The 57294-nt window shown below is 53.9% G+C and carries 54 protein-coding genes and 8 tRNA genes (1 of these 62 cut by a window edge); 20 read left to right on the top strand and 42 right to left on the bottom strand.

Going from position 1 to position 57294, the window contains the following annotated elements:
• Positions 1 to 25 precede the first annotated feature (25 nt).
• Positions 26 to 1165, bottom strand: a complete 1140-nt coding sequence (locus N5923_RS05600) for an iron-containing alcohol dehydrogenase (RefSeq protein ID WP_267143398.1) — start codon at positions 1163 to 1165, stop codon at positions 26 to 28.
• A gap of 317 nt (positions 1166 to 1482) precedes the next feature.
• Between N5923_RS05600 and gntT the strand changes: the two genes are divergently transcribed.
• A complete protein-coding gene (gene gntT, locus N5923_RS05595; protein ID WP_267143399.1) occupies positions 1483 to 2799 on the top strand; it encodes a gluconate transporter in 1317 nt (438 codons plus the stop codon).
• Positions 2800 to 2851: 52 nt separating this feature from the next.
• Here gntT and N5923_RS05590 read toward each other — a convergent pair whose 3' ends face one another.
• The 3 genes from N5923_RS05590 to ygbI form a co-directional block, all read right to left on the bottom strand.
• A complete protein-coding gene (locus N5923_RS05590) occupies positions 2852 to 3934 on the bottom strand; it encodes a malate/lactate/ureidoglycolate dehydrogenase (protein WP_267143400.1) in 1083 nt (360 codons plus the stop codon).
• A gap of 172 nt (positions 3935 to 4106) precedes the next feature.
• The gene (locus N5923_RS05585; protein ID WP_267143401.1) at positions 4107 to 4352 is read right to left on the bottom strand and encodes a hypothetical protein; all 246 of its coding nucleotides are present in this window, start codon (positions 4350 to 4352) and stop codon (positions 4107 to 4109) included.
• Between the two features lie 143 nt (positions 4353 to 4495).
• Positions 4496 to 5257 carry a DNA-binding transcriptional repressor YgbI gene (gene ygbI, locus N5923_RS05580; protein WP_267143402.1) on the bottom strand — a complete coding sequence of 254 codons (762 nt, stop codon included), beginning with the start codon at positions 5255 to 5257 and terminating at the stop codon, positions 4496 to 4498.
• Between the two features lie 332 nt (positions 5258 to 5589).
• Between ygbI and ltnD the strand changes: the two genes are divergently transcribed.
• The 6 genes from ltnD to N5923_RS24860 all read left to right on the top strand — a co-directional run bounded on the left by ltnD (position 5590) and on the right by N5923_RS24860 (position 10910).
• Positions 5590 to 6504: an L-threonate dehydrogenase gene (ltnD, locus tag N5923_RS05575; RefSeq protein WP_267143403.1), complete on the top strand. Its 915-nt coding sequence runs from the start codon at positions 5590 to 5592 to the stop codon at positions 6502 to 6504.
• Positions 6504 to 7766: a 3-oxo-tetronate kinase gene (gene otnK / locus N5923_RS05570; RefSeq protein ID WP_323372735.1), complete on the top strand. Its 1263-nt coding sequence runs from the start codon at positions 6504 to 6506 to the stop codon at positions 7764 to 7766. Before ltnD ends, otnK begins: the two co-directional genes overlap by 1 nt.
• Complete coding sequence (otnC, locus tag N5923_RS05565; RefSeq protein WP_267143404.1) at positions 7763 to 8386, top strand: 3-oxo-tetronate 4-phosphate decarboxylase; 624 nt, start codon at positions 7763 to 7765, stop codon at positions 8384 to 8386. Before otnK ends, otnC begins: the two co-directional genes overlap by 4 nt.
• A 2-nt stretch (positions 8387 to 8388) precedes the next feature.
• Entirely contained in the window at positions 8389 to 9165 is a 777-nt protein-coding gene (locus N5923_RS05560; protein ID WP_267143405.1) for an HPr family phosphocarrier protein, read from the top strand.
• Between the two features lie 146 nt (positions 9166 to 9311).
• The gene (locus N5923_RS05555) at positions 9312 to 10673 is read left to right on the top strand and encodes a GntP family transporter (protein WP_267143406.1); all 1362 of its coding nucleotides are present in this window, start codon (positions 9312 to 9314) and stop codon (positions 10671 to 10673) included.
• A gap of 117 nt (positions 10674 to 10790) precedes the next feature.
• Positions 10791 to 10910: a small membrane protein YohP gene (locus N5923_RS24860; RefSeq protein WP_456119814.1), complete on the top strand. Its 120-nt coding sequence runs from the start codon at positions 10791 to 10793 to the stop codon at positions 10908 to 10910.
• A gap of 47 nt (positions 10911 to 10957) precedes the next feature.
• Here N5923_RS24860 and N5923_RS24855 read toward each other — a convergent pair whose 3' ends face one another.
• On the bottom strand, positions 10958 to 11146 hold the full coding sequence (locus N5923_RS24855) for an ECs_2282 family putative zinc-binding protein (RefSeq protein WP_456119815.1): 189 nt from the start codon (positions 11144 to 11146) through the stop codon (positions 10958 to 10960).
• 576 nt (positions 11147 to 11722) lie between these two features.
• Here N5923_RS24855 and pagP point away from each other — a divergent pair.
• The 3 genes from pagP (at position 11723) to N5923_RS05535 (ending at position 13381) form a co-directional block, all read left to right on the top strand.
• Positions 11723 to 12253: a lipid IV(A) palmitoyltransferase PagP gene (gene pagP / locus N5923_RS05545; protein WP_407704395.1), complete on the top strand. Its 531-nt coding sequence runs from the start codon at positions 11723 to 11725 to the stop codon at positions 12251 to 12253.
• Between the two features lie 150 nt (positions 12254 to 12403).
• Positions 12404 to 12613, top strand: coding sequence for a transcription antiterminator/RNA stability regulator CspE (gene cspE / locus N5923_RS05540; RefSeq protein ID WP_017799283.1), 210 nt, complete (start codon positions 12404 to 12406; stop codon positions 12611 to 12613).
• Positions 12614 to 12955: 342 nt separating this feature from the next.
• Positions 12956 to 13381 (top strand): GNAT family N-acetyltransferase, encoded by a 426-nt coding sequence (locus tag N5923_RS05535; RefSeq protein WP_267143409.1) that lies wholly within the window; start codon positions 12956 to 12958, stop codon positions 13379 to 13381.
• On the opposite strand, the gene N5923_RS05530 is transcribed toward N5923_RS05535, so the two are convergent.
• Entirely contained in the window at positions 13365 to 14723 is a 1359-nt protein-coding gene (locus tag N5923_RS05530; RefSeq protein ID WP_267143410.1) for an aminotransferase-like domain-containing protein, read from the bottom strand. The two genes, N5923_RS05535 and N5923_RS05530, sit on opposite strands and share 17 nt — an antisense overlap.
• A 140-nt stretch (positions 14724 to 14863) precedes the next feature.
• Between N5923_RS05530 and N5923_RS05525 the strand changes: the two genes are divergently transcribed.
• The 6 genes from N5923_RS05525 to tatE all read left to right on the top strand — a co-directional run bounded on the left by N5923_RS05525 (position 14864) and on the right by tatE (position 19583).
• Positions 14864 to 15826 (top strand): ABC transporter substrate-binding protein, encoded by a 963-nt coding sequence (locus N5923_RS05525; RefSeq protein WP_267143411.1) that lies wholly within the window; start codon positions 14864 to 14866, stop codon positions 15824 to 15826.
• Positions 15826 to 16614, top strand: coding sequence for a deaminated glutathione amidase (locus N5923_RS05520; protein ID WP_267143412.1), 789 nt, complete (start codon positions 15826 to 15828; stop codon positions 16612 to 16614). Before N5923_RS05525 ends, N5923_RS05520 begins: the two co-directional genes overlap by 1 nt.
• Before the next feature lie 28 nt (positions 16615 to 16642).
• Positions 16643 to 17530, top strand: coding sequence for an ABC transporter substrate-binding protein (locus tag N5923_RS05515; protein ID WP_267143413.1), 888 nt, complete (start codon positions 16643 to 16645; stop codon positions 17528 to 17530).
• The gene (locus N5923_RS05510) at positions 17527 to 18498 is read left to right on the top strand and encodes an amino acid ABC transporter permease (RefSeq protein ID WP_267143414.1); all 972 of its coding nucleotides are present in this window, start codon (positions 17527 to 17529) and stop codon (positions 18496 to 18498) included. The genes N5923_RS05515 and N5923_RS05510 overlap by 4 nt, the downstream gene beginning before the upstream one ends.
• Positions 18495 to 19265: an amino acid ABC transporter ATP-binding protein gene (locus tag N5923_RS05505; protein WP_267143415.1), complete on the top strand. Its 771-nt coding sequence runs from the start codon at positions 18495 to 18497 to the stop codon at positions 19263 to 19265. The genes N5923_RS05510 and N5923_RS05505 overlap by 4 nt, the downstream gene beginning before the upstream one ends.
• Positions 19266 to 19379: 114 nt before the next feature.
• Positions 19380 to 19583, top strand: a complete 204-nt coding sequence (gene tatE / locus N5923_RS05500; protein ID WP_267143416.1) for a twin-arginine translocase subunit TatE — start codon at positions 19380 to 19382, stop codon at positions 19581 to 19583.
• 166 nt (positions 19584 to 19749) lie between these two features.
• Here tatE and lipA read toward each other — a convergent pair whose 3' ends face one another.
• The 13 genes from lipA to leuS form a co-directional block, all read right to left on the bottom strand.
• Positions 19750 to 20715, bottom strand: coding sequence for a lipoyl synthase (gene lipA, locus N5923_RS05495; protein ID WP_267143417.1), 966 nt, complete (start codon positions 20713 to 20715; stop codon positions 19750 to 19752).
• Positions 20716 to 20894: 179 nt separating this feature from the next.
• A complete protein-coding gene (gene lipB, locus N5923_RS05490; protein WP_267143418.1) occupies positions 20895 to 21554 on the bottom strand; it encodes a lipoyl(octanoyl) transferase LipB in 660 nt (219 codons plus the stop codon).
• Positions 21555 to 21636: 82 nt separating this feature from the next.
• Entirely contained in the window at positions 21637 to 21900 is a 264-nt protein-coding gene (gene ybeD / locus N5923_RS05485) for a DUF493 family protein YbeD (protein ID WP_017799272.1), read from the bottom strand.
• A gap of 161 nt (positions 21901 to 22061) precedes the next feature.
• Positions 22062 to 23273: a D-alanyl-D-alanine carboxypeptidase DacA gene (dacA, locus tag N5923_RS05480; RefSeq protein WP_267143419.1), complete on the bottom strand. Its 1212-nt coding sequence runs from the start codon at positions 23271 to 23273 to the stop codon at positions 22062 to 22064.
• 147 nt (positions 23274 to 23420) lie between these two features.
• Positions 23421 to 24536 carry an endolytic peptidoglycan transglycosylase RlpA gene (gene rlpA, locus N5923_RS05475; protein ID WP_267143420.1) on the bottom strand — a complete coding sequence of 372 codons (1116 nt, stop codon included), beginning with the start codon at positions 24534 to 24536 and terminating at the stop codon, positions 23421 to 23423.
• Between the two features lie 10 nt (positions 24537 to 24546).
• Positions 24547 to 25659, bottom strand: coding sequence for a peptidoglycan glycosyltransferase MrdB (gene mrdB, locus N5923_RS05470; protein WP_267143533.1), 1113 nt, complete (start codon positions 25657 to 25659; stop codon positions 24547 to 24549).
• A gap of 8 nt (positions 25660 to 25667) precedes the next feature.
• Positions 25668 to 27572, bottom strand: coding sequence for a peptidoglycan DD-transpeptidase MrdA (gene mrdA, locus N5923_RS05465; RefSeq protein ID WP_267143421.1), 1905 nt, complete (start codon positions 27570 to 27572; stop codon positions 25668 to 25670).
• A gap of 147 nt (positions 27573 to 27719) precedes the next feature.
• On the bottom strand, positions 27720 to 28190 hold the full coding sequence (rlmH, locus tag N5923_RS05460; protein WP_267143422.1) for a 23S rRNA (pseudouridine(1915)-N(3))-methyltransferase RlmH: 471 nt from the start codon (positions 28188 to 28190) through the stop codon (positions 27720 to 27722).
• Positions 28191 to 28193: 3 nt separating this feature from the next.
• Positions 28194 to 28511 carry a ribosome silencing factor gene (gene rsfS, locus N5923_RS05455; protein WP_017799266.1) on the bottom strand — a complete coding sequence of 106 codons (318 nt, stop codon included), beginning with the start codon at positions 28509 to 28511 and terminating at the stop codon, positions 28194 to 28196.
• Positions 28512 to 28643: 132 nt separating this feature from the next.
• Positions 28644 to 29297 carry a nicotinate-nucleotide adenylyltransferase gene (gene nadD / locus N5923_RS05450; protein ID WP_267143423.1) on the bottom strand — a complete coding sequence of 218 codons (654 nt, stop codon included), beginning with the start codon at positions 29295 to 29297 and terminating at the stop codon, positions 28644 to 28646.
• Positions 29290 to 30321: a DNA polymerase III subunit delta gene (holA, locus tag N5923_RS05445; RefSeq protein WP_267143424.1), complete on the bottom strand. Its 1032-nt coding sequence runs from the start codon at positions 30319 to 30321 to the stop codon at positions 29290 to 29292. The genes nadD and holA overlap by 8 nt, the downstream gene beginning before the upstream one ends.
• The gene (gene lptE / locus N5923_RS05440) at positions 30318 to 30923 is read right to left on the bottom strand and encodes an LPS assembly lipoprotein LptE (RefSeq protein WP_267143425.1); all 606 of its coding nucleotides are present in this window, start codon (positions 30921 to 30923) and stop codon (positions 30318 to 30320) included. The genes holA and lptE overlap by 4 nt, the downstream gene beginning before the upstream one ends.
• 14 nt (positions 30924 to 30937) lie before the next feature.
• Positions 30938 to 33520: a leucine--tRNA ligase gene (gene leuS, locus N5923_RS05435; RefSeq protein ID WP_267143426.1), complete on the bottom strand. Its 2583-nt coding sequence runs from the start codon at positions 33518 to 33520 to the stop codon at positions 30938 to 30940.
• A 254-nt stretch (positions 33521 to 33774) separates the two neighbouring features.
• Here leuS and N5923_RS05430 point away from each other — a divergent pair, with 254 nt between their 5' ends.
• Positions 33775 to 34257: a zinc ribbon-containing protein gene (locus N5923_RS05430; protein ID WP_267143427.1), complete on the top strand. Its 483-nt coding sequence runs from the start codon at positions 33775 to 33777 to the stop codon at positions 34255 to 34257.
• 88 nt (positions 34258 to 34345) lie between these two features.
• Here the strand turns inward: N5923_RS05430 and N5923_RS05425 are convergent, their stop codons facing one another.
• The 9 genes from N5923_RS05425 to miaB form a co-directional block, all read right to left on the bottom strand.
• Positions 34346 to 35071 carry an amino acid ABC transporter ATP-binding protein gene (locus tag N5923_RS05425; protein ID WP_267143428.1) on the bottom strand — a complete coding sequence of 242 codons (726 nt, stop codon included), beginning with the start codon at positions 35069 to 35071 and terminating at the stop codon, positions 34346 to 34348.
• On the bottom strand, positions 35072 to 35746 hold the full coding sequence (gene gltK, locus N5923_RS05420) for a glutamate/aspartate ABC transporter permease GltK (protein ID WP_267143534.1): 675 nt from the start codon (positions 35744 to 35746) through the stop codon (positions 35072 to 35074).
• Entirely contained in the window at positions 35746 to 36486 is a 741-nt protein-coding gene (locus N5923_RS05415) for an amino acid ABC transporter permease (protein ID WP_267143429.1), read from the bottom strand. The genes gltK and N5923_RS05415 overlap by 1 nt, the downstream gene beginning before the upstream one ends.
• 216 nt (positions 36487 to 36702) lie before the next feature.
• A complete protein-coding gene (locus tag N5923_RS05410; protein ID WP_267143430.1) occupies positions 36703 to 37614 on the bottom strand; it encodes an amino acid ABC transporter substrate-binding protein in 912 nt (303 codons plus the stop codon).
• Positions 37615 to 37992: 378 nt separating this feature from the next.
• Positions 37993 to 39525, bottom strand: a complete 1533-nt coding sequence (lnt, locus tag N5923_RS05405; protein ID WP_267143431.1) for an apolipoprotein N-acyltransferase — start codon at positions 39523 to 39525, stop codon at positions 37993 to 37995.
• A gap of 7 nt (positions 39526 to 39532) precedes the next feature.
• Positions 39533 to 40411: a CNNM family magnesium/cobalt transport protein CorC gene (corC, locus tag N5923_RS05400; RefSeq protein WP_267143432.1), complete on the bottom strand. Its 879-nt coding sequence runs from the start codon at positions 40409 to 40411 to the stop codon at positions 39533 to 39535.
• Between the two features lie 108 nt (positions 40412 to 40519).
• Positions 40520 to 40993, bottom strand: coding sequence for an rRNA maturation RNase YbeY (ybeY, locus tag N5923_RS05395; RefSeq protein WP_267143433.1), 474 nt, complete (start codon positions 40991 to 40993; stop codon positions 40520 to 40522).
• Entirely contained in the window at positions 40990 to 42048 is a 1059-nt protein-coding gene (locus tag N5923_RS05390; RefSeq protein ID WP_267143434.1) for a PhoH family protein, read from the bottom strand. Before N5923_RS05390 ends, ybeY begins: the two co-directional genes overlap by 4 nt.
• A gap of 204 nt (positions 42049 to 42252) precedes the next feature.
• Positions 42253 to 43677: a tRNA (N6-isopentenyl adenosine(37)-C2)-methylthiotransferase MiaB gene (gene miaB, locus N5923_RS05385; protein ID WP_267143535.1), complete on the bottom strand. Its 1425-nt coding sequence runs from the start codon at positions 43675 to 43677 to the stop codon at positions 42253 to 42255.
• 208 nt (positions 43678 to 43885) lie between these two features.
• Between miaB and ubiF the strand changes: the two genes are divergently transcribed.
• Positions 43886 to 45058, top strand: coding sequence for a 3-demethoxyubiquinol 3-hydroxylase (ubiF, locus tag N5923_RS05380; RefSeq protein WP_267143536.1), 1173 nt, complete (start codon positions 43886 to 43888; stop codon positions 45056 to 45058).
• A 111-nt stretch (positions 45059 to 45169) separates the two neighbouring features.
• Here ubiF and N5923_RS05375 read toward each other — a convergent pair.
• The 13 genes from N5923_RS05375 to nagB all read right to left on the bottom strand — a co-directional run bounded on the left by N5923_RS05375 (position 45170) and on the right by nagB (position 52113).
• Positions 45170 to 45244, bottom strand: a tRNA-Gln gene (locus N5923_RS05375).
• 33 nt (positions 45245 to 45277) lie between these two features.
• Positions 45278 to 45351, bottom strand: a tRNA-Gln gene (locus N5923_RS05370).
• A gap of 33 nt (positions 45352 to 45384) precedes the next feature.
• A tRNA-Gln gene (locus tag N5923_RS05365) sits at positions 45385 to 45458 on the bottom strand.
• A 27-nt stretch (positions 45459 to 45485) separates the two neighbouring features.
• Positions 45486 to 45562: transfer RNA gene (locus N5923_RS05360), tRNA-Met, on the bottom strand.
• A gap of 40 nt (positions 45563 to 45602) precedes the next feature.
• A tRNA-Gln gene (locus N5923_RS05355) sits at positions 45603 to 45677 on the bottom strand.
• A 38-nt stretch (positions 45678 to 45715) separates the two neighbouring features.
• A tRNA-Gln gene (locus tag N5923_RS05350) sits at positions 45716 to 45790 on the bottom strand.
• Positions 45791 to 45814: 24 nt separating this feature from the next.
• Positions 45815 to 45899 (bottom strand) — tRNA-Leu (locus N5923_RS05345).
• Between the two features lie 13 nt (positions 45900 to 45912).
• Positions 45913 to 45989, bottom strand: a tRNA-Met gene (locus N5923_RS05340).
• Between the two features lie 220 nt (positions 45990 to 46209).
• Complete coding sequence (asnB, locus tag N5923_RS05335) at positions 46210 to 47877, bottom strand: asparagine synthase B (protein ID WP_267143435.1); 1668 nt, start codon at positions 47875 to 47877, stop codon at positions 46210 to 46212.
• 286 nt (positions 47878 to 48163) lie between these two features.
• Positions 48164 to 48916 carry an HAD-IIA family hydrolase gene (locus N5923_RS05330; RefSeq protein ID WP_267143436.1) on the bottom strand — a complete coding sequence of 251 codons (753 nt, stop codon included), beginning with the start codon at positions 48914 to 48916 and terminating at the stop codon, positions 48164 to 48166.
• Positions 48916 to 50136 carry a DNA-binding transcriptional regulator NagC gene (gene nagC / locus N5923_RS05325; RefSeq protein WP_267143437.1) on the bottom strand — a complete coding sequence of 407 codons (1221 nt, stop codon included), beginning with the start codon at positions 50134 to 50136 and terminating at the stop codon, positions 48916 to 48918. Before nagC ends, N5923_RS05330 begins: the two co-directional genes overlap by 1 nt.
• Before the next feature lie 7 nt (positions 50137 to 50143).
• Complete coding sequence (gene nagA / locus N5923_RS05320) at positions 50144 to 51292, bottom strand: N-acetylglucosamine-6-phosphate deacetylase (protein ID WP_267143438.1); 1149 nt, start codon at positions 51290 to 51292, stop codon at positions 50144 to 50146.
• A 20-nt stretch (positions 51293 to 51312) separates the two neighbouring features.
• On the bottom strand, positions 51313 to 52113 hold the full coding sequence (gene nagB / locus N5923_RS05315; protein ID WP_267143439.1) for a glucosamine-6-phosphate deaminase: 801 nt from the start codon (positions 52111 to 52113) through the stop codon (positions 51313 to 51315).
• A 333-nt stretch (positions 52114 to 52446) separates the two neighbouring features.
• Between nagB and nagE the strand changes: the two genes are divergently transcribed.
• Both nagE and glnS read left to right on the top strand, forming a co-directional pair.
• Positions 52447 to 54480, top strand: a complete 2034-nt coding sequence (nagE, locus tag N5923_RS05310) for an N-acetylglucosamine-specific PTS transporter subunit IIBC (protein WP_267143440.1) — start codon at positions 52447 to 52449, stop codon at positions 54478 to 54480.
• A gap of 225 nt (positions 54481 to 54705) precedes the next feature.
• A complete protein-coding gene (gene glnS, locus N5923_RS05305; RefSeq protein WP_267143441.1) occupies positions 54706 to 56373 on the top strand; it encodes a glutamine--tRNA ligase in 1668 nt (555 codons plus the stop codon).
• 115 nt (positions 56374 to 56488) lie between these two features.
• Here glnS and N5923_RS05300 read toward each other — a convergent pair whose 3' ends face one another.
• On the bottom strand, positions 56489 to 57294 hold the 3' end of the coding sequence (locus N5923_RS05300; RefSeq protein WP_267143442.1) for a hypothetical protein. 3400 nt of this gene lie beyond the right edge of the window; only the last 806 of its 4206 coding nucleotides appear in the window; its start codon lies off the right edge, out of view; it ends in the stop codon at positions 56489 to 56491.

Here is a 57294-nt window from a genome sequence, read left to right as displayed (position 1 = left end):
GGCATTCTTTCAGTGCTCAGACGAATTATTCTGTCGGCCAGGCAGCATCCAGCAGTTGACGCTGCTGTTGTTCACTGTAAGTGATCAGTGAATTTTTGCTGTTGGAGCGCGCCAGAATCCACTGTCTGTCGGCTTCACTTAGCGGCGGTGGCTGTCGCCAGAAGGGGCTGATGGCATGACTTTTCAGCCATTCAGCTAACTGCAATGCTGGCGTACTGCTGGTTTCAGCAAACAACCTTTCCGCCAGTTCAGCCATTAACTGGCGTTGCTGCGGGTGTTCACTCTGATTCAGCAGGGTTAAAAACGGCAGCAGCAGACGGCCACAGACTTCACCATGATGATAATCTTTAATCGCCCCCAGTTCACCGGCGATACCGTGAATCACCCCAAGACCGGCCATGCTCAGGCTCACACCTCCCAGCCAGGAAGCCATCATCATCTGCTCACGCGCCGCATCGCCACGCTCCCCGGGGTCATTCAGTGCCGGCCAGCCGGCGATAAACGCCTGCATGCCACTGATGGCGGTATGGCGGGTAAAAGCATTACCTTTGGCGGAGAGGTAAGCTTCAAACAGATGGGTAAACGCATCAATGGCGCAACTGGCGAGAACGGCGTCCGGCGTGCCTTTTAACAGCTGTGGATCGAGGATAGCGATTTGTGGCACAAAGTTGGCATGGCGCAGTGAGGCTTTGACCCGGATATGGGTTTTCTCAGTCACCACTGCATTTTGTGTCACTTCGCTGCCGGTGCCGGCGGTGGTCGGGATGGCGATCAGCGGTAGAGTGTCACCGCTGAGTTTACTGTCACCGACTTTCTCCAGATAACGCAGGGTATTAAGCGGATGTTCATGCAGGGCCGCAAAGGCTTTCGCCGCATCCAGCACGCTACCACCACCGATGGCGACCACGCGGGCGACCTTACCGCGCCAGCGCGTTACCCAGCGGTCGATCTCGTCCGGTGATGCCTCATGGCTGACGATTTCACAGGCGATAATCTGGCTGTCCAGTTGCGCTTTAATCGTGGCGTAACCTTCACTGTTTAAAAATGAACGACCACAGAACAGCAGGGTAGGAACGGGAGTGGCGCTGAGCAGTGGTATAAGTTCACTGAGGCTGCCATTGCCGAAGATGGTCTGCCTGTTAGCCAGCATCTGACTGAAATTCATTGGGTATTCCCTCTTTTTCTGCTTACCACCAGGCCGACAGTTTACAGCCTGTGACGCATTCCGGGGTAAAAAATCAGCAGCGACCCTCAGTACAAAACTTTGATCGCCCTCGCAAAATGTAAATTCTGCCGGTCCAGGGGATATCACAGCGCAAATGTTACGCTTAACATGTTATCGGTAACAACCTGCTAACGTCCGGGTTGTAACTTGTTTCCCTGCCGACCGCTTGCTGTCCTGTCACCTGTAGCGGTGGACCATAATGATAAATAAGCCACCGTCAGCATGGCTGAAGGTGAGTATGCCTCGGAGAAGAATTTATGCCATTAGTCATCGTTGCCGTCGGGGTAGTATTGCTGCTATTGCTGATGATTCGCTTTAAGCTGAATGGATTTATTGCCCTGATCCTGGTCGCGCTGGCGGTCGGTATGATGCAGGGAATGCCGGTTGATACCGTGATTAAATCGATTAAAACCGGTGTCGGTGGCACCCTCGGTAGCCTGGCGCTGATTATGGGCTTTGGCGCGATGCTCGGTAAACTGCTGGCGGATTGCGGCGGCGCGCAGCGTATCGCCACCACCCTGATCGATAAATTTGGTGAGAAACATATTCAGTGGGCGGTGGTGTTAACCGGCTTTACCGTGGGTTTCGCTCTGTTCTATGAAGTGGGCTTTGTGCTGTTGCTGCCGCTGGTGTTCTCCATCGCCGCCTCGGCGCGCGTACCGCTGCTGTTTGTCGGTGTGCCGATGGCCGCCGCGCTCTCTGTTACCCACGGTTTTCTGCCGCCGCATCCTGGCCCGACTGCCATCGCCACGCTGTTTAACGCTGATATGGGCAAGACCCTGCTGTTTGGCACACTGCTGGGGATCCCGACGGTGATTCTCGCCGGTCCGGTCTACGCGCGTTTTCTGAAAGGGATTGATAAGCCGATTCCAAAAGGGCTGTATAACCCGAAAACGTTTACCGAAGCTGAGATGCCGGGTTTTGGCGTCAGCGTCTGGACTTCGCTGGTGCCGGTGATCCTGATGGCGCTGCGCGCGGTGGCGGAGATGGTGCTGCCGAAAGGGCATCTGTTGCTGCCGTACGCGGAATTCTTCGGCGACCCGATTATGGCGACGCTGATTGCGGTACTGATTGCTATCTTCACCTTTGGTCTGAATCGTGGTCGCAGTATGGACGAGGTGATGGGCACTATCGCCGATTCGATTAAAATTATCGCCATGATGCTGTTAATTATCGGCGGTGGCGGCGCCTTTAAGCAGGTGCTGGTCGACAGCGGTGTGGATAAATATATCGCCAGCATGATGCATGCCAGCAACCTGTCGCCGATTCTGATGGCGTGGTCAATTGCTGCGGTATTGCGTATTGCACTCGGTTCCGCGACGGTGGCGGCGATTACTGCTGGCGGCATTGTCGCGCCACTGATTGTTACCACCGGCGCCAGCCCGGAACTGATGGTGATTGCGGTCGGTTCCGGCAGCGTGATCTTCTCGCACGTCAATGATCCGGGTTTCTGGCTGTTTAAAGAGTATTTCAACCTGACGATCGGCGAGACTATTCGTTCCTGGTCAGTACTGGAGACGATTATTTCGGTCTGTGGTCTGGTGGGTTGTCTGCTGTTATCGAATGTGATTTAACTGAGCAGCGGAGAGGGTTTACCCCTCTCCCATAATATGGGGGAGGGGGTAGTTAGCGTATCAATGTGCTAAAGGCCGCTAACTCCTCCTCCGGCATACCTGCCAGGCGCGCGGCGGCGCAAATCTGCTGCCAGCTGGTGCTATCGACTGGAATACCCTGCGCCAGTCGCTCGGCACGGTTTGCGACCTCCCACTCTCCCGGGATCTGAATCGCCTGATCGCCACTTTGCGGCGACTGCTTAACCCAGCGCAGAAAGGCTTCGGCTTCCTGCTGCATTGCCGGTGCGTCAAATGCTTCAGGATTCAGAATAATGGTGGTCATACAGTTAAAGATGGCATTGGTGCTGGTGCTGATTGTCTGATCGTGGGTGGTGCGTCCACCGGAGAGTGCACCGCCAAGAATTTCACACAGCGTGGCCAGTGCATAACCTTTATGGCCGCCAAACGCCAGTAAGGAGCCAAACGGCTGCTGATGCATAACCGCCGGATCTTCCGTTGGCAGGCCGTGGTGATCAATCAGATAACCCGGTGCTACAGCGTTGCCTTTATTATACGCCACGCGGGTTTTACCAAAGGCGATGCCGCTGGTGGCGTAATCGAGCAGTAAAGGGTGCTGGCCCTGGCGCGGGAAAATGGCGCAGAAAGGATTAGTGCCAAAGCGCCGGTCGCTGCCGCCAAAGGGCGCAACCATCGGATCGCCCACCACATTGACGAAGTGAAAAGAGATAAAACCGGCGCGCGCGCACTGTTCAGCCCAGTGACCGATACGGCCAATATGGTGCGCATTGTGCAAACCGACCGCCGCCAGACCAAACTGGCGCGCGCGTTCAATCCCCTGTGCCATCGCCTCACTGGCGACCACCTGACCAAATCCCTGGCTGCCGTCGAGAGTGAGCACCGCCCCGACATCTTTCACCACTCTGGCATGCTGATTCAGCTGCAGATGGCCTTCCGCCAGCGACTGCATATAGCTGGGGATCATGCCGACACCGTGCGAGTCATGCCCGGCAAGGTTGGCGCCTACCAGATGTTCCGCCACCTTTTCCGCTTCAGACTGGCTGCTGCCGGCATGGATCCAGATAGCCTGCACAAATTGCAGCAGCCGCTCGCTATTAACACGCTGTTCAGGGTTCACTACGCCTCCCGGGTGAGTTGATCAGGTTTATGGAGATCAATGCGTTAAGGGGTAATCAGCAAGTTATAGCATAAGCGCAGGGAGGGAAGTAGCGTGAGCACGGGCGGCGTTCTCGCCGCCCGTCTGTAAAACAACCCGGGCCACAACATGTGACCCGGGGAAAATTGTTTTTTTAATGCGGCTGTTCGAAGCCAGCCTTCACCATCTGATCGCGTAACACCAGGGTGATATCACGATTGCCACCGGTTACTGGGTAAATCACATTATTGACCACATCATCAAGGTAGTGCTCATCAAATTCCTGCATGGTGAGCATGGTACCGCCTTCATCATTAATCGCGATTGAGCCTTTGATATGATTGCCAGCATCACGTGCTTTTAAACAATATCTGCCCATATGCGTATCAATTGTGCTCATAACATCTCCTCTGTAGCTGTTAAAAGAACAGATAACGACTGAGGCCCCGAGCCACGTATTAAGTTTAGTTGCCCGGCGGCGGATCAGCGAAGCGGAAGTGCTGCGGAATCTGCGACTCGTGATCCTGTTCGCAATAATCACATTTACAGGGCCACAGTTAACTCAAGCGCTTTGGCGGCCAGCGCCTGCTGCGCGCTGTCCGGCAGCTTGCTGTCGGTGATCACCGCATCGAACTGTTCCAGCGGTAACGCGAGGAAAGTGGCGATTTTATTGTATTTAGAACTGTCGCTAAGCAGCACGCGTTTGCTGCTGACGTTAGCCACTGTGCGTTTAACCATCACTTTGTCCTCATCCGGGGTAAAAATCCCGCGCGGTCCCCAGCAGGTAGCGGAGATAAAGGCGATATCAATCGACAGATTTTGCAGCGCCCGGGCAGCGGCTTCGCCGACACAGGAGCGGTTTTCGCGACACAGCGTGCCGCCGGTGTGGATCATCCGGCAGAGACTGGATTCAATAATAAAATTAGCAATAACAAAATCGTTGGTGACGATCAGCAGATCATCACGATCGCCCAGCTCACGCGCCAGCGCCAGCGTGGTGGTGCCGGCATCCAGATAGATGCAGCTGTTGCGCGGAATATGACGCGCAGCCGCCTGACCAATCAGAAACTTTTCATTGCTGAACATCGCCGTTTTATCCAGATGCGAGGGTTCCGCCGCCAGCCGTTCGGTGGAGCGCACGCCACCCGATACCGACAGCAGCGCGCCTTGCTCTTCCAGCTTCTGCACATCACGACGAATAGTCATATGGGAGACGCCAAGGCGCTCGGTGAGTTCATTAATGCTAATCACGCCGCGTTCGGCTATCAGCGCTAAAATTTGTTGATGGCGTTGTATCGGGATCACTGCGACTCCTTTCTGGCTGCAAGTCTGGCTGCAAGCATCATAGCTGCGAGTATAGCGCTGCTATGCCGACAATTTTATCATTTTTTAACATCTGCAAACCACCGACACTGGCTGGCGAAAAAATTACCAGTGAATATCTGCATGTGTTGTTAGTTAATTAACTGATTTAAAATGATTATTTTCAGATGGGCGTCATATGTGTTGTTAATTCCTGTGAAATTAAACCGGATAATACGTTAAAAAATGTGAGTAGCATCACGTCAAAGCGCCAGCGGACTGCTTATACTTAACACAACAAAACAAATAATCACCAAAATTAACACGAGGAACCTATGGCACAGACATCAGCACTTAACGTCGGCGTGATTGGCCTGGGATCGATGGGAATGGGCGCCGCACAATCCTGTATTAAGGCCGGTCTGAATACCTTCGGCGTCGATCTCAACCCGCAGGCGCTGGAAACATTGCGCCGCAGCGGTGCGCAGGCGGCGGAAACCAGCGCGACGGCATTTGCTACGCAGCTGGACGCGGTTCTGCTACTGGTGGTGAACGCCGCTCAGGTAAAAGCCATTCTGTTTGGCGAAGATGGCGTTGCCAGCAAGCTGAAGCCCGGCACCGTGGTGATGGTCTCATCGACGATTTCGTCGCAGGACGCACAACTGATTGAACAGCAACTGGCGGAGTATCAGCTGCTGATGCTGGATGCACCGGTATCCGGTGGCGCAGCCAAAGCGGCGCTCGGCGAGATGACGGTAATGGCGTCCGGCAGCGATGCGGCGTTTAATCAGCTGCAACCGGTGCTGGATGCGGTGGCAGGTAAGGTTTATCGCATTGGCAGCGAAATCGGTCTCGGTTCCACGGTGAAAATTATCCATCAGCTGCTGGCGGGCGTCCATATCGCTGCCGGGGCGGAAGCAATGGCGCTGGCGGCGCGCGCCGGTATTCCACTCGATACCATGTATGACGTCGTCACCAATGCCGCCGGGAATTCGTGGATGTTTGAAAACCGCATGCGTCATGTGGTCGATGGCGATTACTCGCCGAAATCAGCGGTGGATATTTTTGTCAAAGATCTCGGGCTGGTGGCGGATACCGCTAAAGCGCTGCATTTCCCACTGCCGCTGGCTTCCACCGCCTTCAATATGTTTACTTCCGCCAGCAATGCCGGTTTCGGTAAACAGGATGACAGTGCGGTTATCAAGATTTTTAGCGGCATTACGCTGCCGGAAAAAAAGGAGCAGCCATAATGCGCCTTGGAGTGATTGCCGACGATTTTACCGGCGCTACCGATATCGCCAGCTTTCTGGTGCAGAACGGTATGGCGACGGTACAGCTGAATGGCGTGCCACCGGGCGACGAGACCATTGACGCGGATGCGATAGTGGTCAGCCTGAAGTCACGCTCCTGTCCGGCCGCCCAGGCGGTCAGTGACTCGCTGGCCGCGTTAAGCTGGTTACAGCAGCAGGGCTGCGAGCGCTTCTATTTCAAATACTGCTCCACCTTTGACAGCACCGCGGCGGGCAATATTGGCCCGGTTACCGATGCGCTGCTGGAGGCGCTGGGTGAAACGCAAACCGTTATCTCGCCCGCGTTGCCGGTAAACGGCCGCACGGTCTATCAGGGCTACTTATTTGTTATGGATCAGCTGCTGAGTGAGTCGGGTATGCGCCATCATCCGGTGACGCCGATGACGGACAGTAATTTGCTGCGCCTGATGGATGCGCAGGCGCAGGGTAAAGCGGGGCTGATTGCCAGCTCAGTGCTGGATCAGGGGGCTGATGCGGTACGTCAGCGGCTTGGTGAGCTGAAGGCGGACGGCGTGCGCTATGTGGTGCTGGATGCATTGCATGAGCAGCATCTGTTAACGCAGGGCGCAGCCGTGCAGCAGATGAAACTGGTGACCGGCGGCTCCGGGCTGGCGATTGGTCTGGCGCGACAGCTGGCTTCAGGCGCGCATGATAAGCAGCAGGCGCAAGCCGCGGGCGCGCCGCAGGGCAAGCGTGCAGTAGTAATTTCCGGTTCCTGCTCGACCATGACCAACCGGCAGGTGGCGATCTATCGTCAGCAGGCGCCGGCGCAGGTGGTCGAAGTGGAAGCCTGCCTGCAGGATCCGCAGGCCTATGCTTTGCAGCTGTGTGACTGGGTAGTGCAGAACGCCGACGGTGAACTGGCGCCGCTGCTGTATGCCACCTCTGATGCGCAGCAGTTACAGCAGATTCAGCAGCAATATGGCGCGGCACGCAGCAGCGAAGCGGTTGAGCAGTGTTTTGCCGCAGTTGTGCGCGAACTGAAAGCACGTGATTTTCGCCGCTTTATTGTCGCCGGTGGTGAAACTTCCGGTGTGGTGGCGCAGACGCTGGGCGTGCGTGCCTTCTATATCGGTCCGGTTATCTCACCTGGCGTGCCATGGGTACGCGATACCGAACAGCCGATTTCGCTGGCGCTGAAATCAGGCAACTTTGGCGATGAGAATTTCTTTGCCCGCGCACAAACGGAGTTTCCACTATGACTGAACAACAAGCTCGCGAAGAGATGGTAAAACTGGGTGCGTCGTTTTTTCAGCGCGGCTACGCCACCGGTTCCGCCGGTAATCTGTCAATGCTGCTGGAAGATGGCAGCTTGCTGGCGACGCCGACCGGCTCCTGTCTTGGCGAACTGACGGCTGACACGCTGTCAAAGGTGACGCTGGAAGGTGAGTGGGTCTCCGGTGATAAGCCGTCAAAAGAGATCAGTTTCCACCGGGCGATTTACCTGAATAATCCGCAGTGTAAAGCGGTGGTGCATCTGCACAGCCTGTATCTGACCGCGTTGTCGTGCCTCGAAGGGCTGGACAGCAAGAACTGTATTAAACCTTTTACCCCCTATGTGGTGATGCGTGTCGGTGATGTGCCGGTGGTACCTTACTACCGTCCAGGCGACGACCGTCTGGGCGAAGACCTCGCGAAGCTGGCGCCGCACTACAACGCTTTCCTGCTGGCCAATCACGGCCCGGTGGTGGTGGGAAAAAGCCTGCGCGAGGCGGCGGACAATACCGAAGAGCTGGAAGAGACGGCTCGCCTGATATTTACCCTCGGCGATCGTCCGATTCGTTATCTTAATGATGACGAAGTGGCTGAGTTAAGGAGCTAATCATGCCTAAGTTTGCGGCGAATTTATCCACCATGTTTAACGAGCTGCCGTTCCTCGAACGCTTTGACGCGGCGGCGGCGGCCGGTTTTAAAGGGGTTGAGTTTCTCTTCCCATATGACTACCCGGCAGAGCAGCTGAAAGCCAGACTGCAACAAAACCAGCTGCAACTGGTACTGTTTAATACCGCGCCGGGCAATGTGGCGGCGGGGGAGTGGGGCGTGGTCGCGATTCCCGGACGCGAAGCGGAAGCGCGTCATGATATCGACCAGGCGCTGGAGTATGCCATTGCGCTCGATTGTCCGCAGGTGCATATCATGGCGGCGACGCTGCCGCCGGGCGCCAACCGCGAAGCTTATTGCCAGACTTTTGTCACTAATATGCGCTATGCCGCAGAGCGTTTTGCGCCACACGGTATTCGTATTCTGATTGAAGCGTTAAATCCGGCGACTAAACCCCATTATCTCTACGCCAGCCAGTATCAGACACTGGAGATGGTGAAGCGCATCGATCGCGACAATATTTTCACCCAGCTTGATCTGTTCCATGCGCAGCTGGTGGACGGCAATCTGAGTTATTTAATTCGTGAATATGCCGGTCATTATCAGCATATTCAGATCGCTTCTGCGCCGCATCGTCATGAGCCGGATGAAGGGGAAGTTAATTATCCGTGGCTGTTTAATCTGCTGGATGAGATCGGCTATTCCGGCTGGATTGGTTGCGAATATTTCCCTCGCGGTGATACCACGGCAGGTCTGAAATGGTTTGATGCCTTTCGTTAGCGAAAAATAGCGTGATATTACGGTTCTGCGTCGGGTGAATTGCGCCCGACGCGGGCATGGCTATGCCCAAAATAGCTTTAACATCAGGTAAGTAACAAGCCATAAACGCACAATTATAATAGTCTCCGTCGCTGAGGTTTTTTATTATGTCTACCACCCTGCTATTATCTATTGCCGCCATCAGCGTTATTTTACTGCTGCTGCTGGTTATCAAAGCGAAAGTGCATCCTTTTGTCGCCCTGTTAATTTCCAGCCTGTTTGTGGCGATCAGTACCGATATTCCGGCTAAGCAGATCATGGAAGTGATTATGTCGGGCATGGGCGGATTACTCGGGCATATTGCGATTATTATTGTGCTTGGCGCGATGCTGGGGGCGGTGATTGAAGCCTCCGGCGGTGCCGATTCGCTGGCCGCCCGTTTTACTCACAGTCTGGGCATCAAACGTTCGGTAGCGGCATTGACGCTGGTGGCGTTTATTCTGGGACTGCCGGTATTTTTTGAGGTGGGCTTTATTATCGTGGTGCCGCTGATCTATGGCTTTGCCAAAGTAGCGCGGGTCTCTCCGTTGAAATATGGTCTGCCAATGGCGGGAGTGATGTTGCTGGTGCATGTGTCAGTACCGACACATCCGGGACCGGCAGCGGCGGCGGGCCTGCTGAAGGCGGATATAGGCTGGGTAATGATGCTGGGTATTGCGATCTCAGTGCCTGCGGCAATCTTCGGTTATTATGTGGCCAGGCTGATGAATCGTAAAAACTTTCATCTGTCGGTAGAAGTGCTGGAACAGCTGCAACTGGCAGATAAAGAGGGCAAAAAGAAGAAGAACCCGCCATCACAGAAACCGCCAGGTGCGCTGTTAATCTCGTCGCTGATTGTGATTCCGGTAGTGCTGATTATGCTGGGTACGCTGCTGACGCCGTGGTTGCCGGAAACCGGTGCATTGCATGGTTTTGTCGCCCTGATCAGCACCCCGGCCATCGCGCTGTTAATTGCGCTGCTGCTGGCCGCATGGCTGCTGGGCTTCCGCCGTGGCTGGGGCCGGGAAAAACTGGATACCATTATCAACAGCGCAATTCCTGGTGCGGCTGGCGTACTGCTGGTTGCTGGCGCTGGCGGGGCGTTCGGTAAGGTGCTGGTGGAGTCCGGCGTCGGAAAGGCGCTGGCATTGCTGCTGGAGAATATTCATCTGCCACTGATCCCGGCGGCGTTTGTGCTGTCGCTGGCCTTGCGTGCCTCGCAAGGCTCCGCCACCGTGGCAATCGTCACCACCTGTGGTCTGTTAACCAGTGCGGTGGCTGAATTACACGGCATTCAGCTGGTGCTGGTCGCGTTATCGGCCTGTTTCGGTGCGCTGGGCTTGTCGCATGTCAATGATGCCGGATTCTGGGTGGTGACGCGTTATTTAGGCCTCTCGGTTGCCGATGGCCTGAGAACCTGGACGGTATTAACCACGGTGATGGGGCTGGCGGGATTTGCCATTGTCTGGCTCTGCTGGACAATAATCTGAACCAGGCAGACTAACCCGCGTGATGCGGGTTAGTCGCGTTTCCCTGCGAAAGCGACTAAAAAACGCAGCATAGCCAGGCGGCACAGAAATCTTCTTCTATACTTAAGTTGCTATGAAATGTGGCTTTTATCTTTTACTGGCGAGGAAAATGGAATGAAAATTATTCTCTGGATCATCGCAATTATTTTTATAGTTGGTCTGCTGACGCTGACTGGCGTGTTCAAACTGATTTTTTAATTGCAAATAAAACCCCTGTCGCTGCCATTTGTGGCGACAGCCTGGGTTTATACAGATTTTTTCTTACCTATCAGACATTTAATAATCGGATCCATCGGGGTCAATGGCAGCAGGTCTTCCAGGGTGATCGGTTTATTACATTGGGCGCAAACGGCGCCATGATGCTCTTCCCGCTGCTCTCCTTTATCGGTATAGATGAATTTCTTACTTCCACAGGAAGTACATCTCACTTTCATCACCATGACGTTTATCCTTGTCAGTCGAGATAAGAATTATCTTAACAAAAGATTATTATAAATTCGATTAAATAAATTATGTAAATGATTTTCATGCAGGGGATAATGTTATTCTGTTGAAACACTGTGGTTTTTTTTCGCTGACTGCACCAGATTGATAAGTATTACCGATGATATATCGAGGCTGCAAACCGATTTTATCCTTCCCCCACCCGCCCCGCTAAATGAACTTTTTGCGAAATTTCTGATTACTTTTACTGAATTTACCTTATCGCTGCTGTTATCAGAATCAATGGGTTGCAATATAATGTAAAGTTGTGATTACATTTGCCAATTAATGAAAATCAGGCGTGGATTTCGCGCGAAAACGCGGTCAATCCGGTAAGATGTCAGACAATAATAAGCGTTATATGTATATGATACTAAAGTCTCCTTATTCCATTACGCGCCAGTAACGTTGATTTAAACAACGTTGAACCGATGGCTGTTAAAATTTCCAGTTTTTTAATCCAGGTAGTCAATGAAGTGAACGTTTCCAATTATTCTCTCCCGCTGTTGGTATTGAGCAGCTATTTTCTGGTTAGTCCGCTGGTTTCTGCCGCTGATACGTCTGTTAGCAATAGCGAACAGGGATGGTGGCAAACTTTTACCGGCAATGTGCAGCAAACATGGGACGCGCCAGAGACGCATGATCTCTATCTGCCGGCGATTACCTGGCACAATCGCTGGACCTATGACAAAGAGAAAACCGACCGCTACAACGAGCGTCCATGGGGAGCAGGTGGCGGTATCTCGCGTTATGATGAGTACGGTAACTGGCATGGCATCTATCTGATGGCCTTTAAAGACTCTTATAACAAATGGGAGCCGATCGGCGGTTATGGCTGGGAAAAGACCTGGCGCCCGTTAAACGATCAGAATTTCCGCCTCGGCGCAGGCTATACCGCAGGTGCCACCGCGCGCGACAACTGGAAATACATTCCGATTCCGGTGGTGCTGCCACTGGCGTCGGTAGGGTATGGGCCAGCAAGCTTCCAGATGACTTACATTCCGGGTACATACAATAATGGTAATGTTTTCTTTGCCTGGTTCCGTTGGGCTTTTTAGTCGCTAATTTGAGCGCTAAGTGACTTTGATTGCGGGAAATGGCGATATTTATCACTTTTTCGTCATCACACACTGGACAAAAGCGTTAGCAATTGCTGTACTAACCCCCGACACAGTTTAGTGTCCATTTTTCATGTAAAGGTAATATTGATGTCTAAGATTAAAGGTAGCGTTAAGTGGTTTAATGAGTCCAAAGGATTCGGTTTCATTACTCCTGAAGATGGTAGCAAAGATGTATTCGTACACTTTTCCGCTATCCAGAGCAACGGTTTCAAAACCCTGGCTGAAGGTCAGCGTGTAGAGTTTGAAATCACTGACGGCGCTAAAGGCCCATCTGCTGCTAACGTTGCTGCTATTTAAGTTAGTTATCAGACAGAATTCTAAAAACCCGCCTCTGGCGGGTTTTTTTTGTGCGGTTTTACCCTACCGCCAGAGATAAATCGCCACAAACAGGATGGCGGAGATAAAGCTGATCGCGACGGCAAACCCTTCACTCCACTTCAGCGAGACGTGTTGTTGCATGTTATTTACCCATTGTCAGACACGCTTTGAGTGTCGCAGGGCAAGATTAAGAAAACATTAATCTGAATATTAATTCCTGTGACGGCTAAATCATTTGTAACACTCAACTCCCGGCACCCGCTTCGCTTTTTCCTCCGCTGGCTATATAACTTAAGCACCGTTAAAACTGAGGGAGAAACCATGAATATTCGCCCGGCACAGATCAAAGATAGTTTTGCGCTCAGCGCCTTGCTGGCTGAGTTAGGCTATGGTGGTACGGAAAGTTTTATTGATAAACGACTGGCGCAGCTGATCGCCGACAGCGATGAGATGCTGTTAGTCGCCGAACACGGGCAAACGGTATTGGGGTTTCTTTCACTGCATTTTATTCCGCAGCTGGCGCTGGCCGGCGATTTTGCCCGTATCAGTTACTTCTGTATCGCCGAAGGTGAGCGCAGTAAAGGCGCGGGCCAGCAGTTGCTGCAATACGCGGAGAACATGGCGCAGCAGCGCGGCTGTGACCGGATGGAAGTGCATTGTCATGAGCACCGTATTAAAGCCAACAGCTTTTATCAGCGTGAAGGCTATCGCGAATCACCGAAATACCTGATTAAACATTTGCGCTAAGCAGTGCTGGTCCGCTGCCGCAGGCGAGGATCAGCGCGTCGGCAATGGCTTCAATCTGATCTTCTGGCATGATTGAGGTACTCAGCCGGATAAACTGATCGCTGCCGCAACGGAAGCGCTCGCCCGGATAGACCGCAATACCGTGGGCGGCGAGGGTGATCATGGCAAATTGTTCTGACTCCACCGGGATATAAATACAGAGCCCGTCACGCGTCGGCAGCGGCATGCCTCGCTGTGCCAGCGCATCAATCAGCTTCTGTCGCCGTCTGGCATACACAGTGCGTGCGCGGACGATACTCTCCTGCGTCTGTTTATCATGTAGCATCCAGGCTACCGCTCCCTGCAGAATACGGCTGGTCCAGCTGGCGCCGAAGTTACGATAAGACTGAATGCGCTGTACCAGATTTTGCGATGCTGAAATCACTGCCAGGCGCAGATCCGGGCCATAGGCTTTGGAGAACGAGCGCACATGCAGCGTGCGTTCAGGAAAGTACTTGCCGAGACTCCATACCGGCCAGGCAGAGAGTTCGCCGATGCCGTCATCTTCCACAATCAGGGTGGTAGAGCCGACTAATACCTGCGCCAGCGCCTGACTGCGTGCTTCCGTTACGGTGTTGCCGGTGGTGGAGTGGGTACGCGGCTGGTAGATAAACATCGCCGGGGATTTCTGCATCAAGCGCGCCAGCGCATCTGGCAGCGGCCCCTGTTCATCGCAGGGCAGCGGCAGCACTTCCGCCCCCACATTATCCAGCATATCCAGCAGACGGGTGGCAGTAGGATCTTCGATCACCACCTTCTCACCGGGCGAAACCAGCGTCTGCAGAATCAAATTCATCGCATCAAAACCACCATCGGTCGCCAGGAATGCCTCGGCGGGCAGTGGCCAGCCCGGTTTAAGCGCAGCCACCAGCGCTGGCACTATCGGCTCACGCTGGTAGCTGTTGAGATTCGCCACCTCAATGCCGTGCAACATAGCGGCGCGCAGATCCGGCAGCAGTTGCGCATCGGGGGCTGAAAGGATCAGATCGGCTTTGATCTGGTTGCCATAATTGCCGATCTTCTCGAATCTCACCGGTCGCGGCGTCAGTGTATCGCCACATACCCATACGCCGCTACGGCCTTTTCCCGCCAGCACTTTCTGTCGTTTTAACTGTCCCCAGGCCGCTGACACCGTGGCCGGGCTGACTCCCAGTTTTTCCGCCAGATCGCGCACCGCAGGCAGATGGGCGCCAATCGGAATCGCACCTTCGCGAATTAAGGTTGCCACTGTCAGCGCAATCCCTTTTAGCGAGGGTTCAGTGATGCGTTCCGCCAGCCAGTTCAGATCCAGAGTTGGGGTCATAAGAAATCCATTTGTTCAGTAACAAAGTAATTATTGTACAGATAATATTATCGATCTAGTATCAAATTCAAGCATTGAGTGATTAAAAAATAACCGATACGTCGGCGTGAACGTTAAGCCGGGAAAAGTGAGAACACAATATGATAACCATCAGACTGGCCGTTCGGGACTGGGACTATTTCACACCGCTGGCATTAGGCGATGTGAAGCCGCAGGGGTTTAACGTTGAAGTCCACCGCGTTGGCACCCTGGTTGGCGATCTGGCTACCAGTGAAGATTACGATGCCGGTGAAGTCTCCTTCAGTCGCTATGCTCAGGGGCGCGCCAATGGCGATACCTCGCTGCTGGCACTGCCGCATTTCCTGATGCGTGGTTTTCGTCAGCGTTGCATTATCACCACCGCCGACAGCCCGTTAACCTCTCCTGCCCAGCTGAAAGGCAAAAAGATTGGCCTCACCGGCTGGCAGGATTCCGGTAATACCTGGACGCGCACCGTACTGCGTGAAGCGGGTGTGGAAATCGATGACGCATACTGGTTTGCTGGCCGTCTGACTGCCGACCATCCGATTGTCGACCGTCTGAGCGGTTTTGGTCGCGAAGGGCGCATCGAAGCGGCACCCGGCGAACGTCCGCTGATTGAATTGCTGAAAGCCGGTGAGCTGGACGCGGTCTTTACGCCGTTTATGCCGGAAGGTTTCTTCTTACCCGGCTCTGGCCTGCGTCAGTTGCAGACCGACTTCCGCCAGGCAGAACTGGCTTACTTTAATCGCGTCGGTTATGTCCCCGGCATGCATCTGCTGGCGATGAAACCGGCGATTGCCGCCGCTCATCCGCAGATCCCGCAGGCATTAAGCGCGGTGATTGAGTTGTCGGCGCGGGTATGGAATCAGAAACGCGAAAAGTATGCGGATACCACCCCGTGGTTGCTCGACGATTTGCGACGTACCACGCAGGATTTACCGGCAAACTGGAATGATAACGGTTTTGCGGTTAACAAGAAGATGATTGCTGATTTTGCCGATGAGCTTTATCAGCAGGGGCTGACGAAAGAGCGTCTGACACCTGAAGCACTGTTTCCGGCTGAAGCGCAGGGGGAAAAATAATGAAAGTTGCAATGGGACAGTTTGCGGTTAGCCGCGAGTGGCAGGACAACGCCAAAACCTGCATTACGCTGATGACGCAGGCCGCAGAGGCGGGCGCCGATCTGCTGGTGTTACCGGAAGGTGTGCTGGCGCGCGATATTGCCGACCCTGATCTGGTGCTGAAAGCCGCCCAGCCGCTGGATGGTCCGTTCCTCAGCCTGGTGCTGGCAGCCAGCCGCGAAAACAACATGACCACCATGATGAGTGTGCATGTGCCGACCGCTGATGCGCGTGCGCTGAATGTGCTGATTGCCATTCGTGACGGTGAAATTATTGCGCATTACGACAAGCTGCATCTGTATGACGCCTTCGCCATGCAGGAGTCGCGCAATGTGACCGCCGGTAATCTGGTGCCGCCGCTGGTGGACGTCGCCGGCATGAAAGTAGGACTGATGACCTGTTACGACGTGCGTTTCCCCGAGCTGGCGCGTCGGCTGGTGCTGGATGGTGCTGATGTGCTGGTACTGCCAGCCGCATGGGTTAAAGGGCCGCTGAAAGAGATGCACTGGGAGGTATTAGTCACCGCCCGCGCGCTGGAAAATACCTGTTATCTGGTAGCGGTGGGCGAGTGTGGTCCACGCAATATCGGCAACAGTCTGGTGGTTGATCCGCTTGGCGTAGCGATTGCCAAAGCAGCGGAAGGCCCGGCGCTGGTATTTGCCGACCTCGATGCGGCACGTATTGCCCATGCCCGTAACGTATTGCCGGTGCTGGAAAACCGTCGTTTTGCTCGTCCGGAATTAAAATAACTGAGACCGTATTGGGGAATTCACTAAGATGAAAAAAATTGCATACGCCATGGCGCTGGCTTTAGGCCTGACCGCTACCCTGGCTCAGGCCGCAGAAACGCTGCCGACGCAAAATGTCGATCAGGCGCTGCATGACCGCTTACCTGATGCGGTAAAAAAAGCCGGTAAAATGATTGCGGTGAATAACGGCTCTTTTCCTCCTTATGAGATTGTCAGTGGCACCAACAGCATGGACGGCGCGACGGCCGATCTGACGCATGCGCTGGCTCAGCTGCTCGGCGTTAAGATTGAACATGCGACGGTAAGCGGTTTACCGGGTCTGCTGGCGGGGATTAAATCTGGTCGCTATCAGTTAGCGGTCGGCCCGATCGGGGATTACCCGGATCGCCAGGAGAAGAATGACTTTATCGACTTCGTTCAGGAATTCGTGGTGTTTGGCGTGCAGAAGGGCAACCCGGCGAAGATTAACGGCCTTGATGACACCTGTGGCAAACGTATTGCGGTGATGGCCGGTGGTTCAGCAGAGCAGGTGATACGTAAACAGTCAACGGTCTGTACCGATGGCGGTAAAGCAGCGGTGACCGTGCAATCGTTTACCGATCAGCCGTCATCGATTCTGGCAGTGCGCTCGAAGCGTTCTGATGCTTTCTTCTCATCGCAGGCGCCGCTGACCTATTTCGTCGATCAGGCTGAAGGCCAGCTGGAACTGACCGGTACAGGCCAGAAAAATGGCTTTGGCGATATCTTCCAGGGATCCGTCGTGCCGAAAGGTTCCGCGCTGGGCGATGTGCTGCTCGATGCCTATAAAGAACTGTTCAAAAATGGCACCTACGCCGCCATCATGAAAAAGTGGAAGCTCGAAGGCAATATGATTGCCGAGCCAGGCCGTAACCTTGCGAAAGGAATGCCGAAATGACAGTAAACACCACCGATTCACGAGCCAGGGAAAGGGCTGACGTGCAACAGCGCGATGTGGCCTTCGCCCGTAGCGCACCAAAGTATGGACGCGTGGTCTCATGGATTGTGGTGCTGGTAGTTGGCGGCAATTTTCTCTGGCTGGTAGCCAACAACCCCAACTTTGAGTGGCATGTAGTGCTGGAATGGTTTACCGAAGGCACGGTATTGCAGGGGCTGAAGGTGACCCTTGGTCTTACCGTAGTGGCGATGATCCTCGGCGTGGCGCTGGGATTATTGCTGGCGGTAGCGCGTTTATCGGATAACCGTTTGTTACGTGGCCTCTCCAGCCTGTATATCTGGTTTTTCCGCGGCACGCCGCTGCTGGTGCAGCTGATCTTCTGGTACAACATGTCGACGCTGTTTCCGATGATTTCACTGTCGCTGCCGTTCAGCGACACGGTACTGGCCAGCTGGAATACCAATGATCTGATTACGCCACTCACCGCGGCGATTGCCGGTCTGGCATTAAACGAAGCGGCTTATATGGCGGAGATTATTCGTGCTGGTCTGCTGTCGGTGGATAATGGTCAGGTGGAAACCACGCAGGCGTTTGGTATGAGCCGCAGCCGCGCGTTGCGCCGCATTATTATTCCGCAGGCGATGCGTTCGATTATTCCACCGACCGGTAACCAGTTAATCAGCATGATCAAAGCCACCTCGCTGGTCAGCGTGATTGCGATGGGCGATCTGCTCTACTCGGTGCAGGCGGTGTATAACCGCACCTTTGAAATTGTACCGATGCTGATGGTGGCGGTGATCTGGTATCTGCTGATTACATCAGTGCTGAATCTTGGTCAGTCAGCGATTGAACGCTATTACGCCCGCGGCACGCGACGTTCGCCGTCGGCTCCGCGCAAACCGCCCTCTGTGGTGCCTGAGGTGGCAGCGATGGCTACCCGTCCGCTGGTGCGTAAGGAGGATGTATGAGTCAGCTTCAGCCGCTGGTACAGGCGCGTAACGTACAGAAAAGTTTTGGCGCTAATGAAGTGCTGAAAGGCATCGATCTTGATGTATTTCCCGGTGAAGTGGTGGTGATTCTTGGCCCTTCGGGATCCGGTAAATCGACCTTTTTGCGTTGCATTAACCATCTGGAAGATATGAATGCCGGTTCAATTATGGTCGGCGACCGGCAGATTGGTTATGAGCTGAAAAAAGGCCTTCTGCATCGTCTGAGCGCGCGGAATATTGCGCGTCAGCGCCAGGCAATCGGCATGGTGTTTCAGCAGTTTAATCTCTATCCGCATATGACGGTGCTGCAGAATATTATTGAGGCACCGATTGGCGTGCATAAGCATCCGCGTGATGAAGCGGTGCGCTTCGCCAAAGAGCTGCTGGCGACGGTGGGTTTAAGCGATAAAGCGGATGCATGGCCGCGTCATCTCTCCGGCGGACAGCAGCAGCGGGTGGCGATTGCGCGCGCACTGGCGATCCGCCCGCAGCTGATGCTGTTTGATGAACCTACCTCAGCGCTCGATCCTGAGCTGGTGGGTGAGGTGCTGGCGACTATGCGCACGCTCGCCAGTCAGGGGCTGACGATGGTGGTGGTGACCCATGAAATTGGCTTTGCCCGTGAGGCGGCGGACCGGGTGGTGTTTATGGATGGCGGCGTGGTAGTTGAGCAGGGGACCGCTGAACAGGTGTTGGGCAACCCACAACATCCTCGTACCCAGGCGTTTCTCAGCCGTTTCATCTGATTATTGGCGGACACGCGCCCGATCTTACTCTGTTACAGATTGCTATTGTATTGCGCGCTTAACTGCGCGTTAATAGCGCAGACAGGTGATTGCTATGGTTAATAAGAAGGTGTTATGGAAGGTATCAGTATTGCCAAATTGCTGATTATCGGTGCGTTAATCGTGCTGCTATTTGGTACCAATAAGTTACGCTCTCTTGGCGGTGATCTGGGCTCAGCGATTAAAGGCTTCAAAAAAGCCATGAGTGAAGATGACTCTGCCGCTAAGAAAACCACCCCTGAAGATGCCACGGCCGATCGCGTTACTCATAAAGAGTAAATTGACGTCGAGACAAATGTAACCACTGGTTACAGCTATTCAGACAAAAGAACCGGCAGCCACAGGCAACCGGTTCTTTTTTTTTACTCCAGGGGAGCCGTTATCGGCTGCCGTTGTAATGATTAGCACGGGCGGCGAGAACGCCGCCCGTGCATGGGCGTTGCCCTTATTTCACTTCCATTCCTTTCGCCTGCAAATCGGCGTGGTAGGAAGAGCGGACAAACGGACCGCAGGCAGCGTGGGTAAAGCCCATCGCCAGCGCTTCTTCTTTCATCTCATCAAACTCAGCCGGACTGACGTAGCGCTGAACCGGCAGATGGTGGCGGCTTGGCTGCAGATACTGGCCCAGCGTTAGCATGGTGACACCATGACGGCGTAGATCGCGCATCACTTCAACGATTTCGGCATTGGTTTCGCCAAGGCCAACCATCAGACCAGACTTGGTTGGTATTTGCGGATGCGCTTCTTTAAAGCGTTCCAGCAGTTTCAGCGACCAGTCGTAGTTTGCGCCCGGACGCACCTGGCGGTAGACGCGTGGCACGTTTTCCAGATTGTGGTTAAACACATCTGGCGGTGTTTGCACCAGAATTTCCAGCGCGCGGTCCATACGGCCACGGAAGTCGGGCACCAGGGTTTCAATTTTAATATTCGGGCTTTTTTCGCGGATGGCGCTGATACAGTCGACGAAATGCTGTGCGCCGCCATCACGTAAATCATCACGGTCCACTGAGGTGATCACCACATAGCGCAGCGCCATATCGGCGATAGTCTGCGCCAGTTTGCCTGGCTCGTTGGCATCAGGCGTCAGCGGACGACCATGCGCCACATCGCAGAACGGGCAGCGGCGGGTGCAGATGGCGCCGAGGATCATAAAGGTGGCGGTGCCGTGGTTAAAACACTCGGAAAGGTTAGGGCAGGAGGCTTCCTCACAGACGGAGTGCAGACCGTTTTTACGCATTGCGGCTTTGATGCCCTGAATCCGGGTTGAGTCAGCAGGCAGTTTGATTTTCATCCACTCCGGCTTTCTTAACATCTCAGGCCGTTCAGTCATCACGGTTTTTACCGGGATCAGTGCCATTTTGTCTGCGTCGCGATACTTAACGCCGCGTTCCATCAGTATAGGTTTACTCATAAGCTTGCAGGTTCCAATTTGGATTGCGTTCTGAAATCATCTTGCAACTCAACGGGTTGCTATGTATTTCAACTTTTTTTGATAAAAGCGCAAAAATTATATCATCTCGCCGCCTGACAAGCAGTACGGGAAGAAGGGAAAACGTTGCATAATTGTAAAGCAGCACAGATGGCTACAGATTACAGCTGGCTTAATTCCTGCGTTTCACGATATTCCGCACCACCGATGGCCAGCAGCGTGACAAATTTATCGACCAGTACCGGTTGCACTTCTGCCAGCGTAATCTCTGGCTGGAAGGCGCTCAGCTGAGTCATCTCCAGTCCGGCATAGCCACAGGGGTTAATGCGCAGGAAGGGCGCCAGGTCCATACGGATATTGAGCGCCAGACCATGAAATGAGCAACCCTGGCGAATGCGCAGGCCAAGAGAGCAGATTTTTTTGCCGTCGACATAGACGCCGGGGGCATCCGCGCGCGCGCTGGCCGTGACGCCAAAGTGTGCCAGCGTATCGACTACGGTTTGTTCAATAGCGGTGACCAGCTGGCGGACGCCAAGCTTACGGCGCTTCAGATCGATGAGTACATACATCACCTGCTGGCCCGGACCGTGATAGGTTACCTGGCCGCCGCGATCGCTCTGGACCACCGGAATATCGCCGGTCATCAGCAGATGTTCGGTTTTACCCGCCTGACCCTGGGTAAATACCGCCGGGTGCTCGACCAGCCAGAGTTCATCAGGCGTGTCGGCACTGCGCCGATCGGTAAACTGATGCATAGCTTGCGAAACAGGTTGCCACGGGTGTAGTCCCAGCTGGCGAACGATGATGGTGTCTTGATGCAAAACGTGAGTCCGGCTGACAAACAGAAGGGCAGTATAACGTCGGTAAAGAGCGAGAGCTATCGCCCTTTACCGCAAGAGGCGCTTACAGCACCATACGAACGATTTCGATTTTACCTAATTCTTCGTAAAGAATTTCGATTTGCTCGATATGGGTGGCGTTAATGGTGATCGACACGGAGTGGTAGTTACCTTTGCTGCTCGGTTTAACTTCCGGGGTGTAATCGCCTGGTGCATGACGTTGCACTACTTCAACCACTTGATCAACCAACTCTGGCTGCGCCAATCCCATCACTTTAAAGGGAAAGATGCAGGGAAATTCAAGTAGTTCTTTCAGATTGGTTTTCATAAATGCTCCGGTGCGCTAAAACGAGGACTCCCGCCGCAGCGGGAGTTTACTGATAGTTATTATATGGGGTTTCTGGCTGAAATTATCAAGTGCCGGGAAATAATCAGCACGGGCGGCGAGAGCGCCGCCCCTACACGTTCTGATGGACCGCAACCGTCAGATTAACCGAACCAGTGGTGGAACATCAGTTTGATGTAATCCACGATACGGCCAAAGAAGTTGCCTTCCTGCACTTCGTTCAGCACCACCAGCGGGCGCTGGTCGATGGTTTTGCCGTCCAGCTGGAAGTTGATGCTGCCAACTACCTGGTTTTTCTGCAACGGGGCGTGCAGTTCGGTATTGGTCAGCACATAGCTGGCTTTCAGATCTTTCATGCGGCCACGAGGAATGGTCAGATAAGCATCTTTCTCCACGCCCAGCATCACGCGATCGCTGTTACCAAACCAGACTGGCTCAGAAGCAAACTCTTTACCGGCTTTCAGTGGCGCCACAGTTTCAAAGAAACGGAAGCCCCAGGTCAGCAGTTTTTTGCTCTCGGTTTCGCGACCTTTATAGGTATGGCCGCCCATTACCGCCGAGATTAAGCGCATCTGACCTTCGGTCGCCGACGCCACCAGGTTGTAACCTGCCGCATTGGTATGGCCGGTTTTGATGCCATCAACGGTCAGGCTGGTGTCCCACAGCAAACCGTTACGGTTCATCTGACGGATATTATTAAAGGTGAACTCTTTCTCTTTATAGACCGCGTACTCTTCCGGCACATCTCGGATCAGTGCCTGACCGATCAACGCCATATCGCGCGCCGAGCTGAACTGGCCTTCCGCATCCAGACCATGCACCGTCTGGAAGTGGGTATTTTGCAGACCCAGCGCTTTTACGTAGTTGTTCATCAGGCCAACAAACGCGTCCTGGCTTCCTGCGACATAATCGGCCATCGCCACACAGGCGTCGTTGCCCGATTGCAGCACGATACCGCGTGTCAGCTGGGAAACCGGCACGCGGTCGCCTGGCTTCAGGAACATCAGAGAGGAGCCTTTGAACACCGGATTACCGGTTGCCCAGGCATCCTGACCCACGGTAACCATATCATCCTGATGGATTTTGCCTGCTTTAACCGCCTGACCAATAACATAGCTGGTCATCATTTTGGTCAGACTGGCCGGGTCACGACGGGCGTCAGCATTTTTTTCCGCCAGCACCTTACCTGAGTTGTAGTCGATCAGGACATAAGCTTCCGCATCGATATCCGGCACGCCAGGAATCATGGTTTTCAGATTAACATCTTCGGCATGGGCGAAGGTGGTGATGCTGAGCGCGATCAGTGAACCCACTGTCAGGCGTTTGAGAAAACGAGAAGGTGTCTGAGTGTTCATGTTTGGGACAACAACATCCGTGGAGTTAAGTTAAAAAAGTGACTCACTATAGCAAATGCATATTTTACAGGCACCCGACTTTGCGCCTCACTTGTTAACAGACGTTACATTACCGTCTGCTAACCAGTGGCGCGGGCACATGCAGAATTACATTCCGCCTGGTGCGACTGTGATAAATGATTGCTGCTGAGCTTCGGTGGACAGGCGCTGCTGCAGCGCAGCGGCCTGTTGGCGATTGCTGAATGGACCTAACTGGACGCGATACACATTGCCGCTGGCGGCAACGTTACCCGGGACGCCAAAGCGCTGACTCAGTGACTGCGCCCAGCTGCGTGCACGGGCGCCATCGCTAAGCGCGCCGACCTGCACCACATAACCGGAACCCGAAGCGATCGCACGGGCGCCAGAGTGAGCGACCGGTGCAGCGGCGGCGGCCGCTGCGGGCTGACTGACTGCGGGTTGCGGCTCGCTGCCTTCCAGCACGCCAGTACGCAGTGGTGTCGGAGCGCCAAGGAATCCGCCGCTACGTACCGGCGCGCCCATCGAGTCATCGCTGCTCAGTGTCTGGTTATCTACCGGCAGGCTGTTATCGGATGACTGGGCGACCGGCTGTGACTGCGGCTGGCTGTCAGTGGTCGCGGCAGCGCCACCCATTACCGTCATGCCACCGGCAATATCCGGGCGTGAGGGCAGGGCATAGCTCTGTTTGGCAACCGTGGTGCCAACGGTGCCCGGGCCGGAAACTGATCCATCCGGCGCGACCTTAATATAATCGACGCGGACTTTGGTGTTATTGGAAATATTCAGACGCTCGCCCGCCGCCCGCGACAGGTCAATAATCCGTCCTGAAGTGTAAGGACCGCGATCGTTAACCCGCACCACAATCTGGCGACCGTTGGCGATATTGGTGACGCGCACATAGCTCGGCAGCGGCAGGGTCGGATGCGCAGCCGTCAGGGCATTGGGATCAAAGGTTTCACCGATCGCCGTCTGGTTGCCGCCCGCTTCATCGCCATACCAGGCCGCCAGCCCGGTTTCGCTGAAGTTCGACGGATCTTTTACGATGCGGTAAGTCTTGCCATTGACCGCGTAATCCTGACTGGTGCCGGGATTAATCGGTTCATAGCGCGGTTCGACACCGCCAATTTCCACCACCGGGCCATTATACGCCGGTTGCTGTGGTGCAGGTGACTGCTGTTGCTCAGTGGTACAGGCCGCCAGAAGCAGTGATGCCGCGCCAATCCAAAGCCAATCCTTACGCATGTGAAGCCTCTTAAACGCTTTTTGACAACATTTTTCGATGAGTATGGATCGACATCACAATGCCAAATCCGGCCATAAGTACTATCAGGGCGGAGCCACCGTAACTGACCAGCGGTAAAGGTACGCCAACTACCGGTAAGATACCACTAACCATGCCAATGTTAACAAAAACATAGACAAACAGAATCAGCATTAAGCCTCCGGCCATCACGCGGCCAAAGGTAGTCTGCGCACGTGCGGCGATCATCAGCCCGCGCATAATCAGCACCAGATAAAGCGCCAGCAGGATCAGCACCCCGACCAGGCCCAGCTCCTCCGCCAGAACCGCAAAGATAAAGTCGGTGTGGCGTTCGGGCAGAAACTCCAGCTGTGACTGGGTGCCATGCAGCCAGCCCTTGCCGCGCAGGCCGCCGGAACCAATAGCGATCTTCGACTGAATAATATGGTAACCGGCGCCTAACGGGTCGCTTTCCGGATCGAGCAGCATCATCACGCGGTCGCGCTGATAGTCGTGCATCAGGAAGAACCACAGGATCGGGATAAAGGCCGCCACCAGCAGTACGGCTACGCCAATCAGCTTCCAGCTCATACCTGACAGGAACAGCACAAACAGGCCTGAAGCGGCAATCAGAATTGAGGTGCCGAGATCGGGTTGCGCCGCCACCAGCAGGGTTGGCATAAAGATCAGAATTAACGCGATAGCGGTATTTTTCAGTGAGGGCGGACACACATCGCGGTTAATAAAGCGCGCCACCATCAGCGGCACGGCGATTTTAGCGATCTCCGACGGCTGGAAACGCACAAAGCCGAGATCGAGCCAGCGCTGCGCGCCTTTACTGATCTGGCCAAAGACATCGACCGCCACCAGCAGCAGCACACAGACAATATACAGATAGGGCGCCCAGCCTTCGTAGACCCGCGGTGGCACCTGCGCCATTACAATCATAATTACCAGGCCCATTACAATCTGACCGAGCTTGCGCTCCATCATGCCCGGATCCTGCCCGCTGGCGCTCCACATCACTAACGCACTGTAGGCCAGCAGACCGGTGATAATCACCAGAAAGATCGGGTCGATATGCAGCCTGGTCCAGATGGTACGCTTTTGCGGGCTATCGTTCATTGACATGATTATTCGCCCTCATAGCCGGATGGCACCGGTGGTGCATCAGGTAGCTCGGTATTGTTATCGCCCAGCATAATGTGGTCGAGGATCTGACGCATAATAGTCCCTACCGCCGGGCCAGCGCCGCCGTTTTCGAGAATTATAGTGACTGCGACGCGCGGTTTGTCGTAAGGCGCAAATGCGGTCATCAGTTTGTGGTCACGCAACCGCTCAGCAATTTTATGGGCGTTATACGTTTCATTGGCTTTCAGGCCATACACCTGCGCGGTACCGGATTTGGCGGCGATTTTATACGGCGCATCGGCAAAACTTTTATGCGCGGTGCCGTTTGGCCGGTTAGCCACGCCGTACATACCATCTTTGGCAATTTCCCAGTAACCGGAGTGAATATCGCCAATCGGTGGATGATCCGCCTGTTTATAAGGCACCTGGACATTGTTTTCGCGGGTTGAGCGCAGCAGATGCGGAACTTTAACGATGCCGTCGTTGATCAGCGTCATCATCGCTTTATTCATCTGTACCGGGGTGGCGGTCCAGTAACCCTGACCAATGCCGACCGGAATGGTGTCACCCTGATACCACGGTTTTTTAAAGCGTTTCATCTTCCAGTCGCGGGTCGGCATAATCCCGGCGTACTCTTCGGATAAATCGATGCCGGTAAGATGGCCGTAACCAAATTTACTCATCCATTCGGCCAGCCGATCAATACCCATATCGTATGCCACCTGATAGAAGAAGGTATCCGCTGACTCTTCCAGCGACTTGGTGACGTTCAGGCGGCCATGACCCCAGCGTTTCCAGTCACGATAGCGCTTCTCCGATCCTGGTAACTGCCACCAGCCGGGGTCAAACAGGCTGGTGCTGCGGTTAATCACCCCGGCGCTCAGCGCCGATACCGCCACATACGGTTTTACCGTTGACGCTGGAGGGTAAGTCCCCTGAGTGGCGCGGTTGATCAGTGGACGGTTTTCATCGTGCAGCAGGCGGTTGTAGTCGCCACTGGAGATACCGTCGACAAACAGATTCGGGTCATAACTTGGCATCGATACCAGCGCCAGCAGCTCGCCGGTGCGTGGATCGCTGACCACCACCGCCGCGCGGCTGCCCGCCAGCAGGGTTTCAATATACTGTTGCAGATGCAGGTCGATGGTCAGCGTAATATCGCGTCCGGCCTGTGGCGACTGCTCATGCAGCTGGCGAATGACGCGGCCACGGTTATTAACTTCCACCTCTTCGTAGCCGGTTTTGCCATGCAGCAGATCTTCGTAATAGCGCTCAACGCCCAGCTTGCCGATATCGTGGGTTGCGGCATAGTTCGGCCATTTGCCCTCGCTGTCGAGACGTTCGACATCGCGGTCATTGATTTTGGAGACATAGCCGATTACATGGGTGAGGGCGGAGCCATAAGGGTAGTAACGGCGCTGGTAGCCTTTCACTTCCACACCGGGGAAACGGTACTGGTTCACCGCAAAACGCGCCACCTGTACATCATTCAGGCCGGTTTTCACCGCGATGGAGGTAAAACGCCGCGAGCGCTTACGCTCTTTTTCAAAGGCGTCGATATCGTCATCGGTAAGATCGACCACTGTTCGCAAATCTTCCAGCGTCTGCTTCAGGTTATCAACCTTTTCCGGCACCAGTTCGACCTGATAGATGGTGCGATTCAGCGCCAGCGGAATGCCGTTACGATCGTAAATCATGCCGCGGCTGGGGGCGACGGGAACCAGTTTGATGCGGTTTTGATTGGAGCGGGTGCTGTAATCGTCAAAACGCAGGATCTGCAGGTGGTACAAATTGACCACCAGAATGCTGGAGAGAATCAGAATGCCAAAAAAAGCGACCAGCGCACGCCGCACAAAGAGCGATTGTTCGGCAGAGTAGTCACGAAAAGAGTTACGTTGTAATTTCATCCGCTGCTTATTTATATCCGGTTAGAGCTATACCCTAAATATTTCGGGCTACAGGAAGTCAGCATGCAAATGCATTCTGTAGGGGCGGCGTTATCGCCGCCCGCGCAGCCAACACACCTGCAACTTGAAATATAACGGGTATATCGGTTATTCACGATGATAAGGATGATTCGCAGTAATACTCCATGCGCGATACAGACTCTCAGCAACCAAAACGCGAACCAGCGGATGGGGCAGGGTCAGTGCCGAGAGCGACCAGCTCTGCTCAGCAGCAGCTTTGCAGGCGGGAGACAGCCCTTCCGGGCCGCCAATTAACAGGCTGACATCTCTGCCGTCGAGCTTCCAGCGTTCAAGCTGGGCGGCCAGCTGCGGGGTATCCCACGGATGGCCCGGAATATCCAGGGTGACGATGCGATTGCCTTTGCCCACCGCTGCCAGCATCGCCTCACCCTCTTTATCGAGGATGCGGGTGATGTCGGCATTTTTGCCACGTTTGCCGGCGCTCACTTCCGTCAGCTCCAGCGGCATATCCCGGGGAAAACGGCGCAGGTATTCCATAAAGCCGGTTTGTACCCAGTCGGGCATTTTGGTGCCTGTGGCGACAAGCTGCAACTTCACGCATTAACCCCAGAGTTTTTCCAGCTCATACAGGCGACGACTCTCTTCCTGCATCACATGGACAATCACTTCGCCCAGATCGACAACCACCCAGTCAGCGAGGGTCTGGCCTTCAACGCCCAGTGGGATCATGCCTGCGGCACGCGATTCCTGCACCACATGGTCAGCAATTGACATCACATGACGGGTTGAGGTGCCGGTACAGATGATCATGCAGTCGGTGATACTGGATTTGCCCTGAACATCCAGAGAAAGGATATCCTGACCTTTAAGATCATCAATCTTATCAATAACGAAGTCTTGGAGTGCTTTACCTTGCAAAAGGTTCCCCTCGGGTAGTTGTGTGTGACGGGTTATCTCATCGTTATGCGTTTAGCGGCGCGGATAACCGTTACAGGATTTATCTGGGGGCCATAGCCCTGAAAATTAGCGGCGAAGTATAGCATGACCCGATCACTGAGAGTATAACCCTTCACGATTGATATATGCGGTGACTGCGGCAGGTAACAAGTCATCGCAGGATTGCCCGTGCTGGCGGCGCTGGCGGATCTCCGTCGCTGAGATGGCCACCAACGGCGTGTCGGCGAGGAAGATCAAGCCCGCGGGCTGGCGCTGTAATGCGCGGGCATCCTGCGTCAGATGGCTGTCGAGCCACTGCTGCTGCCGGGCATTTTCCATCTGTGTCGCATAGCCCGGACGTTTGCACACCAGCAGATGGCACAGCGACAGCAGATCCTGCCAGCGATGCCATTTATGCAGGCTGAGCAGCGAATCCTGACCGATGATAAACGCCAGCGGTTGTTGGTCGCCGCGCTCCGCGCGCAGTTCCGCCAGGGTGTCTGCCGTCCATGAAGGCGTGCTGCGTTGCAGTTCGCGCTCATCAAGGTGGAACAGCGGCAGATCGGCAATCGCCAGCCTGACCATCGCCACACGCTGCGCCGGAGAGGCTTCAGGTTGTGGACGATGCGGTGGCACATTGTTCGGCAGCAGCGTTACCTGCTGCAAACCCACCTGACGCGCCAGCGCTTCGACCGGTCGTAAATGGCCGAAATGGATTGGGTCAAAAGTGCCGCCAAACAGGGCGTGCAGCGCAGTCGTTTCAGACATCACAGAAGCTCTCAGGAAACGATTTATTACAGAGTAGCAGTGACAGGGTTTCCAGTTCAGCCCATAACGACTGGCCGTAATCCTGTTTCAGGGTCAGTTCGATGCGGGTTAACAGACGAATCGCCTGCAACAGCTGGCGGGCGTCGATACGTTGCAGCGCATCGCTAAACAGCGGACGACGGTTCTGCCAGACGCGATGCTGATCAAACAGCGTACGCAGCGGCGTGCTGCGCATCTGACGTTGCAGGGTAAGCAACATCATCATATCGCGTTGCAGGGTGCGGATCATAATTACCGGCTCGCTCTCTTCCGCCTGCATTTGTCGCAAAATATGCAGCGCACGTTTGCTTTTACCGGCCAGCAGCGCGTCGACCCAGTGAAACGGCGTAAAGTGCGCCGCATCATTCACCGCCTGTTCCACGCGCGGCAGCGTCAGTTTGCCATCCGGCCACAGCAGCGAGAGACGTTCCAGCGCCTGCGACAGCGCCAGCAGATTGCCCTCATAGCAGTAGCAGAGCAGCTGATTAGCGGCATCATCGAGGGTCAGCTTCATCGCCTTCGCCCGATTGACCACCCATCGCGGCAGTTGCGCCTGTTCCGGCGTTACGCAGGGAACCAGTACGGCGTTGCTGCTCAGGGCTTTAAACCAGGCGCTGTTTTCCTGTGCTTTGGTCAGCTTATTGCTGCGCAGTATCAGCAGAATATCGCTATGCAGCAGGGTGGAGAGTTTGACCAGCTGTTCGCCCATAGCCGCGTTAGGGCCATTTTCCGGCAGGATCAACAGCAAGGTCTGGCGACTGGCAAACAAACTCAGTTCCTGGCAGGTACTGTAGATGGCATCCCAGTCGGTGCTGGCATCGAGGGTAACGCTGAAGTGTTCGCTAAACTGCTGCTGTTGCGCGGCGGCGCGCACCACGTCCTGACTTTCCTGCAGTAACAGCGGTTCATTACCACAGAGCAGATAGCAGGCGCGCAGCCCCTCACGAAGCTGCGCGCTGAGTTGCTCAGGATAGATCCTGATCATTGGACGGTGGCGCTACCTGATGTCGGCAGAGCAACCGGTTCCGTACCGTTGACGGCAGGCGTCGCGGAATCGGCATCAACTGCTGAGGCATCAAGGTTTTCCTGCGCCGCATGCACGGTTAACAGCTTACGTACCAGCTGCTCCGCGCCTTTTTCACGCATTTCCTGGCGAATAATCTCCTGTTCGGAGTCTTTTGCCAGCGCGGCCTGCGGGTTATCGAAGAATGAACGATAGACGGTGGCGCTGATCGGGTAGATGCCTTTATTTGGCAGCAGCACCTGGGCGCGTACGGTCATCATCATCGAGTATTCGGCGGTTACGCCATTGCGGAACACGGACGCGGTATCACGGCCACTGGTTTCACCCAGCAGACGCAGTGACGGCACATCGGTGCGCAGCCCCGGATTATCAACAACCTCAACGTTGTTCAGACGTAACTGTTCACGCACTATACGTGTTAGCGGGCCATAAGGATCGCTGCTGTCGAGGATCAGCGTTTTCATTTCTGCCGGCACCTGGGTGGTGCCGCTCAGATGAAAACCACAACCTGCGGTGACCAGCACCGCAAAGCCTAATAACAGAGTCAAAATCGGATGTCGCACACTTCCTCCTGAACTTAACCTACGACCAGGTTAAGCAGTTTGCCCGGGACGTAAATCACTTTACGAATGGTCACGCCGTCCAGATATTTCGCCACCAGATGCTCCTGCGCAGCCCGTGCCTGTACCTGCTCCTGCGTTGCATCTGCCGGAACAGTAATTTTACCACGTACTTTGCCGTTAACCTGTACCACCACCAGCAGAGAGTCCTCTACCATTGCAGCTTCATCGGCCTGCGGCCATGGCGCATTATCAACATCCTGCGTGCCGCCCAGCGCCTGCCACAGTGTAAAGCTGGCATGCGGGGTGAACGGATAGAGCATACGCACCACTGCCTGCAACGCTTCCTGCATCAGCGCGCGATCCTGCTCGCTCTCCTGCGGTGCACGCGCCAGTTTGTTCATCAGCTCCATAATCGCCGCGATCGCGGTATTAAAGGTCTGACGACGGCCAATATCATCGGAAACTTTAGCGATGGTTTTGTGCAGATCGCGACGCAGTGCTTTCTGATCGTCATTCAGGCTGGCGATATCCAGCGCAGTGACCGCGCCTTTTTCGGTATGATCGAACACCAGTTTCCAGACGCGTTTCAGGAAGCGGTTAGCGCCTTCCACGCCAGACTCCTGCCACTCCAGCGTCATTTCTGCTGGCGAAGCGAACATCATAAACAGACGTACGGTATCCGCGCCATAACGCTCAACCATCACCTGCGGGTCAATGCCGTTGTTTTTCGACTTCGACATTTTGCTCATGCCGGCATAGACCAGCTCGTGACCAGCTTCATCGCTGGCTTTCACAATGCGGCCTTTCTCATCGCGCTCAACCGTAACGTCAACCGGAGAAACCCAGTTACGCTCGCCGTTAACGCCGAGGAAGTAGAACGCATCGGCCAGCACCATACCCTGGCACAGCAGGCGTTTGGCGGGTTCGTCAGAGTTGACCAGACCAGCATCACGCAGCAGTTTGTGATAGAAGCGGAAATACATCAGGTGCATGATGGCGTGTTCAATACCGCCCACATACTGATCGACCGGTAGCCAGTAGTTAGCTGCCGCCGGGTCCAGCATGCCTTTATCATAATCCGGGCAGGTGTAACGCGCGTAGTACCAGGATGACTCCATAAAGGTGTCAAACGTATCGGTTTCACGCAGCGCTGGCTGGCCATTAACGGTGGTCTTCGCCCACTCCGGGTCAGCTTTGATCGGGCTGGTAATGCCATCCATCACCACATCTTCCGGCAGGATCACCGGCAGCTGGTCTTCCGGGGTTGGCATAACGGTGCCATCTTCCAGCGTAACCATTGGAATTGGCGCACCCCAGTAACGCTGACGGGAAACCCCCCAGTCGCGCAGACGGTAGTTGACTTTACGCTCGCCAACGCCTTTCTCCGCCAGCTGGCTGGCAATCGCATTAAAGCCTTCTTCGTGCGACAGGCCGCTAAATTCACCGGAGTTAAACAGCGCGCCTTTATCGGTCATCGCCGCTGCGCTAACGTCCGGCTCGCTGCCATCCAGATTGAGGATCACCGGTTTAATCGTCAGGTGATATTTGCTGGCAAACTCCCAGTCGCGCTGATCGTGCGCCGGTACCGCCATCACCGCGCCAGTACCGTATTCCATCAGCACAAAGTTAGCGACCCACACCGGCACTTGCTCGCCAGTCAGTGGATGGAGCGCGAACAGGCCGGTGGCCATGCCCTTTTTCTCCATGGTCGCCATCTCGGCTTCGGCCACTTTGGTATTGCGGCATTCCGCAATAAAGTCAGCCAGCGCCGGGTTGCTGGCCGCCGCCTGCGCCGCCAGTGGATGACCGGCCGCGACCGCCAGGTAGGTGGCGCCGATAAAGGTGTCCGGGCGGGTGGTGTAAACGGTCAGCTTCTCTTCGCTGTCGACCACATTAAAGGTGATCTCCACCCCTTCAGAACGGCCAATCCAGTTGCGCTGCATGGTTTTAACCTGCTCAGGCCAGTCTTCCAGCTTGTCGAGGTCATTTAGCAGCTCATCAGCGTAGTCAGTGATTTTAACAAACCACTGTGGGATCGCTTTGCGCTCAACTTTGGTATCGCAGCGCCAGCAGCAGCCGTCGATCACCTGCTCGTTAGCCAGTACCGTCATATCGTGCGGGCACCAGTTAACCGCCGAGGTTTTCTTATAAACCAGGCCTTTTTTATACAGCTCAGTGAAGAACCACTGTTCCCAGCGATAATACTCTGGCTGACAGGTCGCCAGTTCGCGGCTCCAGTCGTAACCAAAACCCAGCAGCTTCAGCTGGTTCTTCATATAGTCAATATTGTCGTAGGTCCATGGCGCTGGCGCGGTATTGTTTTTTACCGCAGCGCCTTCGGCCGGCAGACCAAATGCATCCCAGCCAATCGGCTGTAGCACGTTTTTGCCCAGCATACGCTGGTAGCGAGCGATAACGTCGCCAATGGTGTAGTTACGCACGTGGCCCATATGTAGGCGACCAGAAGGATAGGGCAGCATGGAGAGGCAGTAGTACTTCTCTTTACCTTCCTCTTCAGTCACTTTAAAAGTCTGCTTCTCGTGCCAGTGAAGCTGAACGTGGGATTCTATCTCTTCCGGGCGGTATTGCTCTTGCATGGCAGCCAGTGGTCCTTAGTGAATAGCTCAATTATTAACTAATTTACTATTTTGATTAATCGACATCAGATCCGCATAGCATAGCTGATAAGCCTTCGCAGCAACAATAGTTAGCGTCCCGCTAAGCTTCTTTTCTCTGTAAGGCGGAATCCCGCTTGCAGAATTGGACGAATGTGGTGCGGCAGACACGGCAAAACGCTGATAAGCGCTAGAATTAAAGAGGAATTATCTGTCAGCACTGCAAAGGAGATAAAATGAACAAGCTTGCTCAGTACTATCGTGAGTTAGTGGCATCGTTAACCGAGCGGCTAAATCGTGACGATCGCGATATCGACGCGCTGGTGGATAATGCGCGCCAGCGTCTGACTGCCACCGGAGAGTTGACCCGTCACGAAGTGGACGAGGTATTGCGTGCCGTCAGACGCGATCTGGAAGAGTTTGCCCGCAGCTATGGTGAGAATGAAGAAGATCTTAACGACAGCGTGTTTATGCGGGTTATCCGTGAGAGCGTGTGGAAAGAACTGGCGGATATTACCGATAAAAGCCAGCTGGAGTGGCGTGAGGTCTTTCAGGATCTTAATCACCACGGCGTCTATCAGAGCGGCGAAGTGGTCGGTTTAGGGAATCTGGTGTGCGAAAAGTGCCAGTTTACCCGCGCCATCTATACCCCGGAAACCTTAACCCGTTGCCCGGAGTGTGGTCATGACCAGTTCCAGCGTCAGCCTTTTTCACCGTGATATTATTGAAACGGGCGGCGAGAACGCCGTCATTACGGTTAATGCACATCATTGAAACGGGCGGCGTTCTCGCCGCCCGCCGCCACCATTAGTGCAGGATTTTTGCGAGGAAATCTTTCGCGCGATCGGATTCAGGATTGTTAAAGAACTCATCCTTAGGACGGTCTTCGACAATTTTGCCTTCATCCATAAAGATCACGCGATTGGCCACTTTGCGCGCAAAGCCCATTTCGTGGGTTACTACCATCATGGTCATGCCTTCATTGGCCAGTTCGACCATCACGTCCAGCACTTCATTGATCATTTCCGGATCGAGCGCGGAAGTCGGTTCATCGAACAGCATCGCCACCGGATCCATACAGAGTGCGCGGGCAATTGCCACACGCTGCTGCTGACCGCCGGAGAGCTGGCCCGGATGCTTATTGGCATGCGCCGCTAAGCCAACGCGTTCCAGTAGTTTCAGCCCTTTCTGGCGTGCTTCTTCTTTGTTGCGCTTCAGCACCTTAACCTGCGCCAGCGTCAGGTTTTCGACAATCGACAGATGGGGAAACAGTTCAAAATGCTGGAACACCATGCCGACTTTAGAACGCAGCTGAGCCAGGTTGGTTTTCTTGTCGTTGACCTGGATACCGTTCACTTCGATGATGCCCTTTTGAATTGGCTCAAGACCATTGACGGTTTTGATCAGCGTCGATTTCCCGGAACCCGAAGGGCCGCAAACCACAACCACTTCACCTTTTTTCACTTCGGTTGAGCAGTCGGTCAGCACCTGAAAGTGACCATACCACTTGGAAATATTTTTCAGGGTAATCATTTAAACTGTCCTTTTCTTTAAATAGCTGACCAGCATCGAAGCGGAAATACTGATAACAAAGTAGACCAAACCGGCAAACAAAATCATCTCAACCTGGGTGCCATCGCGCTCGCCAATTGAGGAGGCGGTACGGAAGAAGTCCGCAAGACTCAGCACATACACCAGCGAGGTGTCCTGGAACAGTACGATGCCCTGAGTCAGCAGCAGCGGCACCATGGCGCGAAACGCCTGGGGCAGCACAATAAGTTTCATCGACTGCCACTGCGTCATGCCCAGCGCCAGTGCGGCATTTCCCTGACCACGCGAGATACTGAGGATACCGGCGCGAATGATTTCGGAATAATAGGCGGCTTCAAACAGTGAGAAGGCGACCATCGCCGAGATCAGGCGAATATCGGTTTTCGGTGATAATCCCAGTACCTGTTGCAGGAAGCTTGGCACCACCAGATAGAACCATAACAGCACCATCACTAATGGCACCGAGCGGAACAGATTGACATACAGGCGCGCGAACCAGCTGATCGGCTTAAAGGTCGACAGGCGCATCACCGCCAGTAGCGTGCCCCAGATAATGCCAAACACAATCGCCGTCACGGTGATCTTCAGGGTAATAACCAGCCCGTTAAGCAGATAGGGCATGCTGGGAATAATGGAACTCCAGTCAAACTCGTACATCATTTACTCCCCATATTTCCCGGCACGCGAACCTTACGCTCCACCAGACTCATAATCAGCATAATCACCAGGTTGATGGCCACATACGCCAGGGTGATGGCAGTAAATGACTCATAGGCATGGGCGGAGTAATCCAGCAGCTTACCGGCTTGCGCCGCCATATCCACCAGACCGATGGTGGAGGCGATAGCAGAGTTTTTTACCAGGTTGAGCATTTCCGAGGTCATCGGCGGTACGATGACGCGGTAAGCGTTAGGCAGCAGGACATAACGGTACGTTTGTGGCAGCGTCAGGCCCATGGCCAGTCCGGCGTTTTTCTGTCCGCTCGGCAGTGACTGAATCGCCGCGCGCACCTGCTCGCAGACGCGGGCAGCGGTAAACAGACCGAGGCAGATAACCGAGGAGATAAAGAACTGAATATTGGGATCCAGCTCGGACTTAAACCACATGCCGAGGTCTTCGCCGACCAGTTCCGGCGCCACCAGATACCAGAAAAAGAACTGGACGATCAGCGGAATATTACGGAACAGTTCAACGTAGCAGGTGCCGATAGTGGAGAGCAGGCGGTTGGGCACGGTACGCAGGATGCCAAATAGCGATCCAATAAAGAAGGCAATAATCCAGGCGCAAATCGAAACTGCGATGGTGACCTGAAAACCTGACCACAGCCAGCCAAGATAGGTCGTATTGCCGAATGGGGCGGACTCAAGGAAAATCCCCCAGTTCCAATCGATAGACATAAATAACTCCGGTAAAAAAGGGTAGCGAAGCTACCCTGAAGATTGGTGAGTGGCCCCCGAAAATGCAGTCTGGGGAACGACCATCCTGCACTTGTTACCCATCAGTCTTTCAAGTTGTCGCGGATGCTTTAACTTTAGAGGCTGTGAGCCATATTGTCTGTCCGGGCCGGTAATCAGCAATCGAGCGGGCAGGCCAGCTGCCCTTTATTGTCATTGTTAGTTCAGTGCTTTATCGTTCGGTTCTTTGAACAGCGCTTTCATATCATCTGAAAGATCAAAGTTCAGATTCATATTCTTCGGTGGAATTGGGTTTTTAAACCATTTATCAAACCATTTGGCCGCTTCGCCGGAGGTCTGCGCCTGAGCAATGGTGTCATCCATCAGCTTTTTGAAATCAGGATCGTTTTTGCGCAGCATACAGCCGTAAGCCTCTTTCGACTGTGGCGTGCCAAGGATTTCCCAGTTGTCCTGTTTCTTCGCTTTCGCGCGCTCACCGGCCAGCAGGGCGTCATCCATCATAAAGGCGACAGCACGACCGGTTTCCAGCGTACGGAAGGAGTCACCGTGGTCTTTGGCGCTGATAATGCGCATTTCCATTTTCTTCTCATCATTCAGCTTGTTCAGCAGAACTTCTGAGGTGGTGCCGGAGGTGACAACCACAGTTTTACCTTTCAGATCGGCGAAGTCTTTAATCGGACCGCCTTTTTTCACCAGCAGGCGCGTGCCTACGACGAAAATGGTGTCAGAGAATGCCGCCTGTTTCTGGCGCTCAAGATTATTGGTGGTTGAGCCACACTCGAAATCGAAGGTGCCATTTTGCAGCAGGGGAATACGGTTTTGTGAGGTGATTGGCAGTAACTTCACCTGCAGATCAGGCTTGTTCAGTTTCTTCTTCACCGCTTCAACAATCGCGTTGGAGTAGTCCTGAGAGTAGCCCACGACTTTTTGCTGGTTATCGTAGTACGAGAAAGGAACAGATGATTCGCGATGGCCGACCACGATAACGCCATTTTTAGCCACTTTATCGAGGGTGGACATCTGCTGCTGGGCTGCCGGATCTTCTGCATAAGCGACACCGGAGGCTAATCCAGCCAGTGCAAGGCTAAGCCCCAGTTTCCGTAATTTCATGTTCCAACTCCTTTATCGTTTTGACGCCAATATAGAACTGCGCCGATTATGATGTTGTGTTTATTTGTCGCTGCGTTTCTGCTGGCCATGGGCCAGAAGGTGCTCGGTTTAGTTATTAAAATAGCCGAATGTTAACGTCATGAAACAAAAAAGTTTCTTTTTTGCGATATCACCCGCACCAATGAGATGCAATTCTTTTGACCATGCTCCGCCATGGGGCGTGCCGTGGGTCTTTATGGTGCAGGGCAGTGTTTCATCTTGTTACACCGGCGTATCTGCAGCAGTTTCACTCTAATAAATAGCAAACATCATGCCAAAAAAAGGGGAGCCATCGATGGCTCCCCTTTTACTGCTACAACTTTTACGCTGTTTTAAGGATTATCGTTTCTGGCGTAATCCCAATACTGCGGCGGTAAAACCAAACAGCAGGGTCACAATCCATACCGGCCAGTTGCCAAAACGCGCGTACGGCGTCAGACCGGTGGTGGGTGTGACTCTGGCGTCCAGAACCGCACGGGTAAACTGCGGAATGATTTTCTGCACATCGCCATCGGCGGTAATCACGGCGGTAACGCCATTATTGGTGCCGCGCAGTAGTGGGCGTCCCAGCTCCAGCGCGCGCATGCGCGCCATCTGGAAATGCTGCCACGGGCCAATCGAGTGACCAAACCAGGCGTCATTTGAGATGGTGAGCAGGAAGTTGGTATCCGGGCGGAAGTTATCGCGCACCTGCTGGCCGAGCACAATCTCATAGCAAATGGCGGCGGTCAGGTTATAGCCCGCCACTTCCAGCTGTGGCTGAATATAATCACCACGACTGAACGAGGACATTGGCAGGTCAAAGAACGGCGCCAGCGGACGCAGTAACGTTTCCAGCGGCACAAACTCGCCAAACGGCACGAGATGGTTTTTCTGGTAGCGATTGCCGCTGCGATAATCATAAGGCTGCTTACCGCCCAGTACGATAATCGAGTTGTAATCGTGGTAGCGATTGCCTTCCAGACGTGAGTCAACAATACCGGTAATCAGGCCGCTGCCAGAGGCGCGCAGCTGTTCATCCAGCGAGCGCAGGAAGGGCTGCTGGTTGACTTCCAGATCGGGAATAGCGGATTCCGGCCAGATAATGATCGGCGCTTTGCCGTTAAACGGGCGCGAAAGCTGGCTATACACTTCTAAGGTGCGCCGCAACTCGTTAGGATCCCACTTCATTGACTGCGGAATATTGCCCTGTACCAGCGCCACATCAACCGCACGTTCAGGCAGCGGCTGATACCAGCTGATCTGGCGCAGCGGCCACGGCAGCAGCAGCAGCGCAACGGCGCCGCCAGCCGCCACCAGCCTGCGCTGTACCACTGCATACACCGCCAGACCGGCAATCATCATCAGTACAAAGGTGATGGACTCCACGCCAAGCAGCGGCGCCAGCCCTTTTAACGGGCCGTTGATCTGGCTGTAACCAAACTGCAGCCATGGGAAGCCGGTCAGTACCCAGCCGCGTAAGAACTCGCTGATCTGCCAGAGCACCGGCGCCGCCACCGCCAGACGCAGCAGCGAGGTACGTGGAAAGAATCGGGCCAGCAACGCCGTAAACAGCATGGTGTAGAGCGACAGATACGCCGCCAGCAGCACCACCAGAAAGACGTTAACCGGACCTGGCATACCGCCAAAAGTGGCGATGCTGACATACACCCAGTTGATACCACTGCCAAACAGTCCCATGCCCCAGACAAAGCCGATGGCGGTCGCCTGTGAGGTGGTTCGGTTCAGCGTCAGGGCCAGTAAACCACAGAGTGAAACCAGTGCGGCGGGCCAGAAATCGTAGGGCGAAAATGCCAGCGTGCCACAGGCACCTGTTATCAGCGCCAATAACAGGCGAACCCGCTGGCGCTGGTAAAGTGAGGCGATAGCCATAAATGAATTATTCTTCCAGTGTAGGTTGCGGCGAGTTTTCCGGAATTCTTACGTGGACCTGAATGATGCGGCGGCTGTCAGCCATCGCCACTTTGAATTGATAGCCATCAATCTCAATGCTTTCACCCCGAGCCGGCAGATGGCCGAATCCCTGCATCACCAGGCCGCCAATGGTATCCACTTCGTCATCGCTGAAGTTAGTGGCGAAGGTTTCATTGAAATCTTCAATCGGCGTCAGTGCGCGGATGGTGTAGGTGTGGCGGCTGAGCTGACGGATATCACGATCTTCTTCATCGTCATATTCATCTTCAATCTCGCCGACGATCAGTTCGAGAATATCTTCGATCGTGACCAGGCCGGAAACGCCGCCAAATTCGTCAATCACAATCGCCATATGATAGCGCTGGGAGCGGAACTCTTTCAGCATGCGGTCAACACGCTTACTTTCCGGCACCACCACCGCCTGACGCAGTACTTTTTCCATGCTGAAAGGTTCGGAGCCACTGCTCATAAATGGCAGCAGGTCTTTCGCCATCAGAATCCCTTCAATATGATCTTTGTCTTCGCTGATCACCGGAAAACGTGAATGCGCGGATTCGATAATCACCGCCAGACACTCTTCCAGCGTCTGATTACGTTTTAAGGTCACCATCTGGGAGCGGGGGATCATAATGTCGCGAACGCGCTGCTCCGCAATATCCATCACGCCTTCCAGCATGTCACGGGTATCGGGGTCGATCAGTTCGTTCTGTTCAGAATCGCGGATCAGTTCCAGCAAATCATCACGGTTTTTGGGCTCGCCGTGAAAAAGCTGATTGAGGATAAGGGTAAAGAATCCCTTTTTACTACTGGGACTGTCGCTGTTTTGTGAATGGTCGTCGCTCATGGCGTTTTAGTTAAGGTCTCTCTTGACTTGGGATCGGTCTGTCAGCAGACGGCTGACAGCTGAGTAATGCTTCAGAAGACGGCAGCAGTAAACTGCCGCCGCTGGTGATTATAAATCTTCTTTCTCCGAAATGTACGGATCGGGGTAGCCAAGAGCAAGCATTATCTCGGTTTCCAGCGATTCCATCTCTTCGGCTTCGTCATCTTCAATGTGATCATAGCCGAGTAAATGCAGGCTGCCATGGATCACCATATGCGCCCAGTGCGCCTTCAGCGCCTTCTGCTGCTCAGCCGCTTCCTGCTCCACTACCTGACGACAGATAATCAGATCGCCTAACAGCGGCAGCTCAATGCCGGGTGGCGCTTCAAACGGGAATGACAGCACATTAGTCGGCTTGTCTTTACCGCGATAAGTCATATTCAGTTCATGACTTTCCGCTTCATCAACTATACGGATGGTCACTTCACTGACGGGCTGGAACTGCGGCAGCACCGCCTCCAGCCACTGCTGAAATTCAGCTTCTTGCGGCAAACCCGCTGCGGATTCGCTGGCAATTTGCAGATCCAGAATCACTTCACTCATTTCTGCTCCTGGGCAGTCTGTGCCGCAAGGGCTTCGCGTTTGCGCTCTTCCGCCTGCTTGTCACGGCGTTTCTGGTCGGCTTCTTCCCACGCTTCATAGGCGACTACGATGCGGGCGACAATCGGATGGCGTACCACATCTTCGCTGTGGAAGAAGTTAAAGCTCAGCTCGTCAACTTCGGACAGCACTTCAATCGCATGGCGCAGACCTGATTTCAGGTTGCGCGGCAGATCGATCTGCGTCACGTCGCCGGTAACCACCGCTTTTGAGTTAAAGCCAATACGCGTCAGGAACATCTTCATCTGTTCGATGGTAGTGTTCTGGCTCTCATCAAGGATGATAAAGGCGTCATTCAGCGTACGGCCACGCATATACGCCAGCGGGGCAACTTCAATCACATTGCGCTCCATCAGCTTTTCGACGCGTTCAAAACCGAGCATTTCATACAGCGCGTCGTACAGCGGGCGCAGGTAGGGATCCACTTTCTGGCTAAGATCGCCTGGCAGGAAGCCCAGCTTTTCACCGGCTTCTACCGCCGGACGGGTCAGCAGAATACGGCGAATCTCCTGCCGCTCCAGCGCATCTACGGCCGCCGCTACCGCCAGATAGGTTTTACCGGTACCGGCCGGGCCGATACCAAAGGTAATATCGTGGTCAAGAATATTGGCGATGTACTGCGCCTGGTTTGGCGTACGCGGCTTAATGACCCCACGTTTGGTTTTGATATGGATGGCTTTGCCGAAGTCCGGCACGCTCTCTGCCGTTTGCTCCAGCACGCGGCTCTCTTTAATCGCCAGATGGATCTGCTCAGGATCGATATCGCTGGTGTTACCACGCAGCGGGGCGGTATCGACATACAGATCTTTCAGGATATCTGCCGCAGCGTTAACACAGAGCGCGCGGCCAACCAGCTTAAACGCGTTGTCGCGACGGTTAATCTCGATACCCAGGCGGCGCTCAAGCTGTTTAATGTTATCGTCAAACGGACCGCACAGGCTGAGTAACCGGCGATTGTCCGCGGGTTCTAATACTATTTCGCGAGTTTCGATATTCAAACTAATCCTTTGGGTCACTGAGGGCCAGTTATGAGCAACAGGCTATATCAGGCTGATAACCAGCCATGCCTTTTAGCCAATTATTTATGTCTGTGCAAAATGTCGCAAGTGAGTGAACAGATATTTGGGCGCTGCTTTCAGAAAGCAAGCGCAAGGGGATGAAATTGCGCGGCGAGCTACAACGCTCGCCGCAAAATCCGGCGATCAAGGCTGGAAGGTACCGACACCCAACTCGTTTTCTTTACGCGTACGCGCAATCACCGAAGCCGGGCTCTCTGCCACCCGCAGACCCATCTGCTCTTCGGTGCGCACTAACTTGCCACGCAGGGAGTTGGTATAGACATCAACAATCTCAACATCGACAAATTTACCGATCATCTCCGGGTTGCCTTCAAAGTTCACCACCCGGTTATTCTCGGTACGGCCCGACAGCTCCATCACGTTTTTACGTGAGGTGCCTTCCACCAGAATACGCTGCACAGTGCCCAGCATACGACGGCTCCACGCCATCGCCTGCTGCTGGATACGGTCCTGAAGAATATACAGGCGCTGCTTTTTCTCCTCTTCCGGCACATCATCCGGCAGATCCGCCGCTGGCGTGCCCGGACGTGCGGAGTAGATAAAGCTGAAGCTCACATCAAAGTTTACATCGGCGATCAGCTTCATGGTCTGCTCGAAGTCAGCCTGTGTCTCGCCAGGGAAGCCGATAATAAAGTCGGAACTGATCTGAATATTGGGCCGGGCGGCAATCAGTTTACGGATGATGGCTTTATATTCCAGACCGGTATGCGCACGCTTCATTAGCGTCAGAATGCGGTCGGCGCCGCTCTGTACCGGCAGATGCAGGAAGCTGACCAGCTCCGGCGTATCACGATAGACGTCGATTATATCATCGGTGAATTCAATCGGATGGCTGGTGGTAAAACGAATACGGTCGATGCCGTCGATCGCCGCCACCAGACGCAGCAGATCGGCAAAGCTGCAGATCTCATTATCATAAGTGGTGCCGCGATAGGCATTAACGTTCTGACCTAACAGGTTAACTTCACGCACGCCCTGAGCCGCCAGCTGGGCAATCTCAAACAGGATATCGTCGCACGGACGGCTGACTTCCTCACCGCGGGTGTAAGGCACCACGCAGAAAGTACAGTATTTGTTGCAGCCTTCCATAATCGACACAAAGGCGGTGGGGCCATCGGCTTTCGGTTCCGGCAGGCGATCGAATTTCTCAATCTCCGGAAAGCTGATATCAACCACCGGGCTTTTTGAGCCGCGAACGGTGTTGATCATTTCCGGCAGCCGATGCAGTGTTTGCGGACCAAAGACGATATCAACGTAATGCGCGCGCTGACGAATATGATCTCCTTCCTGCGACGCTACGCAGCCACCGACACCGATAATCAGCTCGGGATTGCGTTCTTTCAGCGTTTTCCAACGGCCCAGTTGATGAAATACCTTTTCCTGTGCTTTTTCACGAATGGAGCAGGTATTAAGCAGCAGAATATCCGCCTCTTCAGCGACCTCAGTCAGCGTATAGCCGTGAGTCGTTTCCAGCAGGTCAGCCATTTTCGATGAATCGTATTCGTTCATCTGGCAGCCCCAGGTTTTTATATGCAGTTTTTTTGTCATCGACATGCCATTACTCAGTGCAGAAGGGAGTGCAGGGCGAATAGTGTAATGCCTGAATGCGACCATGACCAGCACAGGGGTACCATAAATGACTTCCGTTATGAGTTGATTAGCGTTTTCTGTCGGTCAGCGCAAATTCCGGTACAATTCGGCATAAGGTGATCTCTGAGGGACCGGCCGCCAGCCCCGGCCGGAAAAGGATAATATGATGCGCGAAACTGATTTTGATGTGGTGGTGATTGGCGGTGGCATGGTGGGAGCCGCACTGGCCAGCGGGCTGGTGCAGCAGGGATTTTCGCTGGCGGTGGTCGAGCAGGAAGAAGCGCCAGCGTTTGATCCGGCCAGCAATCCGGATCTGCGTATTTCGGCGATCGGCAGCGCTTCGGTAGATCTGCTGAAGCAGTTGCAGGTGTGGAATGATATTCAACAGATGCGCACTGCACCCTATCGCCAGCTGGAAACCTGGGAGTGGCAAACCGCCTGTGTGAAGTTTGATGCCGCCTCGCTGGGGTTGCCGGAACTGGGTTATATGGTGGAAAACCGCGTGCTGCAACGCGCTTTATGGCAACGCCTGCAACAGCAGCAGGTGACGTTGTTCTGCCCGGCGGCGCTGAAAACCCTTACCCGCGACAACAGTGGCTGGACGGTGACGCTGGATGACGGTCGTCAGCTTAAAACGCGGCTGGTGGTCGGGGCCGATGGCGCCAACTCACAGGTACGGCAACTGGCGGGCATCGGCATTCATGGCTGGAACTATAGCCAGTCATGCATGCTGATTACGGTGCGTTGCGAACATCCGGCGGGCGATACTACCTGGCAGCAATTTACGCCGCAGGGACCGCGCGCCTTTCTGCCGCTGTTTGATAACTGGGCCTCGCTGGTGTGGTATGACGCACCAGCGCGTATCCGCCAGCTCCAGGCGATGCCGCTGTCGCAGCTGCAAAAAGAGATTGCCGCCCACTTTCCGGCGCGCCTGGGCCGTTTTAGCGCGGTTGCTGCCGGTTCTTTCCCGCTGGTGCGTCGCCATGCCACGCGTTATGTGCAGGATGGCTTAGCGCTGGTCGGCGATGCGGCGCATACCATCAATCCGCTGGCCGGGCAGGGGGTAAACCTGGGCTATCGCGATATTGATGCGTTAATTGATGTGCTGACGGAGGCGCGCAACAATGCCGAAGCCTGGAGTTCTGATGCCGTGTTGCAGCGTTATCAGCGCAAGCGTCATACCGATAATCTGCTGATGCAGAGCGGTATGGATCTGTTCTACTTTACCTTCAGCAATCAGCTGGCGCCGTTAAAGGTCGTGCGCAATCTGGGATTGATGGTGGCGCAGCGCTCAGGGGTGTTAAAGCGTCAGGCGCTGCGTTACGCGCTGGGATTGTAGCCTGATGGGCGGCGAGAACGCCGCCCCTACGGGTTTTGTAAGGGGGCCGTTTTCGGCTCCCTTTTATTCGCGACGTAAAAAAGCCCGCAGAAGCGGGCTTGTTTACTTAATTGGCTGGGGTGCAGGGATTCGAACCCCGGAATGCTGGTATCAGAAACCAGAGCCTTACCACTTGGCGACACCCCAATATTGCGATCTGCAATGCAAATCGTCTTTGTTTGGCTGGGGTGCAGGGATTCGAACCCCAGATGCTGGTATCAGAAACCAGAGCCTTACCGCTTGGCGACACCCCAATGGTGCGATCTGCAATGCAAATCGTCTTTTTTTGGCTGGGGTGCAGGGATTCGAACCCCAGATGCTGGTATCAGAAACCAGAGCCTTACCGCTTGGCGACACCCCAATGGTACTAATGGTACTACAAAAAAAATGGTGGCTACTACGGGAATCGAACCTGTGACCCCAGCATTATGAGTGCTGTGCTCTAACCAGCTGAGCTAAGTAGCCATTGTACTGCATTTTCGCTTGCTTACTGCATTTCCTGATTTGGCTGGGATACCTGGATTCGAACCAGGGAATGCCGGTATCAAAAACCGGTGCCTTACCGCTTGGCGATATCCCAATATCCGTTACCACATATCCGTGATAAATCAAAAAATTTGGCTGGGATACCTGGATTCGAACCAGGGAATGCCGGTATCAAAAACCGGTGCCTTACCGCTTGGCGATATCCCATCCGTGCAACCCCGTTCAGGGAAATGGTGCGGGAGGCGAGACTTGAACTCGCACACCTTGCGGCGCCAGAACCTAAATCTGGTGCGTCTACCAATTTCGCCACTCCCGCCGAGAGAAAAAGATGGTGGCTACTACGGGAATCGAACCTGTGACCCCAGCATTATGAGTGCTGTGCTCTAACCAGCTGAGCTAAGTAGCCGTCTTTTTTCTGCGTAACCTTCATCGGCGTTGCGGGGCGCATTATGCGTAAGTGACCTGGAAGCGTCAACAAATTTTTTACCGTTTTTGCCGTCAAACGCTTTGTTTGTCTGGCTTATAACCAGCATGACGATAAAAGCAGCGATTTTCAATCCTGAACGCGGTAAAACCCAAATAAAAACGGGCCTGTGCAGGCCCATTTTAATCAGATAAACAGATGCTTATTTATAAGCGGATGCGTGTACGCCTACAGCACGACCAGACGGGTCATTCATGTTTTTGAATGATTCATCCCATTCGATGGCTTTCGCTGAAGAACAGGCCACTGAAGGGCCACCAGGCACGCATTCAGCAGCACTTGGCACCGGGAACAGCTCTTCAAAGATTTCACGATACAAATACGCTTCTTTTGACGATGGCGTGTTGTATGGGAAACGGAAGTGCGCGGTTTCCAGTTGCTGATCGCTAATCTGTTTTGCCGCCACCTCTTTCAGCGTATCAATCCAGCTGTAGCCCACACCATCAGAGAACTGCTCTTTCTGGCGCCAGGCCACGCTTGCCGGCAGGTAAGACTCAAAACATTCGCGCAGGATATGCTTTTCCATTTTACCGTTTGGCCCGCACATTTTGTCGGCCGGGTTAATGCGCATCGCCACATCGAGGAATTTCTTGTCGAGGAACGGTACGCGCGCTTCCACGCCCCACGCCGACATTGCTTTGTTAGCTCGCGCACAGTCAAACATATGCAGAGCCAGCAGCTTACGCACGTTTTCTTCATGGAACTCTTTGGCGTTTGGTGCTTTATGGAAGTAGAGGTAACCCCCAAATACTTCATCAGCGCCTTCGCCGGACAGTACCATTTTAATGCCCATTGCCTTGATCTTGCGTGACATCAGATACATTGGCGTCGAGGCGCGAATGGTGGTGACGTCGTACGTTTCAATGTGATAAATCACATCGCGAATTGCATCCAGGCCTTCCTGCACGGTGAAATGAATTTCGTGGTGCACGGTGCCGAGATGTTCCGCAACCGCTTTAGCCGCGGTCAGATCCGGCGATCCTTCCAGGCCGACAGCAAAGGAGTGCAGCTGTGGCCACCAGGCTTCGCTCTTATCCTGATCTTCCACACGCTTCGCCGCAAAACGTTTGGTGACGGCGGAGATAATAGAGGAGTCGAGGCCACCAGAGAGCAGCACGCCGTAAGGCACGTCGGACATCAGGTGGCTTTTCACTGACTCTTCCAGCGCGTTTTTCAGTGCGGCGGCATCAGTAACATTGTTTTCGACGGCTTCATAGTCAAACCAGTCGCGCTGCCAGTAACGACGAATTTCGCCATCTTCGCTCGACAGGTAGCTTCCCGGCGGGAACTCTTTGATGCTGCGGCATACCGGCACCAGCGCTTTCATTTCGGAAGCGACATACAGGTTACCGTGCTCATCGTTACCCATATACAGTGGGATAATACCGATATGGTCGCGGCCAATCAGCCAGGTGTTTTTCACGCTGTCATACAGAATAAAGGCGAACATGCCCTGCAGCTCGTCGAGGAAATCGATGCCTTTTTCCTGATACAGCGCCAGAATCACTTCACAGTCGGAATCGGTCTGGAACTGGTAGCGATCACTCAGCTCAGCGCGCAGTGCCTGATGGTTGTAGATTTCACCGTTAACCGCCAGTACGTGAGTGTGATCGGCGTTATACAGCGGCTGGGCGCCATTGTTGACGTCGACAATCGAGAGACGCTCATGGGCGAGGATGGCGTGATCATCCGCATAGACGCCAGACCAGTCCGGTCCGCGATGACGCATCAGGCGGGAAAGCTCCAGCGCTTTTTTACGCAACTCAACAGGATCGGTTTTCAGATCCAGCACACCAAAAATAGAACACATAGCAACGCTCCCTAACGACTCGCACTGGCCAGTTAATGATTTCAGTTCAGCAGCACATTTGCTGCCCGATGCATAAGAAAATGCTCTATATCAGCAACCCGATCAAGCGATTTAGCGAATCGCTGAAAAATAGTCTGTTGACCTGAGTGTATCTTTGATGGATTGCCAGTTTTTGCGAGGTTTTATTAGTGGATCGACAATTTTTTGCGAAAAGCGGTTAAAAAAAAACCGTGGCCTGTGCATTTTCTGCAGGGGCGGCGTTCTCGCCGCCCGCGCCAGCCATGTTTCAGATAATATCTATCTCGGCGACCGATGGATAAATCCATGTCGGGCGGAAAGGCATCGCATCGATATCACTCAGGGTAGAGACGCCGGAGAGCACCAGGATGGTGGCCAGACCTGCCTGAAAACCGGCGAGAATATCGGTACGCAGATTATCACCGACAATCACCGTATCTTCCGAATGTCCCTGCATCTTATTCAGCGCCGCACGGATAATCCACGGACTCGGCTTGCCGACATAGAAAGGCTTGCGGCCAGATATTTTTTCGATACCGGCGCAGAGCGCACCGCAGCCCGGCGTAAAACCGCGGCCATGACTGTCCGGGTTGGTAGCGATAAAGCGGGCGCCGTTGGCGACGAAAAAGGCCGCTTTATGCATCATGTCCCAGTTAAAAGAGCGCGTCTCACCGACGATCACAAAGTCGGGATTGATATCGGTAATGGTGAAACCGGCTTTATACAGCTCATGAATCAGCGCGCCTTCACCGACCACATAGGCTTTTTTCCCTTCCTGCCGCCGCAGAAAATCGGCGGTCGCCATTGCCGAGGTGTAAAACACGCTGTCGGGCACCTCAATGCCGGCCGATGCAAAGCGATTGGCGAGGTCCTGTGCGGTCTGGGACGGGTAGTTTGTCAGCACCACCAGCGGCATACCGTTATCCATTATGCGATGAATAAATTCGTTCGCGCCGGGCACCGCAGTGTTGTCGTGCATCAGCACGCCATCAATATCGCAAATTACATTTTTTAAGGTCATCACGCTTCCAGAAGACGTTGCAACAGAATGCCGTTAAGCATTGCGCGTTTGGCCAGCGCGAAAGCGCCGATAGCGGAACGGTGATCGATTTCAGATCGCACCACCGGTAAATTTTTACGGAAGGCTTTCAGCACCTGGGTGTTAATGCAGCCTTCAATGGCGGGCAGCAACACTTTTTCAGCTTCAATAATTTCACCGGCAATCACCACCTTCTGCGGATTAAACAGGTTGATCGCAATGGCAATCGCCTTACCCAAGTAGCGACCAACATATTCAATCACTTCACAGGCCAGCGGATCGCCACGGTTAGCGGCCTTGCAGATCAGATGGATCTGACAGTTATCAACGGTGAGTGAGCTGGGATAGCCCTGGGTGAGCAGGTGGCGGACACGGTTTTCGATGGCGCCATTGGCGGCGATGGTTTCCAGACAGCCAAAATTACCGCAATGACAGCGTTCGCCCAGCGGGTCGACCTGGATATGGCCGATTTCGCCAACATTGCCATTACTGCCAAGAAAAATCTGGCCGTTAGTGATAATTCCCGCACCGGTGCCACGATGTAAACGCACCAAAATGGAGTCGGCGCAGTCGCGTGATGCACCAAAGTAGTGCTCAGCCAGCGCCAGGCTGCGGATATCATGACCGACAAAACTGGTGACGTTAAAACGCGCTTCAAGGTGCGATACCAGCGACCAGTTATTGACATTAATATGCGGCATATAACGGATCACGCCGTTATTTGGATCCACCAGTCCGGGCAGAATCACCGAAATGGCAATCAGTTCCCGCAGTTTGCGCTGATGCAGCTCGCTAAAATTTTCGATAGCAAGGAACAGGGCGTTTTCCAGCGTTTCCTGGGTGCGTTCCGGCAGCGGATAATGCTCTTCGGCGAGGGATTTGCCACTCAGATCATACAACGTTAGCGTGGCGTCGTTACGGCCAAGGCGCACGCCGATGGTGTTGAAGCCACGCGTCTCGGTGACAATTGAGATAGCGCGGCGACCACCGGTAGAGGCCTGTTGATCGACCTCTTTAATCAGGCCGCGCTCGATAAGCTGGCGGGTAATTTTGGTGACGCTGGCGGGAGCAAGCTGGCTGAGATCGGCGATTTGAATGCGCGAGATAGGACCCTGCTGGTCAATCAGCCGGTAAACGGCTGCGCTATTCAGTTGCTTTACAAGATCGACATTTCCTATTTGTGCCTGGCCGCCGTTGGTCATTCAGTGATTACTCGCTTAGGACTTCGTCACCATTAACGATAGTCTGGATAATTTGATAATCGCGGGTGAAAACAGTCAGATTAGCGACTTTACCTGCTTCAACTGAACCCAACTGCTTGTCCACGCCCATTGCACGTGCTGGATAGAGGGTAGCCATTCGTAAGGTTTCATCAAGCGAGATACCTGCATGTTCGACGCAGTTCGCCACTGCTTCAATCATAGTGAGTGCAGAACCGCTTAGCGTACCTTTCTCGTCTACGCACAGCCCGTCACGATAGTATATTGTTTTGCCTGCAAAAATGAACTGATCAATCGTTGCGCCCGCCGGGGCGGTGGCGTCGGTCACCAGCACCAGTTTGTCACCTTTGATGCGTTTGGCATTGCGGACATTAGCGTAATGGACATGTAAACCGTCTGCAATAATGCCGCAGTATACCTCTGGTGAATCAAACAGCGCGCCAATCAGGCCCGGTTCACGGCCGGTAATGGTCGGCATGGCGTTATACAGGTGGGTGGCGAAACTAATGCCAGCAGTGATGCCGCTTTTCGCTTCCTGATATGTCGCATGCGAGTGGCCAGCCGAGACAATAATCCCGGCATCACGCAGCTGGCGAATCACTTCAACCCCCGCCATTTCAGGCGCCAGCGTCACTTTTGTGATCACATCGGCATTTTCGCAGAGAAAATTAACCTGTTCAGGATTCGGCTTGCGAATTAAGTCCGGGTTATGAGTGCCTTTTTTGGCGACATTCAGCCATGGCCCTTCCAGATGCAGGCCCAGCGCCTGATGGGCGTTTTGCGCCAGATAAGCACGCATCACTTCGACGGCGCGCGTCATCAGCTCATCGCTGCTGGTGATCAGCGTCGGTAAAAAGCTGGTGCAGCCCGATTTCTGATTGGCTTGTTGCATGATGTGAAGAGTATCGACGCTAATCGCGCTGAGTTCGTCATTAAACTGCACGCCGCCGCAGCCATTCAGCTGCACATCGATAAAACCGGGGGCGATTATCGCCCCCGCCACATGACGGGTTGCGATGCCGGCGGGCAGTTCCGCCAGCGGACAGACGCGCTCAATCAGGCCATCAGCAATAACAACGGCATGATCGTCAAGGATTTGATGGCCGGTGAAGATGCGACCGTGGGTTAATGCGTACATATCTGTTATCTCCCGGCTGATTACAGGCCTTTCATATTTTCCGCTTCCATTTCGCGGAAATATTTCACTGTTTTCACTTTCAGTTCCATTGTGGAAGGTTCATCACAAACCACCACTGATTTGGCATGCAGCTGCAGGCAGCTGATGGTCCACATATGATTGACATTGCCTTCAACCGCCGCCTGCAGCGCCTGCGCTTTCACATGGCCGATAACCAGAATCATCACTTCTTCCGCATCCAGCAGCGTGCCAACGCCGACAGTAAGGGCGTATTTTGGCACCTGATCAATATCGCCATCAAAGAAGCGTGAGTTCGCAAGGCGGGTTTCATGCGTCAGCGTTTTAATGCGGGTGCGGGATGCCAGTGAAGACGCCGGTTCGTTAAAGGCGATATGCCCGTCGTTGCCGACACCGCCCATAAACAGATGGATCTTGCCGTAAGCGCGGATCTTTTCTTCATACTGACGACATTCTGCGTCAATATCCGCAGCATTACCATTCAGAAGATTGATATTTTCACGAGGAATATCAACATGATCGAAAAAGTTACGAAACATAAAGCTGTGGTAGCTTTCCGGATGCTCTTTTGGCAGGCCAACGTATTCATCCATATTGAAAGTGACAACATGTTTAAAACTGACCTGGCCCGCTTTATGCATCTCAATTAAATGTTTATAGGCTTCCAGCGGTGTTCCACCGGTAGGTAAACCTAAAACAAAGGGACGATCTGCGGTCGGTTTAAATGTGTTGATGCGGTTAACGATATGGCGGGCGGCCCATTTACCCACCTGGGTAGGGGTCGACAGGGGAATCAGTCTCATGTTTCACCTCATATTAAGCAAAATTGAATCAGATTTAAGACGGTGTAACGGCCGTTATCACTTAGCGTAACCTGCCGTGGCATAACTACCGAGGAAAAATCCGTGTTGATAATTCGGATCATAAAATAAGTTTGTCACTATAGCCAGCTGCGTATGTAAAAAACTGCCATATTTGGTGATATTAATCACAGATGCGCAGGTTTAATTTGCGAAGCGAATTAATTTTTTTTTACACTTCGCATCGTGGTGTGTACTGTCATCAGGTTAACTGAAAATTGTGAAAATAAAACCAAACAGTTTCAGTGGCCTTGTCGGATTCTGGAGGGGGAAAAGGTGAATATTTTAAGTTACTTACAAAAAGTGGGGCGCGCGCTGATGGTGCCGGTGGCAACGCTACCTGCTGCGGCAATCTTAATGGGGGTGGGGTACTGGATCGATCCGGTTTCCTGGGGCGCAGACAATGCGCTGGCGGCCCTGTTAATCAAGTCTGGCTCCGCCATCATCGAAAATATGTCTGTGTTGTTCGCCATTGGTGTGGCATACGGCATGTCAAAAGATAAAGACGGTGCCGCAGCGCTCACCGGTTTTGTTGGTTTCCTCGTGGTCACCACGCTCTGCTCGCCGGCAGCCGTGTCGATGATCCAGAAGATCCCGTTAGACCAGGTGCCAGCCGCCTTTGGTAAAATCAATAACCAGTTTGTCGGTATCCTGGTGGGGATTATCTCGGCGGAAGTGTATAACCGCTTCAGCCATGTTGAACTGCCCAAAGCGCTGTCGTTTTTCAGCGGACGCCGCCTGGTGCCGATTCTTGTCTCCTTCCTGATGATTCTGGTGGCGTTTATCCTGATGTATCTCTGGCCGCTGATTTTCGGTGGTCTGGTAAACTTCGGTGAACATATTCAGCGACTCGGTTCGGCGGGTGCCGGTATTTACGCCTTCTTTAACCGTCTGCTGATCCCGGTAGGTCTGCATCACGCGCTGAACTCGGTATTCTGGTTCGACGTGGCTGGTATCAATGATATTCCTAATTTCCTCGGCGGTGGCCAGTCCATCGAAAGCGGCAAAGGCATTGTCGGTATTACCGGACGTTATCAGGCGGGCTTCTTCCCGATTATGATGTTTGGTCTGCCGGGTGCAGCGCTGGCGATCTATCACTGCGCCCGTCCGGAAAACCGCGCCAAAGTCGCCGGTATTATGCTGGCTGCGGCCTTTGCCTCCTTCTTTACCGGGATTACCGAGCCGCTGGAATTCTCCTTTATGTTTGTGGCGCCGGTGCTGTATGTGATCCACGCCTTCCTGACCGGTGTTTCGGTATTTATCGCGGCCAGCATGCACTGGATTGCCGGTTTCGGCTTCAGTGCGGGTCTGGTGGATATGTTCCTGTCAACGCGAAATCCGCTGGCGACCCACTGGTATATGCTGATCCCGCAGGGGCTGGTGTTCTTCGCTATCTACTATGTGGTGTTCCGTTTCACTATCAGGAAATTCAATCTGATGACCCCGGGCCGTGAACTTTCCGTGGATGGTGATGAAAGCGATGGTTATGACACCAACGTTGATCACAGCGGCAGCGGTGAGTCAGAAACTGAAACCCTGGCGCGACGCTATATTGGCGCCGTGGGCGGTTCTGAAAACCTGACCGGAATCGATGCCTGTATTACTCGTCTGCGTCTGAATGTAAAAGATTCTGGCGAAGTGAGTGAGTCCATTGCTAAGCGCCTCGGTGCTTCCGGCGTAATCCGTCTTAACAAGCAGAGCGTGCAGATTATTGTCGGCACCCGAGCTGAGACCATTGCCTCAGCGATGAAAACCGTGCTGGCGAAAGGCCCTGTTGCGGCAGCAGCAGGCACCAGCACTGCACCAGCGGCGGTGGTGCAGCCACAAGCGGTGACCAACGCTTCAAAAGGTATTATCGCCACGCTGGTCGCGCCGGTAAGTGGTCAGGTGGTCGCCATTGAACAGGTGCCGGACGAAGCCTTTGCCAGCAAAGCGGTAGGCGAAGGTCTGGCGATTATCCCTGAAGGTAAAACCGTAGTGGCGCCGATTGCCGGGACTGTAGTGAAGATCTTTAATACCAACCATGCGTTCTGTCTGGAAACCGATAACGGTGTCGAGATCGTGGTGCATATGGGCCTTGATACCGTGGCGCTGGAAGGCAAAGGCTTTACCCGCCTGGTGGAAGAGGGCGCCAGCGTCACTGCTGGTCAGCCGGTACTGGAAATGGACCTTGATTACCTCAACCGGCATGCCCGTTCGATGATCAGTCCGGTAGTGGTCAGCAATATTGATGACTTCGCCGGGGTGAATCTGCTGGCCAGCGGCGCGGTGATTGCCGGTGAAACCAAACTGTTCGAAATCAAAAGCTAAATGCGCACGGCGGCGAGAATGCCGCCGCTACGAAATCGCATTTATCTGCAGGGGCGCCGTTATCGGCGTCCGAATATAATGTTATAAACTGGGCGGGGAGCGATTCCCGCCCTTTTTTTGCGTAATTAGTCTAACAAACGGTTGTTTCCCTTCTCCGCTTTGTGGATCATACTCCGTTATTTCGTGGTTCAAATCACCCGCCATATAAGTGTTGAGGAAATTGAGATGAGTGAGGCAGAAGCCCGCCCAACTAACTTTATTCGTCAGATTATCGACGAAGATTTGGCGAACGGTAAGCATGCCAGCGTGCATACCCGTTTTCCGCCGGAGCCGAATGGTTATTTGCACATCGGCCATGCAAAATCGATCTGCCTGAACTTTGGCATCGCGCAAGATTATCAGGGTCAATGTAACTTGCGTTTCGACGACACCAACCCGGTTAAAGAGGATCTGGAGTTCGTTGAATCTATCAAGCATGACGTGCAATGGCTCGGTTTCCAGTGGAGTGGCGACGTCTGTTATTCCTCTGACTATTTCGATCAACTGTACAACTACGCGGTTGAGCTGATTAACAAAGGTCTTGCCTTTGTTGATGAGCTGTCGCCAGAGCAGATCCGTGAATATCGCGGCACGCTCACCGCGCCGGGCAAAAACAGCCCGTACCGTGACCGCACGCCAGCAGAGAACCTCGCGCTGTTTGAAAAAATGCGCAACGGCGAATTTGCCGAGGGGACTGCCTGTCTGCGCGCCAAAATCGATATGGCTTCGAGCTTTATTGTGCTGCGCGATCCGGTGCTGTACCGCATTAAATTTGCCGAACATCATCAGACCGGCAATAAGTGGTGCATCTATCCGATGTACGACTTTACCCACTGCATTTCCGATGCGCTGGAAGGCATTACCCACTCGCTCTGCACGCTGGAGTTCCAGGATAACCGTCGCCTGTATGACTGGGTGCTGGATAACATCACCATTCCTGCTCATCCGCGTCAGTACGAGTTCTCACGTCTGAATCTCGAATACGCCATTATGTCGAAGCGCAAGCTGAACCAGCTGGTGACCGAGAAAGTGGTGGAAGGCTGGGACGATCCGCGCATGCTGACTGTTTCGGGTCTGCGCCGTCGTGGTTATACCGCGGCCTCAATCCGCGAGTTCTGCCGCCGTATCGGCGTGACCAAACAGGACAATATCGTGGAAATGGCTTCGCTGGAGTCCTGCATTCGTGATGACCTCAATGAGAATGCACCACGCGCGATGGCGGTGCTTGATCCGGTTAAAGTGGTGATTGAAAACCTGCCGGCCGGATATGAAGAGGTGATCACTATGCCTGCTCATCCGAACAAACCAGAAATGGGCAGCCGTGAAGTGCCGTTCAGTCGCGAAGTGTGGATTGACCGTGCTGACTTCCGTGAAGAAGCCAACAAGCAATACAAGCGTCTGGTGCTGGGTAAAGAAGTGCGTTTGCGTAATGCTTACGTGATCAAAGCTGAGCGTGTGGCGAAAGATGAAGCGGGCAATATCACCTGTCTGTACTGCACCTGCGACACCGATACCTTAAGCAAGGATCCGGCGGACGGGCGTAAAGTGAAAGGGGTGATTCACTGGGTTTCAGCAGTACATGCGCTGCCAGCAGAATTCCGCCTCTACGATCGTCTGTTCAGCGTAGCCAACCCGGGCGCGGCTGAGGATTTCCTTACCACCATCAATCCGGAATCGCTGGTGATTCGACAGGGCTTTGTCGAGCCTGGTTTGCAGGCCGCTGCAGCCAGCAGCCCTTATCAGTTTGAGCGCGAAGGTTACTTCTGCGCCGACAGCCGTTACTCCAGTGCGTCAAACCTGGTATTTAACCGTACCGTTGGTTTGCGTGATACCTGGACCAAAACCGGCGCGTAAGTTGTAGCAGCAGCAAAACAGAGGCCGCAACGTGTATCGCGTTGCGGCTTTTTTTATGCATATCGTGCATCGCTGATAATTATGCTTATTTATCAATTGGCATCGATGATTAAACTTATTGCACAGGATCACGCTGGGCAATGTCGAATTTTCCGCTGACTGGATTAAAAACGATTTTCTGATACTGCAGACTGGCGTCATCAATCATCGCACTGACGCGCTTTTTCGACAGAACGGGATAATTTTTTGACTCCGCTTTGGCTTGTTCATGCGTACCGACACCCCCTACAATAAAGCAATTACCTTCTGCTCTGAACAGCCAAATTTTGAGGTCGCTGCTGGTGCCCTTCCAGCCTTTTTGCACGTCTTCAGCGGTGACAGGTTTTATATTAATCGTCCAGAAATCGTAACCTTTATATTTATGAAAATATAACTCACTATCTGTAGGATCCTGGCTAAATATTTCTAATGCGCGATGCAGCCCCTTGCTTTGATCCGCATCGGCATTGAGTTCTGCCCAATTTTTACTGACATAAATAGTCGGTGCGACGATCGCTTTCTTTTTACTCACTTTTTTTCTCACCGCGACAGCAGAAGTGCCTGGCAAGAGGGGTTTGTTGTTGTCCGATTCACCGGTGCTGGTGTCGATGATCCGGTTAGATGAGCTTGCAACGTTAACCGGCGGAGAAAAGTACTGCCCGACAGGACTGGCCGCTATCAGTGAATGATATTTTTCGCTCAGCTGATCGTATTTCAGGCTGTCAGTCTTTTTAATGTCATTCAGGATAGTTTTTAAAGCGTTTTGCATTGAGCTGCTGAGCCCCCTGAACAACTTTTGCTCATTTATTTTTTCCGCCAGTGTGAAAATGCTGTCTGTCATGCTGACCAGCGTGGTGGAACTCTCTTTGGTCAGAGCGTTAC

The organism is Winslowiella arboricola (assembly GCF_025527015.1).
Taxonomy (GTDB): Bacteria; Pseudomonadota; Gammaproteobacteria; order Enterobacterales; family Enterobacteriaceae; genus Erwinia; species Erwinia arboricola.
The sequence above is the reverse complement of the archived record's forward strand: the minus strand, read 5'-3'. Positions and strand labels throughout refer to the sequence as shown.

Excerpts from the sequence above, each read along its gene's own strand:
- ybeD (WP_017799272.1), bottom strand. The coding sequence starts at position 21,900 with ATGAAAACCAATCTGAAAGAACTACTTGAATTTCCCTGCATCTTTCCC.
- N5923_RS05560 (WP_267143405.1), top strand. The coding sequence starts at position 8,389 with ATGCCTAAGTTTGCGGCGAATTTATCCACCATGTTTAACGAGCTGCCG.
- rlpA (WP_267143420.1), bottom strand. The coding sequence starts at position 24,536 with ATGCGTAAGGATTGGCTTTGGATTGGCGCGGCATCACTGCTTCTGGCG.
- leuS (WP_267143426.1), bottom strand. The coding sequence starts at position 33,520 with ATGCAAGAGCAATACCGCCCGGAAGAGATAGAATCCCACGTTCAGCTT.
- corC (WP_267143432.1), bottom strand. The coding sequence starts at position 40,411 with ATGAGCGACGACCATTCACAAAACAGCGACAGTCCCAGTAGTAAAAAG.
- glnS (WP_267143441.1), top strand. The coding sequence starts at position 54,706 with ATGAGTGAGGCAGAAGCCCGCCCAACTAACTTTATTCGTCAGATTATC.
- cspE (WP_017799283.1), top strand. The coding sequence starts at position 12,404 with ATGTCTAAGATTAAAGGTAGCGTTAAGTGGTTTAATGAGTCCAAAGGA.
- N5923_RS05520 (WP_267143412.1), top strand. The coding sequence starts at position 15,826 with ATGAAAGTTGCAATGGGACAGTTTGCGGTTAGCCGCGAGTGGCAGGAC.
- mrdA (WP_267143421.1), bottom strand. The coding sequence starts at position 27,572 with ATGAAATTACAACGTAACTCTTTTCGTGACTACTCTGCCGAACAATCG.
- gltK (WP_267143534.1), bottom strand. The coding sequence starts at position 35,746 with ATGTACGAGTTTGACTGGAGTTCCATTATTCCCAGCATGCCCTATCTG.
- nadD (WP_267143423.1), bottom strand. The coding sequence starts at position 29,297 with ATGTCTGAAACGACTGCGCTGCACGCCCTGTTTGGCGGCACTTTTGAC.
- tatE (WP_267143416.1), top strand. The coding sequence starts at position 19,380 with ATGGAAGGTATCAGTATTGCCAAATTGCTGATTATCGGTGCGTTAATC.
- N5923_RS05330 (WP_267143436.1), bottom strand. The coding sequence starts at position 48,916 with ATGACCTTAAAAAATGTAATTTGCGATATTGATGGCGTGCTGATGCAC.
- N5923_RS05515 (WP_267143413.1), top strand. The coding sequence starts at position 16,643 with ATGAAAAAAATTGCATACGCCATGGCGCTGGCTTTAGGCCTGACCGCT.
- N5923_RS05530 (WP_267143410.1), bottom strand. The coding sequence starts at position 14,723 with ATGACCCCAACTCTGGATCTGAACTGGCTGGCGGAACGCATCACTGAA.
- miaB (WP_267143535.1), bottom strand. The coding sequence starts at position 43,677 with ATGACAAAAAAACTGCATATAAAAACCTGGGGCTGCCAGATGAACGAA.
- N5923_RS05410 (WP_267143430.1), bottom strand. The coding sequence starts at position 37,614 with ATGAAATTACGGAAACTGGGGCTTAGCCTTGCACTGGCTGGATTAGCC.
- otnK (WP_323372735.1), top strand. The coding sequence starts at position 6,504 with ATGCGCCTTGGAGTGATTGCCGACGATTTTACCGGCGCTACCGATATC.
- N5923_RS24860 (WP_456119814.1), top strand. The coding sequence starts at position 10,791 with ATGTGGCTTTTATCTTTTACTGGCGAGGAAAATGGAATGAAAATTATT.
- ltnD (WP_267143403.1), top strand. The coding sequence starts at position 5,590 with ATGGCACAGACATCAGCACTTAACGTCGGCGTGATTGGCCTGGGATCG.
- N5923_RS05535 (WP_267143409.1), top strand. The coding sequence starts at position 12,956 with ATGAATATTCGCCCGGCACAGATCAAAGATAGTTTTGCGCTCAGCGCC.
- N5923_RS05415 (WP_267143429.1), bottom strand. The coding sequence starts at position 36,486 with ATGTCTATCGATTGGAACTGGGGGATTTTCCTTGAGTCCGCCCCATTC.
- nagC (WP_267143437.1), bottom strand. The coding sequence starts at position 50,136 with ATGACCAACGGCGGCCAGGCACAAATAGGAAATGTCGATCTTGTAAAG.
- N5923_RS05555 (WP_267143406.1), top strand. The coding sequence starts at position 9,312 with ATGTCTACCACCCTGCTATTATCTATTGCCGCCATCAGCGTTATTTTA.
- dacA (WP_267143419.1), bottom strand. The coding sequence starts at position 23,273 with ATGAACACTCAGACACCTTCTCGTTTTCTCAAACGCCTGACAGTGGGT.
- holA (WP_267143424.1), bottom strand. The coding sequence starts at position 30,321 with ATGATCAGGATCTATCCTGAGCAACTCAGCGCGCAGCTTCGTGAGGGG.
- nagA (WP_267143438.1), bottom strand. The coding sequence starts at position 51,292 with ATGTACGCATTAACCCACGGTCGCATCTTCACCGGCCATCAAATCCTT.
- N5923_RS05425 (WP_267143428.1), bottom strand. The coding sequence starts at position 35,071 with ATGATTACCCTGAAAAATATTTCCAAGTGGTATGGTCACTTTCAGGTG.
- ybeY (WP_267143433.1), bottom strand. The coding sequence starts at position 40,993 with ATGAGTGAAGTGATTCTGGATCTGCAAATTGCCAGCGAATCCGCAGCG.
- N5923_RS24855 (WP_456119815.1), bottom strand. The coding sequence starts at position 11,146 with ATGAAAGTGAGATGTACTTCCTGTGGAAGTAAGAAATTCATCTATACC.
- nagB (WP_267143439.1), bottom strand. The coding sequence starts at position 52,113 with ATGAGACTGATTCCCCTGTCGACCCCTACCCAGGTGGGTAAATGGGCC.
- lipA (WP_267143417.1), bottom strand. The coding sequence starts at position 20,715 with ATGAGTAAACCTATACTGATGGAACGCGGCGTTAAGTATCGCGACGCA.
- lnt (WP_267143431.1), bottom strand. The coding sequence starts at position 39,525 with ATGGCTATCGCCTCACTTTACCAGCGCCAGCGGGTTCGCCTGTTATTG.
- N5923_RS05430 (WP_267143427.1), top strand. The coding sequence starts at position 33,775 with ATGAACAAGCTTGCTCAGTACTATCGTGAGTTAGTGGCATCGTTAACC.
- N5923_RS05600 (WP_267143398.1), bottom strand. The coding sequence starts at position 1,165 with ATGAATTTCAGTCAGATGCTGGCTAACAGGCAGACCATCTTCGGCAAT.
- ubiF (WP_267143536.1), top strand. The coding sequence starts at position 43,886 with ATGCGCGAAACTGATTTTGATGTGGTGGTGATTGGCGGTGGCATGGTG.
- N5923_RS05505 (WP_267143415.1), top strand. The coding sequence starts at position 18,495 with ATGAGTCAGCTTCAGCCGCTGGTACAGGCGCGTAACGTACAGAAAAGT.
- otnC (WP_267143404.1), top strand. The coding sequence starts at position 7,763 with ATGACTGAACAACAAGCTCGCGAAGAGATGGTAAAACTGGGTGCGTCG.
- mrdB (WP_267143533.1), bottom strand. The coding sequence starts at position 25,659 with ATGAACGATAGCCCGCAAAAGCGTACCATCTGGACCAGGCTGCATATC.
- N5923_RS05525 (WP_267143411.1), top strand. The coding sequence starts at position 14,864 with ATGATAACCATCAGACTGGCCGTTCGGGACTGGGACTATTTCACACCG.
- gntT (WP_267143399.1), top strand. The coding sequence starts at position 1,483 with ATGCCATTAGTCATCGTTGCCGTCGGGGTAGTATTGCTGCTATTGCTG.
- N5923_RS05585 (WP_267143401.1), bottom strand. The coding sequence starts at position 4,352 with ATGAGCACAATTGATACGCATATGGGCAGATATTGTTTAAAAGCACGT.
- asnB (WP_267143435.1), bottom strand. The coding sequence starts at position 47,877 with ATGTGTTCTATTTTTGGTGTGCTGGATCTGAAAACCGATCCTGTTGAG.
- N5923_RS05510 (WP_267143414.1), top strand. The coding sequence starts at position 17,527 with ATGACAGTAAACACCACCGATTCACGAGCCAGGGAAAGGGCTGACGTG.